Here is a 55,300-nt window from a genome sequence, read left to right on the forward strand (position 1 = left end):
GGCACGGCACCCGCGCCACCATCCTCGCGGGCGGCCTCGTCCAGGCGGCGGCGACCGCGACGCTGATCGCGCTCGGCACCTCGCACGCCTGGATCGCACTGCTCCTCGCGGCGACCTTCGCTGGCGGCGTCGGCAACATGCTGATGATCGTCGCCTTCATGGTGACCGCGACCTCCGGGCTGTCCGACGCCGACCAGGGCCGGGCGACCGGCATCGCGACCATGACCCAGCAGATCGGCATCACGCTCGGCACGCCGATCATGAGCACCGTGGTGATCGCGAGCTCCACCGCCGCGGACGTCCTGCCCGGCATCCGCGTCGCGATCGGCGTCAACGCGGCGCTGGTCGTCGCCGGAGCCGTCCTCGCCGCCGCCTCCCTCCGGCGCTCCCGCTGAGCACCCGCCGAACCCGATCGACCCGGCCGCCGGTCACACGGCCGGGTCGATCGCCTGCGCGCCGGGTCGACTGCCCGCACGCCGGGTCGACCGCCCGCACGCCGGGTCGATCGCCTGCGCGCGGGGTGGATCGCCTGCGCGGCGGGCGGCGCGCCCCTGCCGGTTGTAGGTTCGGAAGCCGCGTCCACCACCGGCCGTCGTACGGGGAGCTGCATGGACCTGGATCTCGCGGCCGTCCGCGCCTTCGTCGCCGTGGTCGAGGAGCGCTCGTTCAGCCACGCGGCCGACCGGCTCGGCGTCAGCCAGCAGGCGGTGTCCAAGCGCGTCGCGAAGCTGGAGGCCGGGCTCGGCACGCCGCTGATCCTCCGCGAGCGCGGCGGTGCCGCGCCGACCTCCGCCGGACGCGCGCTCCTCGACTCCGCCCGCGCGCTGCTCGGCCTCGCCGACCGGATGGTGACGCTCGCCGGGGAGCGCCTGCGGACGCTGCGGGTGGACGTGCACCACACCTGGCTCGCGTCGATCGACCTGGCCACGGGCTTCCACGAGTCCGCACCGGACGTCGGGCTCGACATCGTCTCCTCGGGCGGGCTCGCCGCCGGGCTCCCGGCGCTGCTCGCGGGCGAGACCGACGCGCTGTTCGGACGCGCGACCGGCCTGCCCGCGCAGGTCCGACGCGTCCCCGCCCTGCTCGAACCGCTCGTGCTGGTCGTCCGGCGTGACCATCCGTTCGCCGCGCGCGCCCTCCGCTCGCCCGGCGGCGGCCTGCCGATGTCGGACCTCGCGGGGACGACGGCCTGGATGCCGAGCGTCGAGCGGGACAGCGAGTGGGCGTCGTTCTACCGCCGCCTCGGAGCCGACTTCGGGATCGCCTACGACACGTCCGGGCCCGACTTCGGGCTGGAGGCGCTCATCGGACGCGTCGCCGCCGAGCCGTCCCGCTACACCTTCGCCGGGCACGGGACGCGGCTGCCCGCGCATCCGGACGTCGTCCGCGTCCCGCTCGCCGATCCGGTTCCGGTGTGGCCCTGGTCGCTGATGTGGCACGAGCCGGACTGCCATCCGGCGCTGCCCGCGCTCATCGCCTACGTCTCGGACGCCTACACGCCGCGCGATCCGTCCCGCCACTGGCTGCCGCCGGACGACCGGACCGCCTTTCCCAGCACCAGCACCGCCAGACCGGCGACGAGCCCGCACACGCCGTACCAGCCGAACCGCCCGAAGGCCTGCGCGCCGAGCCACGACCCGGCGCTCCCGCCGAGATACGCGCAGGTCATGTAGGCCGTGTTGAGGCGGCTGCGCTCGGAGTCGCGCAGCGCGTAGATGCGGACCTGGTTCGCGACCATCCCGGACTGCATCGCGACGTCCAGCACGAGGAACCCGGCGACGAGCCCGGCGAGGCCGATCGCGCCGCCGGCCGTCCCGATCGCCAGGACCAGCGCGGACGCCACGACCGCGACCATGCTGAGCCGGTTGACCGGGCCCGGCCCGTGCCGGTCGGCGAGGCGTCCCGCGACCGGCGTGCAGAACATCGTCGCCGCGTTGACCAGCGCGAGCAGGCCGACGGAACGGGTCGTCAGGCCGTATGCGGGACCGGTCAGCAGCAGCGCGACGCCCGTCCAGGCGGCCGAGAAGCCGCCGAAGATCGCGGCCTGGTAGAGGCACGACCGGCGCAGTTCCGGCTCGGTGCGCAGCAACCGGAGCGACGCGGCCAGCAGCGCCGGGTACCGCTCGCGCGAGGACGGCCGCGTCCGGGGCAGCACGCGGGCCAGGACCAGCGCCGACCCGAGCGTGAGCGCCGCCATCGCCAGGTAGGGCGCCCGCCAGCCGAGCCACTCGCCGGCGAACCCGCCGAGCGTGCGGGACAGCAGCATCCCGCCGATGGACCCGCCGAGCAGGATGCCGCTGGTCACGCCGCGCCGATCCGGTTCGACCAGGCCCGCCGCCATCGGCCCGAGGATCGGCGCGACGACCGTCACCGCGCCGACGAACGCGGACGCGGCGGCCAGCGGCGGCACGCCCGGCGCGGCACCGGCGGCGAGCAGCCCCGCCCCGGCCAGCGCGAGCAGCGTCACGACCAGCCGCCGGTGCGGCACGCGGTCGCCGAGCGGGACGAGCAGGAAGATCCCGGCCGCGTACCCGAACTGCGTCGCCGTGACGACGAGCGCGGCGGCGTCCGGCGAGACGCCCAGCCCGGACGCGATCGAGGGGCTGATCGCCTGCGGGAAGTACACGTTCCCCACGGCGACGCCGCACGCCAGCGCGAGCACCAGGACGACGCCGCGCCCGACGACGGGTCGCGTCTCGGTTTTCGGAAGAGTCAACGCCATGGCCCGAGTCCACGGCACCGAGGGGCAGGGGCCAACGAATGTAGCCTCTGGCTTAATGATCGGATACGAGCTCGACGTCGAGGACCTCGCCGACACCAGGTTCGCCCTCTCGCCGCTCCACGAGACGGTCATCAGCCTGCGCGTGCTGCGCGACCCCGGGCTGTCGGCGCTGCACCTGCCGTGGCGGCGGGCCGTCCTGCCGCGGATCGACGAGTCTGACCTGCGACTTCTCTTGTCGCTGGTCAGCACTCGCCGCACGTTGCCCGACTTCCTGACGCCGCGTCCGGACGAGTTCGCGCCCGCCTTCGAAGCCGAACTGGAGATCGTCCGGCGGACTCCGGACGAGACCGTCCGCCACGATCTGAAGGCCGCCCACGCCCCCGACACCCTGCCCGTCCCGCTGCACAATGCGGATGCAGCGGGGCTGCGTGAGGCGATCTGCGATGCCCTGCACCGGTACTGGGAGCTGGCCATCGCGCCGCACTGGACGCAGATGCGGCTCGTCCTCGAAGCGGACATGACCTACCGCGCGCGCCGCCTCGCCGTGGGCGGCGCGCGCCTGCTGTTCGCCGACATGCACCCGAACGTCCGCTGGCAGGACGGCGTCCTGCGCGTCAGCAAGATGATCAGCCGCTATGAGGTCGCCGCGCGGGGCCGGGGCCTGCTGCTCATGCCGTCGATCTTCGCCCACAAGCCGGCCCCGCCGGTGAGCCCGGACGAGCCGCCGATGCTGGCCTATCCGTGCCGGGGCGTCGGGACGCTGTGGGAGTCGCGCCCGCCGTCCGGGCCGTCCGGGCCGTCCGGACCGTCCGGGCCGTCCGCGCTGGACGACCTCGTCGGCGCGACCAAGGCCCGCCTGCTCGCCCTGCTCGCCGAGCCGCTGCCGACGGTCGAGCTGGCCCGCCGCCTGCGGGTCACGCCGAGCGCCGTCTCCCAGCACCTCCGCGTCCTGCACGCCACCGGCCTGGTGAGCCGGGCGCGCGACGGCAGGCAGGTGCTCTACCGCCGCACGCCCCTGGGCGACGGCCTGCTCAATCCGTGACGGCCTGTTCCGTCCGTGAGGGCCAGCCCGGTCCGTGACGGCCTGTTCCATCCGTGACAGCCTGGTCAGTCCGTGACCTCCGCCAGGCGGCGGACGGTCATGGGCTCGGCGAGGATCCCCGCGAACACCTGCTCGGCGTGCCGGAAGTGCGGCGTCGCGAAGTGCTCGGCGAGGGCGTCCGGGCCCGTCCACTCCTCGACGACGACCATCCGGGACGGGTCGTTCGGGTCCCCGTACGGCCGGTAGGCGAGGCATCCCGGCTCGTCCAGGGACGGTTCGATCATCGCCTCCAGGGCGGTGCGGAGCCGGTCCTCCTGGCCCCGCACCGCGCGGAGCTCCGCGACCACGAACAGGGTCGCGCCCGCCGCGCTCACGGGCGCGCCGGCCCGGTGCCCGCGCCGGACGCGGCGATCGCGTCGGCGATCTCGTCCAGGTCGGCCCGCGTCAGCTCGACCTCGGCCGCGCCGATCCAGCCGTCCACCTGGGCGGCCTTCCGCGCCCCGACGATCGCGCCGGTGATGCCCGGCCAGGCGAGCGTCCAGGCGATCGCGACCTCCGGAACCCCGACGCCGTGCCGCGCGGCGACCGGCCGCAGGGCCTCGGCGACGCGGAGGTTGGCGGCGAGCCCGGTGGTGAAGTCGGCGTGCCCGAGCCGCCAGTCGTCGGCGGGCAGGTTCGCGACCCGCTCGGCCGAGAACGTGCCGGTGAGCAGCCCGGACTGGAGCGGCGAGTAGGCGATCACGGCGGTGTCGTGCGCCCGCGCCCACGCGATCTCCGCGGCGGCCGAGCGGTTGATCGCCGAGAACGGCGGCTGGATCGCGTCCACGTGCGCGACCCGCTCGGCGGCCTCGAGCTGCTCGACCGAGTGGTTCGACAGGCCGATCGCGCGGACCTTGCCCTCGGCCTTGAGGTCGGCCATGACCTGCCAGTACTCCTCCAGCGGCGTCGCGTTCGGCGACACCGCGCCGGAGCCGTCGCCCGCGTACTCCAGCGACTCGCCGGTGTCGGGCCAGTGCACCTGGTAGAGGTCGATCCGCTCGACGCCGAGGCGGCGCAGCGAGTCCTCCAGCTCGCGCCGGACGCTGGCGGGCTTCATGATCCGGCGCGGCGCGGCGGCCGGGTCCGCCGGGTCCCAGACGAGCCCGGCCTTGGTGAACAGGTACGGACGGTCGGCCTCGGGCAGCCCGGCGACGGCCTTCCCGACCAGCTCCTCGGAGTGGCCGAGGCCGTAGACGGCGGCGGTGTCGATCCAGTTGACGCCGGACGTGACCGCGTGCCGGATGGCCTCGATCGACTCGGCGTCGTCGGTCGCGCCCCAGCTGAACTTCCAGCCCTGCCCGGACACCGCCCAGGAGCCGAAGCCGAGCCGGGTGACGTCCATGTCGGTGCGGCCGAAGCGAACGGTTTCAGTCATCTTCACAGTGCCTTCTCGCTCGGTGAGATCGGATGACCATCACTTTCGTCCGGTGCGGTCGGTCCACCCAGTGCCCGCGCGTGCCTGGGCACGGCGTGACCAGGCTGCGCCTTCCGCGGCCCGCGATACTGGGGGCATGGCACTGGACAGACGCGCGGAACTCGGCGAGTTCCTCCGGTCACGCCGGGCACGGCTGCGGCCCGAAGAGCTCGGACTGCCCGACTACGGGGGCCGCAGGCGCGTCCCCGGGCTGCGCCGCGAGGAGCTGGCCCGGCTGGCCGGGGTCAGCGTGGACCACTACGTCCGGCTGGAGCAGGGCCGGACGCTCCACTTCTCCGAAGAGGTGCTGGACGCCGTCGCCCGCGCGCTGCGCCTCAATCCGGACGAGCGCGAGCACCTGTTCCGGCTCGCCCGGCCGTGGACGGGGACGGACGCTCCGGCCGCGCCCCAGACCGTCCGGCCTGGGCTGCGGCGGCTGCTGGACGCGGCGTCCGACGTGCCCGCCTACATCGTCGGCCGCGACACCGACGTGCTCGCCTGGAACCGGCTCGCCGCGACGCTGATCACCGACTTCGGCGCGCTGCCGCCCGAGCGGCGCAACCTCGCCCGGCTCGTCTGCCAGGACGAGGGGATGCGCGCGCTCTACGCGGACTGGCCCGGCAAGATCGCCGACATCGCCGCCTACCTGCGGCTCGACGCGTCCCGGCACCCGGACGACCCGCGCACCGCCGCGCTGGTCGAGGAGCTGTCGGCGACCAGCCCCGAGTTCCGCGCCGCGTGGGCCGAGCACCAGGTCAAGGACAAGACGCACGGCCGCTACGTCTACCTGCACCCGGTCGTCGGACGCCTGGACCTCTCCTACGAGACCCTCCGCCTGCCCGACGACCCCGACCAGGCGCTCATCGCGCACACGGTCGAGGAGGGCTCGGCCTCGGAGGCGGCGCTGCGCCTGCTCGCCACGCTGTCCCAGCAGGAGGCGGCTCAGGCCGTCCGGGGCGTCACCAGCCCCGACTCGTAGGCGAGGACGACGAGCTGCGCCCGGTCCCGCGCGCCCAGCTTCATCATCGCCCGGTTGACGTGCGTCTTCGCGGTCACCGGGCTGATCGCCATCCGGACCGCGATCTCGTCGTTCGACAGGCCCTGCGCGACCAGCGCGACCGCCTCGCGCTCGCGGTTGGTCAGCTCCGCCAGGCCCGTCCCGGTGCCGGCGCGCGGCGGCCGGGCGACGTACTGGCCGATCAGCCGCCGGGTGATGGACGGCGCGAGCAGCGCGTCGCCGCGCGCCGCGACCCGCACCGAGTGCAGCAGGTCCTCCGGCTCGATGTCCTTGACCAGGAACCCGGCGGCCCCGGCGCGCAGCGCGTTGAAGACGTACTCGTCGAAGCCGTAGTTGGTGAGGATCACGACGTGCACCCCGCCGAGCGCCGGGTCGGCGGCGATGCGGCGGGTCGTCTCGATGCCGTCCAGGACGGGCATCTGGATGTCCACGAGCGCGACGTCGGGCAGCCGCTCGCGGGCGAGCGCGAGGCCCTCCGCGCCGTCGGCGGCCTCGGCCACGACCTCGATGTCGTCCTCGGCGTCGAGCAGCGCGCGGAACCCGCCGCGCAGCAGCGGCTGGTCGTCCACCAGCAGGACGCGGATCACGACGGTCCTCCCACGGGCAGCTCCGCCTCGACGCTGAACCCGCCCTCGCCGCGCGGTCCGGCGCGCAGCCGGCCGCCGAGCGCGGTGACCCGCTCGCGCATCCCGAGCAGCCCGACGCCGGGGACGGGCGCGGTTCCCGGCCCGGCCTTCCCGTCGTCGTCCACGCGGATCGCGAGCACCCCCGGCCGGTAGCCGATCACGATGGACGCCGTGGTCGCCGCCGCGTGCCGCGCGGTGTTCGTCAGCGACTCCTGGACGATCCGGTAGGCCGTCCGGTCCACCTCGGTCGGCACGTCCCGCCGCTGGCCCTCGATCGTCAGGGTCGTCGCGAGGCCCGTCCCGCGGGCGCGTTCGACCAGCTCGGGCACGTGGTCGAGGCCGTGCGCCGGGGTGGACGCGTCGTCCCGCAGCGTCTCCAGCGTGGCGCGCAGCTCGCGGGTCGCCTCGCGCCCGGCCTCCTGGATCGCGAGCAGCGCCTCGGGCACCCGCTCGCCGCGCTTGCGGGCGAGATGGACCGCGACCCCGGCCTGCACCTTGATGATCGAGATCTGGTGGGTGAGCGAGTCGTGCAGCTCGCGCGCGATGTGGAGGCGCTCCTCGCTCGCCCGCAGGCGCGCGGTCTCCTCGCGGGTGCGCTCCGCCTCGTCCGCGCGCCGCTCGGCCTGCCGCAGCGCCTCGCCGGCGGCCCCGGCGGCGATCAGCCACGCGATCTCCAGCACGCCCCGCGCCTGCGCGGCGGCCTCGCTCAGCGACCAGCCGTGCGGCGAGACCAGCGCCGCGAGCGGCAGCGTGAGCAGCAGCGTCACCGACGCCGCGATCGTGACGGTCCGGTACCCGGCGCGGACGGCCGCGTACACCGCGAACAGGAACGCGACGGCCGGCACCTCGAAACCGACCGCCTGGTAGCCCGCCACGCACGTCCACGTCGCGCCGAGCACGGCCACCGGCGCCCGGCGGACGAACGCCAGCGCCAGCCCGCTGCCCGCGATCAGCACGTACCCGAGGACGTCCAGGCGGGTGGCGGGACGCCCCTCGGCGAACGCGGTGATCAGCAGGGCCGCCGCCAGCAGGAACGCGACGAGCCGGTCCCGGCTCCTGGCCCAGACGGCGGGCAGTCCGGTGGTCATGCCCGCAACCTAGCCGGAACCGGACCCGCGCACCTCCTGCCCGCGGACGAGCGGCGATCTACCGCGAACGCGGTACATCGACCGCGTCCGCAGCAGGAACGGTAATGAATTGCGGCGCACGCCGTAGCGCGAATTGCCTTCGCCGGGCGGACGCGCCGCGCGAATTCGGCGTGGATCATCAATTCCGTCCAGCCGCGACGAAGAACGGCCCAAGGAGTTGACGATGACGACCGAGACTGCCCGCGAGGACGGCCTCCTCGCGGGGCTCGCCCGCTTCTGCCACCGGCGCAGACGCCTGGTCCTGCTGCTCTGGATCGCGGGCGTGCTCGCGGTGGCGTTCGCCGGTTTCGGCTTCGGCGCCGCCTCCGACAACGATTTCTCCGGCAGCGGATCGGAATCCGCGAAGGCGCAGAAACTGATCGAGCGGCATTTCCCGGAACAGCAGGGGGACACCCTCACGCTGGCGGTGAAGGCGGACCGGGGCATCGACGATCCGGCCGTCCGGCGGAAGATCGAGAAGGTCGTCGCCACCCTGGACGCCTCGCCCGTCACCGGCCCGGTCGTCTCGCCCTACCGGAACCCGGCCCTGGTGACCAAGGACCGCCGGATCGCGCGCACGACGATCCCGCTGACCAGCCAGAACGTGAAGGCGAGCGAGGTCCGGCCGCTCGTCACGGCCGTCAAGGACGCGTCGGGCGGCGGCGTCGCCTTCGGCCTCGGCGGGGACATGGCGCAGAAGGCCGAGACGCCCGGGCAGGGGCCGGGCGAGGCCGTCGGCGTGCTCGCGGCGGCGGTGATCCTGTTCATCGCGTTCGGCTCGCTGGTCGCGATGGGCCTGCCGATCGTGACCGCGCTGATGGCGATCGTCGGCGGGATCGCGCTGATGAAGCTCGTCGGGTACGTCTTCCCCGCGCCGGACTTCACCGTCGTCGTCTCCGCGCTCATCGGGCTCGGCGTCGGCATCGACTACGCGCTGTTCATCGTGACCCGCTACAAGGAGGCGCTGCGCGACGGCGACGCGCCCGAGGCCGCGACGGTGAAGGCCGTCACCACGGCCGGGCACGCGGTGCTGTTCGCCGGAACGACCGTCGTGATCGCGCTGCTCGGCCTGGTCGCGATGGGCCAGCGGCTGATGACGGGCGTCGCCATCGCCGCGTCGGTGACCGTGCTGGTCACGATGGTCGCGGCCGTGACGCTGCTGCCGGCCTTCCTCGGCTTCGCCGGACACCGGATCAACTCGCTGCGCCTGCCCCGCCGGACGAGCCGCGCCGACCGCCACGATCCCGCCCGACCGAGCCGGACGCGCCGGACGCGCCGGACGCCCGCCGAGCGCTGGGCCGCACTGGTGCAGCGGCGGCCGTGGGTCGCCGCCGTCCTGGCCGGCACCGGGCTGCTCGTCCTGGCCGCGCCCACGCTGTCGATGCGGCTGAGCCTGCCCGACGCCAGCGTCCAGCCGCACGACCGGAGCAGCTACGCGTCCTACCGGATCCTCTCCGAGGGCTTCGGACCGGGCTACGGCGCGCCGTTCGTGTTCGCCGCGCCCGTCGCCTCGAAGGACGCCGACCTGCGGCCGATCGTGCAGGCGGTCGCCGGGACGGACGGCATCGCCTCCGTCACGCCGCCGCAGATCAGCGCGGACGGCCGGGCCGCCGTCTTCATGGCCTTCCCCAAGACCGGCTACCAGGACGAGGCGACCCCGCGCCTGGTGCACGAACTCCGCGACGACGTCCTGCCGAACGTCCCCGGCGGCGAGGACGTGCACCTCGGCGGGCCGAACGCCGTCACGATCGACTTCTCGGACGCGGTGAGCGCCCGGCTGCCGTACATGATCGCGATCGTGCTGGCGCTGTCCCTGGTGCTGCTGGTGGCGCTCGTCCGGTCGGTGACGATCGCGCTCCAGGCGGCCGTGATGAACCTGCTCTCGATCGGGGCCGCGTACGGGGTGCTGGTCGCGATCGTCCAGTGGGGCTGGCTCGGCACGGCCCTCGGCTTCCCCACCTCGATGCCGGTCACGAGCTGGGTGCCGATGATGATGTTCCCGATCCTGTTCGGGCTGTCCATGGACTACGAGGTCTTCCTGATCTCGCGGGTCCGCGAGGAGTACGTCCGGACCGGCGAGACCCGGACGGCCGTGGCGCGCGGCCTGGCCCGCACCGCCAAGGTCATCACGGCCGCCGCCGGCATCATGATCGCCGTCTTCACCACGTCCCTGCTCGGCCCGGACGTCGCGGTCAAGCAGATCGGGCTCGGGATGTCCGTCGCGGTCCTCGTGGACGCCACGATCGTCCGGCTCGTCCTGGTCCCGGCCGTGATGGAGCTGTGCGGCAAGGCGAACTGGTGGATGCCGGGCCGCCGCACGAACCCGCAGGCCGCCCCCTCCCCAAAGGAACCCGCCGCCGTCTGACCGGCACGGCGTCCCGGAGCGCGGAAGGCATTCGCCTCCCGCGCTCCGTCACATCCGCCCCTGGACAGCCACTGAACAACTGTTTAGTGTGCTGTACGTGCGTTCAGTTTCCGAGGATCGGACGATGCGGGCCCGGCTCCGCGACGAGGCGCTGCGGCTGTTCGCCGAGCACGGCCCCGACGCGGTGTCCGTGCGGCAGATCGCGGCGGCGGCCGGGGCCTCGCCCGCGCTGGTCGTGCACCACTTCGGCTCCAAACAGGGTCTCCGGGACGCCGTGGACGAGCACGTCGTCGCGCTGTTCGAGGCGCTGCTCGCCGAGGTCGCGACCGGCGAGCACGCCGGCGAGCTGCTCGCCCCGCCCGCAGCCGGAGCCACCTCGACACCCACCTCGGCACCCACCTCGGCCCCCGCGCCAGCGCCCGCGTCGGCGCCCGCGTCGGTGGGTGAGTTGTTGGCCGCTCACCTGCCGCCGGACTCGCCCGTCCCGGCGTACCTGCGGCGGCTGCTGCTCACCGACTCCGAGGCGGGCCGCGCGGTGTTCCGCCGCCTCTACGAGCTGTCCCGCGCCACGCTGTCGGCGCTGGTCGCGGCGGGCCTGGCCGATCCCGGCCGGGACCCGGCCGTCCGGGCGGCGTTCCTGCTGGCCAACGACCTGGCCGTGCTGCTGCTGAGGGACCGGATCGCCGACGTGCTGGGCCTCGACCCGCTGTCGGCCGAGGGCATGGACCGCTGGGCGGGCGAGCTGCTCACCGTCTACGGCGGCGGGCTCACGGCCCCGCCCCCCGAAGAACGGCGATGACCTGGAGAACGGCGATGACGACGAAGACGGAGACAGGCACGGAGCGGCCCGTCCTGCGGGCGCGCGACGTGCACAAGTCCTACGGCCGCCGGCGCGTGCTGCGCGGGGCCGACCTGACCGTCCGGCGGGGCGAGCTGGTCGCGGTCGTCGGCGAGAACGGCGCGGGCAAGTCCACGCTGCTCAAGGCCCTCGCCGGGACGCTGCCCACCGACCGGGGCGAGATCACCGTGGCGGGCGGGCTCGGCTACTGCCCGCAGGAGCCGGTGCTGAGCGACAACCTGACCGTCGGGCAGCACCTGCGCTACTTCGCCGCCGCGCGGCGGCTCCCGGACCTGCGGCGCGGCGAGGAACTGCTCGACGTGCTCGGCTTCCGGCGGTACCTCGGCCACAGCGCCGGGACGCTGTCGGGCGGCACGCGGCAGAAGCTCAACCTCACCCTCGCCCTGCTCCACGACCCCGACCTGCTCCTGCTGGACGAGCCGTACCAGGGCTTCGACTGGGACACCTACCTGCGCTTCTGGGATCTCGTCTCCGGCCTGCGCGAGCGCGGCAAGGCCATCGTCGTGATCACCCATCTCGTCTTCGAGCAGGACCGCTTCGACCTGCTCGCCGACCTGGCCGGCGGCCGCCTGTCCCCGCGCTCGTCCCGGCCCGCGGGCGCCGGAGAGGAGCGCCGCCATGACGACCGCTGACCCCGCCGACCTGCGCCCGGACGGACGTCCCGCCGCGTTCCCGCAGTTCCCGACCGCGTTCCGGTTCGCGCTGCGCGACCAGACCCGCAACCGGCTCGCCGCGATCCTGCTGGTCGCGTTCGTCCCCGCCTGGTACCTGCTGATGCTCGCGATGACCGGGCACCGCACCCTCGGCTTCCGCCTGTACGCCACCGGACGGACGCTCGCGGTGGACGGCGGCCACCTCACCCTCATCTCCGCCGGGCTCAACGCGCTGTCGATGATCGTCGGCTTCGCCGTCTTCGACGCCGTCCGCCGGTCGCTCGCGTTCGACCGCCGCCTGGTCTTCGCCGGGTACCGGCAGGCGGCGCTGGTCGCGGCGAAGACCCTGGCCATCGCGCTCGTCGCGGGCTCGGTCGCCTGCTACGCGGCCCTGGTGCTGCTCGGGTTCTGGCGTCCGTCCCCCGAGGGCTGGCTGGCGGTCCTCGCGGGCTTCGCGGCGATCGCCCTCACCTACGGCGCGTTCGGGCTGCTGCTCGGCGTGCTGGTCCGGGGCGACCTGGAGGGCTTCTTCCTGATCATCATGGGCGGGCTGATGGACACCTTCCTCCAGAACCCGCTCGGCAACCCGCTGGCGAACAAGCCGGTCCTGGAGTGGTTCCCGTCCTTCGGGCCGATGCAGTTCGCCGTCGCGGGCGCGTTCTCCCGCACCTGGCTGTGGGGCCACCTGGCGCTCGGCCTGGCCTGGGCGGCGGGTTTCGCCCTGTGCGGCCTGGCGGTGTTCCACCTGCGGACCCGTTCCGGCACGCTGACGTCGCGCGGTCGACCTCCTGGCCTTCACCGCTTCAGGCGGGCGGCCCGAGAGTCCAGGTAGCGCTGCTCGGCGAGGCTCGCCGTGGCCTTCGCGGCGCGGCGGTAGTGCTCGTACGCGCCCTCGGCGTCGCCGGCCTTCTCCAGCAGGTGCGCCCGGACGGACAGCAGCCGGTGGTGTCCGGCCATCCGCTCGTCCTCGTCCAGCGTGGCGAGCAGGCCGAGCCCGGCGTCCGGGCCCTCGACCTCGGCCAGGGCGATCGCGCGGTTGAGGGTGACCATCGGGTTCGGCGCGATCCGCTCCAGGATCAGGTACAGCGCGTGCACCTGCCGCCAGTCGGTCTCCTCGGCCGTCGCGGCGTCGGCGTGCGTCGCGGCGATCGCCGCCTGGAGCCGGTACGGCCCGAGCGCCGGTTCGGCCAGCGCGGCCTTGACCAGCGCCGTGCCCTCGTCGATGAGGGCGCGGTCCCACCTGCCGCGGTCCTGCTCGTCCAGCGGGATCAGGTCGCCGGACGGCGTCGTGCGCGCGTCCCGGCGGGCGTGGGTCAGCAGCATCAGCGCGAGCAGCCCGGCCACCTCGCCGTCGTCCGGGAGCTGCGCGTGCACCATCCGGACGAGCCGGATCGCCTCGCGCGCGAGGTCCGCGCGGTGCAGCTCGGCCCCCGACGACGCCGTGTAGCCCTCGTTGAAGATCAGGTACAGCACGTGCAGGACGACCCGCAGCCGCTCCTCGCGCTCGGCGCCCTCCGGCAGCGCGAACGTGCTGCCCGCCGCCCTGATCCGCTGCTTGGCCCGGCTGATCCGGGCCGCCATCGTGGCCTCCGGCATGAGGAACGCGCGGGCGATCTCGGCCGTGGTCAGGCCGCCGACCGCGCGCAGCGTCAGCGCGGTCTGCGACGCGGGCGTCAGCGTCGGATGGCAGCACAGGAACAGCAGGACGAGCGTGTCGTCGCTGTCCGGAACGTCCCCGGCCCCGGCCTCGGCCTCGGTCGCGACGGCCGACTCCCGCTCGCGGCGCGCGTGCTCGCTGCGCATCTGGTCGATCAGCCGCCGGGACGCGACCGCGGTCAGCCAGCCGCGCGGGTTGTCCGGCACGCCCTCGGCGGGCCACTGCACGGCCGCGGCGAGGACCGCCTCCTGCACCGCGTCCTCGCAGCTCTCGAACTGCCCGTGCCTGCGTACCAGCGTGCCGAGGACCTGCGGCGCGAGCTCGCGCAGCAGGCCCTCGAAGCCCGGTGAGCCCGGGTCCGGGTCGGTCATGCCTCCAATTGTCCGTCGAAGAACATCACCTGGCGCACCTCGACGCCGAGTCCCTCGATCGCGGCGTCCGGGATCCGCGCGGCGAGCTCCAGCGCCCGGTCCCGGTCCTCGCAGTCGATCAGGTAGAAGCCGCCGAGGAACTCCTTGGCCTCCAGGAACGGGCCGTCCGTCACGACCGGCTGGCCGTCGCGCACCGACACCACGGCCGCCTGCGACGGGTCGACCAGCGCCTGGGTGTTGATCAGCTCGCCGGACTCCCTCAGGTCGGCGATGAACCGGGCGTGCCCGTCGCCGATCGCCGCCTTCTCCTCGTCGGTCAGCGCGTCCAGCACGGCCGGGTTGATGTGCATGCTGATCAGGAACTTCATCTCGTGCTCCTCATGTTGGCGGGCTCCTGGCGGCGCCCTTCACCCCGTTGGTCGGAGCCGTCGGCGCGGTCTTGACGTCCCCGGCGAGGAAATCTCGCATCGAATTTTTTCCGGCGATCGCCGCGCGGTGATGTCAAGAAGCGTCCCGCCGCTCCGACCACCCCGCGTACCGACACCCGAGAGAACAGGATGACGGAGATGCGGATCGACCGGGCGTGGCTGGGACTGACCGTCCTCGTGCTGCCGACGCTGATCGTCGCGATGGACATGACGGCGCTGCTCCTGGCGCTGCCGAAGCTGAGCGGAGATCTCGGCGCGAGCAGCGTCGAGCAGCTGTGGATCAGCGACGGGTACGGGCTGATGGTCGCCGGGCTGGTGATCACGATGGGCACGCTCGGCGACCGGATCGGCCGCCGCCGGCTGCTGCTGGCCGGGGCGGCGGCGTTCGCGGCCCTGTCGGTCGCGGCCGCCCTCGCCACCGACCCGCTGACGCTGATCGTCGTGCGGGCGCTGCTGGGGGTCGCGGGCGCGACGCTCACGCCGTCCACGCTGGCGCTGATCACGAACATGTTCCGGGACGAGCGGCGGCGCGGGAAGGCGATCTCGCTCTGGGCGACGTGCCAGTTCGCCGGCGGCGCGCTCGGACCGGTCCTCGCCGGCGTGCTGCTCCAGCACTTCTGGTGGGGCTCGGTGTTCCTGATCGCGGTGCCGCCGATGATCCTGCTGCTGCTCGCCGGGCCGTTCGTCCTGCCCGAGTTCCGCGGCGACCGCGCCGGACGGCTCGACCCCGCGAGCGTCGCGCTGTCGCTCGTCGCGGTGCTGCTGATGGTCTACGGGTTCAAGCAGCTCGCGGTCGGCGGCGAGCCGGCCGTCCCGGCGGCGGCCCTGGTCGCCGGAGCGCTGGTCGGGGCCGTGTTCGTCCGGCGGCAGCTGCGGATGGAGACGCCGCTGCTGGACCTGCGGCTGTTCCGCAACCGCCCGTTCACGGCCGTGATCGTCGGCCTCGTCTGCGCCGGGATCGCGATGGCCGGGACGGGCCTGCTCGTCACGCAGTACCTCCAGGACGTCCTCGGCCACTCGCCCGCGACCGCCGCGCTGCTGTTCGCGCCGATGGGCCTCGGCGTCGCGGCCGGGACCATGACCGCCCCGGCCCTCGCGCGGCGGATGCGGCCGGCGACCGCGATCGCGGGCGGGCTCGCGGCGTCCGCGCTGGGCGGCCTGCTGCTGGCGGTCGCGGACGGCCCGGCCGCGCTGCCGATGGTGCTGGCCGGGATCACCGTCCTCGCCCTCGGCACCGGGCCGCTGTTCGCCCTCGGGACCGGGCTGGTACTCGGGTCCGTCCCGCCGGAGCGCGCCGGGTCGGCCGCGTCGATGTCGGAGACCGGCAACTACCTCGGCGGCTCGCTCGGGCTCGCGGTCATCGGCGTGCTGGCCGCGGTGATCTACCGGAGCCGGGCCGGCGGGACGTCCGACTCGCTGGCGGGCGCGGTCGCGGCGAGCCGCCGCCTGCCCGCCGACCAGGGCGCGGCGCTGCTGCACACCGCGCGGGCGGCGTTCACGACCAGCCTGCACGTCACCGGGTTCGTCGCCGCCGCGATCTTCGCGGGGCTGGCCGTGCTGACGCTGCTCCTGCGTCCGGCGGATGCGCGGACGACCGCGACCGCACCCGCACCGGCGCCCGAGCCCGAGCACGCACCCGAGCCCGAGCACGCGCCCGACCCCGAGCACGCGACCGAGCACGCGCCCGCGTCCGTCGCGGAGTCAGGCCCCGAGCTGAAGACGGCGTGAGGGGCTGTGGCTCAGGTCACATGAGAAAGGCTGTCACATTGCCGTCGTCCATGGCGTCTTGTGTGCGACCGGAAAGCAGCACGGCAGAACGGGGAAGACACCATGACTTCGGCACTGGAAAACCTTCGGCGCGAGTTCGGCGGCGACATCATCGAGCCCGGCACGCCCGACTACGAATCGGCCAGCGGTTCGTTCCTGGTCCCAGGAAATCCCGCCCATGTACTACGACCTGAAAGCGTGGCCGACGTGCGGGCCGCGGTCAGATTCGCCGGCGAGGCGCACCTGCCGCTTTCCGTCCGCGGCGGCGGCCACGCCTTTTCCGGATTCGCCACCAATGACGGCGGCGTCGTGATCGATCTCCGCGGCCTCTCGGCCGTGGAGGTCGTCGACGCCGACCGGCACCTCGTCCGGATCGGGGGCGGTGCGACGTGGGGCCAGGTCGCGGACGCCCTCGCGCCGCACGGCCTGGCGATCTCCTCGGGCGACACGCGCAGCGTCGGTGTCGGCGGGCTGACGCTCAGCGGCGGCATCGGCTGGAAGGTCCGCAAGCACGGCCTCGCCCTGGACGCCCTGGTCGCCGCCGAGGTCGTCACCGCCGCCGGCGACCTGGTGCGCGCGAGCGCGGACGAGAACCCGGACCTCTTCTGGGCGCTGCGCGGTGGCGGCGGCAACTTCGGCGTCGTGACCGCGTTCGAGTTCGCCGCGCACCCGACGACGGACATCCACTACGGCAAGATCACCTTCCCGGCCGCGGAGCTTCCGAGCGTCCTTCACGGATGGGCTGACTATCTCCGGACCGCGCCCGCGGAAATCACGTCCGTCATCAACTTCGCCAACCCTTTCGCGGGCGGCCCGGAAGCCCCGGTCGAAGTATTCGTCGCCTTCGACGGAGACGACGCCGAAAGCGCAGCCGCCGCCATCGACCCGATCCGGAAACTGGGCACGGTGACGTCCGATGACATTGCACTGAAGCCGTATAGGGAAACGCTCGTGGACGGCATGGCCCCGCCGCCCGGAATCCGCCTCGTGACCCGTTCCGCGTTCGTCGAGAACGAATCCGTGCCCGACGTCCTGGAAATTCTGACCGAGATCGGATCGGCGGCGGGTGCGCCGTACTTCTCCGTCCGGAGCGTCGGCGCGGCCGTGTCCCGGGTGCCGGACGACGCGACCGCCTACGCGCACCGCCGCGCCGAGCTGCTGGTCGTGACGACCAACGTCGGCCCGGCTCCGGTCCTCGAGGCGGGCCGTCCGGCGCTGGCGGCGATCTGGGCGCGGCTGACCCCGCACGCCGGCGGCGCGTACGCCAACTTCCTGACCACCGCGACCGACGAGGACGTCGCCGCCGTCTACCCGGCGGACACCCGCAAGCGGCTCGCGGAGGTCAAGCGGCAGTGCGACCCCGCGAACCTCTTTGCCCGCAACCACAACATCCGCCCCGAATAACACCGAAGCCGCCCGAAGCGGGACGCGCTTCGGGCGGCTCCCTCCGCCTTCTCGCAGCTCAGAGCATGTACCGTCAGCGGCTGAGCGTGACCTCGCGCTCGACGCCGGTCAGTTTCTCCGGGTTGCGGACGACGTAGAACCCGCTGATGAGCCCGCCGTCCAGCCGCAGCGCCAGGATCGTGTCGATCTTGCCGTCGCGCCGCAGGAGCATCGCCGGATGCCCGTTGACCTGCACCGGCTCGACCTCGTTCAGGTCCGGGACCCGCACGAACAGCCCGGCCACCAGCTCGGCGCCCACGAACGGCTCCAGCGCGGCCCGGACCTTCCCGCCGCCGTCGGTCAGCAGCACCACGTCCGGCGCGAGGATGTCCAGCAGCTTCCGCGGGTCCCCGGTCTCGACCGCGCGCTGGAACGCCTCCACCGCGTGCCGGGTCTGGGCCGGCGTGACGACCTCCCGAGGCCGCCGCGCGGCGACATGTGCCCGCGCCCGGTGCGCGATCTGCCGGACGGTCGCCGGGCTCTTCTCGACCGCCTCGGCGATCTCCTCATACGGGAAGTCGAACACCTCGCGCAGCACGAACACCGCGCGCTCGGTCGGCCCGAGCGTCTCCAGGACGAGCAGCATCGCCATCGAGACGCTGTCGGCGAGCTCGACGTCCTCCGCAACGTCCGGCGTGGTCAGCAGCGGTTCCGGAAGCCACGGGCCGACGTAGGACTCGCGGCGGCGGCCGAGCGTCCGCAACCGGGTCAGCGCCTGCCGCGTCGTGATCCGGACCAGGTACGCGCGCTGGTCGCGCACGTCCTCCAGGTCCACGCCCGTCCAGCGCAGCCACGTCTCCTGCAGGACGTCCTCGGCGTCGGCCGCCGACCCGAGCATCTCGTAGGCGACCGTGAACAGCAGGTTCCGATGCGCGACGAAGGACTCGGTCGCGGCGTCGGCCGGTTCCGCCGCGCCCGTCGCTTTCTCACTCATGCCTGACCCCCCAGAGGACGAACCTGAACTCTGCCGCACAAACGACGCCGAACGCCCGCCTCGTGTGACAGTGCCGTGCGTCACACCGGCGGCGGCACCCGCCTGACCTCGCGATCGACGGCCCGGGCGTCCGCGACCTCGCCGAGGTGCCCGAGCTTGTCCGGGTTGATGACGACGCGGACGGCCTCGATCCGGCCGTCCCGGACGTCCAGCGCGAGCGTGTGCAGCACCCGCCCGTCGCGGTCGCGGAAGATCGCGCCCGGCTGGCCGTTGATCTCGCGCGGCTCGGCGGCGACGCCGGCCCGGTCCATCCGCGGGAACGCCGACGCGAGCAGGCGCGCGACGGCCGCCGCGCCGACCAGGACGCGCGCGAGCTGCGGCGCCTTGCCGCCCCCGTCGCCGACCAGCGACACCTCGGCGGCCAGCATCTCCCGCAGGCCCGACACGTCGCCTTCGCGGAGGGCGTCGAAGAAGCGCGCGGCCAGCTCGTCCCGCGCCTTCCGGTCCGCCTCGAACCGCGGACGGCCCTCGTCCATATGCCGCCGCGCCCGGACGAGCAGCTGGCGGCAGGCCGCCTCGGACCGTCCGACGGCGTCCGCTATCTCCCGGAAACCGAAATCGAAGACGTCGCGCAGCACGAAGACGGCGCGTTCGAGCGGGCTGAGCCGTTCGAGGAGCAGCAGCGCGGCCACCGACAGCGAGTCGGCCAGCTCCACCGAACGCTCCGGATCCTGGTACGGGTCGGCGAGCAGCGGCTCCGGCAGCCACGGACCGACGTACTCCTCGCGCCGGACGCGCGCCGAGCGCAGCACGTCGATCGAGATCCGCGTCACCGTGGCCGACAGGAACGCCTTCGGCGAATCGGGCACCGTGTGCGACGCCTCGTACCGGAGCCACGCCTCCTGGACGGCGTCCTCGGCCTCCGCCACGCTCCCGAGGATCCGGTACGCGATCGAGAACAGCAGCGGCCTGAGCTCCTGGAACTCCTCGATCCCGCCCACGACCGCCCCCTCGCCGACCCTCGGCCGGCCGCCGATGGGCCGACTTTCTTCGCATGACCGGTCATACCGTGTCACAGGCGTCGCGCCCCTCTCGTCTCAGGGGGCATGACGAACAACGAGCAGACCACGGTGCTGGTCACCGGCGGCAACAAGGGACTCGGCCTGGAGACGGCACGGCGGCTCGGCGAGCTGGGCTGGACGGTCTTCCTCGGCTCCCGCGACCGGGCGCGCGGCGAGACGGCCGCCGCCTCGCTCGCCGCGCGCGGCGTCCGCGTGACCATGGTCCCGCTGGACGTGACGTCGGACGCGTCGGTCGCCGGCGCCGTCCGGACCGTCCGGAAGCACACCGACCGGCTGGACGTCCTGGTCAACAACGCGGGCGCGCCCGGCCACGCCGTCCCGCCCGCCGACGCGACCGCCGGCGAGCTGCACGCCGTCTACGACACGAACGTGTACGGCCCGGTCCGCGTCACGCACGCGTTCCTGCCGCTGCTGCGCGCCTCCGGCAACCCGCGCGTCGTCATGGTGTCGAGCGCCGGCGGCTCCTTCGCGGTCGTCACCGACCCCGGCCAGCCGGTCGCGGCGATGCACGAGCTCGCCTACAGCTCGTCCAAGGCCGCGCTCAACATGATCACCGTGCGGTACGCGCGGGCGCTGCCGGAGATCAGGTTCAACGCCGTCACGCCCGGCGAGGTCGCCAACCACAAGTTCGCCGCCACCGACATGAACCGCCACACCGGGCAGCTCACCGTCACCGAGGGCACCGACGCGATCGTCCGGCTGGCCACCCTCCCCCCGGACGGCCCGACCGGCACCTTCACCGACCGCCTCGGCCCGGTCGCCTGGTAGCCCCAGGCTGGCAGGCTCCCGGCCCCGCGGCGTCCCTTCGGGCCCCGGCGTCCCTTCGGCCCCGCGGCGTCCCTTCGGCCTCGCGGCGTCCCTTTGGCCCCGCGGCGTCTCTTCGACCCCGCGGCGGCCTTTCCGGGCCTCCGGCGGCCTTCCCGGGCCTGGCCACCGTGACCGCGATCCCCGTGGCGGTCACGGTGGCGTACCGGGGTCAGCCCGCGGGCAGCGGGTCCTGCCCGAGCATCCGATGCCCGTTCATGGCCGAAACACGCACCGCGTCGAAGCCGTAATCCGCCATCCGCTCCTCGTAGGCGTCGATCGCCCTGGCCATGGCCTCGCCCCCGCCGTCCGCGAGCGCGCCCGCCACGGCGTCCGCCAGGGCCGCCGCGTCCCGGAGCGCGGTGTTCGCGCCGACGCCGGCCGCCGGGCTCATCGCGTGGACGGCGTCCCCGAGCAGCGTGACGTCCCGCCGCGACGGCCACCGGCCGATCGGGACGCTCGTGCGCAGGACGATCGGGAAGACCGAATCCACGTCCCAGTGCTCGATGATCGCGCGGACGCGCGGGTGCCAGCCGTCCAGCATCCCGAGCGTCATCGCCCGGAGTTCCGCGCCCGGCATCGCGCGCAGCTCCTCGTCATCGACGGGCAGCAGCTCGGCCCGCGCCCCGAACGAGCAGGTCATGTAATCCTCGCCAGGACCCAGGTCCAGCCCCGGAGCGAGGCGGGCGACGGCCTTCCCGACCGGCTCCGGATGCTCCACCGGCGCTACTCCGACGAACCTCTTGCCGGGGCCGGTGATCGGCGTGAAGACGGCGTACATGTCGTCCGAAAACAGCTCGCGCGTCTGCGCGGTGAGCGGAACCCTGCCGTACAACTGCCGCAGACCGGTGTCCACGACGCGCGCGTGCGGCAGGTACTGCCGCCGGACGGCCGAGTTGATCCCGTCGGCCGCGACGAGCAGGTCTCCCGTCACCTCGTCGCCATCGGCGAAGGACGCGGTGATCCGTCCGTCGGGCTCTTCCTTGTAGCCGACGAACCGCTTGCCGAACCGCACGGCGTCCTCGATCCCGGCGAGCAGGATCCGCCGCAGCGTCAGCCGATCCGCCGCCAGGTGAACGCCGTCGTCCTGCGGCTGGATGACCGCGATCCGGTTGAGCAGGTGGTCGTAGACCGGAGTGCTGGGGCGCGGCCTTCCGGCCGTCGCGCGGAAGAGTTCGTGCAGGTGGCCCGGCAGGACGCGGGCCAGCGCCCGGTCGCCGTTCCCGTCGATGTGGATGCGGTAGCCCTGGCGGCGCGCGGTCAGCGAGTCGTCGCTCTCGTACACGGCGACGCTGACACCGTTGCGCCGCAGCCCCTGGGCGAGGCACAACCCGCCCAGCCCGGCGCCGATGACGATGACATGTGGACGCGGCATGGCAGCCGTCCCTTCCTCGTACCGATGGCAGGAAGAGACGCACAGGTCACACCGGAGAAGGTGCGGTGTTCGACGCCGCCGGCGCCGTCCGGACTAACCCATACCGGACCATGTCTTCGCGCGTTCTCACGCGAAAAGTACCACTCGCCATGGCCGACTGGCCGGGACCGCGCGCCGTCGTCAGTCGACGGCGCCCAGCGCGCGGACGAGGCGCACGAGCGACTCGCGCCGCCCGTCCACGCCCTCGTTGAGGCCGGGCATCAGCATCGGCGGGAGCTGCGGCGTCGCGAACCACCATCCGGCCAGCGCGATGACGGCGTACATGAGGTCCTCGGGCGGCACGTCGGGGTTGAGGCGTCCCGCGGCCTGCGCACCGGCCAGCGCGCCGATCTTCCGGGCGTAGTGCGCGGTGCGCGCCTCGGCGGCGGCGACCGGCTCGCCCTCGGCGCTGTGCAGCCCCTCCCAGTGCAGCAGCCGGATGAAGTGCGGATGCGCCCGGTGGTAGTCGAAGACCCGGCCCGCGTAACCGCCGAGGTCGGACGCGGCGTCCTCGTCGAGCGGCACCGCCTCGGCCAGCCGTTCGAGCTCCCTGGTCAGCACGACGGCGAACATCTTCTGCTTGTTGCCGAAGTAGGAGTAGATCCGCTCCTTGTTCACCCCGGCGCGGGTCGCGATCCGGTCCATCCGCGCGGCCTCCGGGCCGTGGGTGGCGAACTCCTCGACCGCCGCCTCCAGGATGAGCCGCCTGGTCCTCTCGGTGTCCCATGCCATGGCCCGAGCATACGCCAATTTCCAACTCATGGGTTGGACTTCTGCCCGCGGTCGTGCCAGACTCCAACCAACGAGTTGGAATTCGCCCCCCAGGGAGCCCTCGATGACCACCACCACGTCCCGCCCGCACCAGATCTCGCCCCGCCCGGCCACCGCTCCGGCCCGTCCGACCGCGCAGCCCGACGCCGTGCAGCCGGCCGCCGCCGCACCGGCCCGTCCGACCGCGCCGCCGTCGCTCCACCTGCGGGCGTTCTTCACCTGGCTGGCCGTCTACTCGATGATCATGGCCGTCCAGCTGGTCCTGGGGCCGGTCCTGCTGCCGCTGCCCCTCCCCGTCCGGACGCTGGCGCTGACCGCCATCGTCGTCCCGACCGTCGTCTACGTCCTGCTCCCGGCCCTCCTGCGGACGCACGCCGCCGTCCGGCGCCGCTCGACCCGCTGATCACCCCGCGTGGACGGGCCCGGCTACAGCTCGAAGTGCTCGGACATCAGGTCGCCGTCGCCCCGCCCGGCCGCCTGATGTCCGCCACGCGGATCCCTCAGGTCGATCACCGGTCGGCATGAGCGCAGAGCTCGACCGGAGAGGTTCCACCTCTCCTCTCTCTACGGCCTTAAGGGGCTCAGGGCGACTGGAGGTGCCGGGTGGCCTCGCGCTGGCGCGCGGCGGCCTCGGTCAGGAAGTCGACGATGGCGGCGAGTTCGCGGTCGTCGTAGCGGGTGACCAGGCCCTTGAGCGAGGCGACATAGTCGTCGAAAAGCGGCGCCAGGGCCGTCAGGCGGTCGGGGACGATCTCGACCAGGACGCTGCGCTTGTCCTCCGGATTCGGGACGCGCCGCGCGAATCCCTTGCGCTCGAGGCGGTCGATGAGCCCGGTGACCGACGCGGGAGCCAGACCGGAGCGCTCGCGTAGCTGACGGCCGGTCAGCGGACCGAAGCGTTCGAGGAGGTCGAGGGCCTTCTCCTCGGTGGCGGTGAGCCCCTGGTGCTCGGCCAGGGCGGTATGGAACATCACCGCCGCGTTGCTCAGCTCGCGCCCGGCCAGGAGCATCCGGCCCACCAGCTCGTCCCGGTCCGTCATGCGGCCCAGGGTATCTATTTCGTTCGACCGAACAAAACACTTGCCGAGCCGATCCCGGCCCGCATATATTTCGTTCGGCCGAACGAAATACCTTGGAGGGATCGTGCGCGTTCTGATCATCGGAGGCGGGGTCGCCGGGACGGTGGCCGCCCTGGCGGCGCGGAAGGCCGGGCTCGAACCCCGGCTGTTCGAGGCCTACGGCGAGAGCGCGGGCCTGACCCACGGCGTCTTCCTCACCGTCGCCGTCAACGGCATGGACGCGCTGCGCGCCGTGGACGCCCACCACGTCGTCCTCGACGCCGGGTTCCCGAGCGGACGCATCCGGTTCCGCAGCGGAACCGGAAAGCACCTCGGCTCGGTCCCGCTCGGCCCGACGCTGGACGACGGCACCGTCACCCACACCATCCGCCGCGCGGACCTCTACGGCGGGCTGTACCGGCTCGTCGCCGAACGCGGCGTCCCGATCGAGCACGGGAAGCGGCTCGTCCGGGCCGAGAACCTGCCGGACGGCGGCGTCCGCGCCCACTTCGCGGACGGCACCAGCGCCGACGGCGACGTCCTGATCGGAGCGGACGGGGTGCACTCGGTCACCCGCACGTCCATCGACCCGGCCAACCCGAGGCCGCGCTACACCGGCCTCGGCAACACCGGCGGGTTCACCAGGACCGCGGACCTCGACGCCGCGCCGGGCGACTACGTGATGACCTGGGGACGCGACTGCTTCTTCGGCTACACGATCGCGCCGGACGGAGAGATCTGGTGGTTCGCCAACCCGCCCGCCAAGGACGAGCCGTCCCGGGCGGACCTGCGCCGCCTGTCGGACGAGGAGATCAAGGCGCGACTCGTGCGGCTGCTGTCCGTCGACCGGAGCCCGGCGGCACGGATCGTCCGCGCCACCGATGGCCCGATCGGCCTCACCAACCAGTACGACCTGCCGTCGGTCCCGACGTGGCACGACGGCGCGATGGTCGTGATCGGGGACGCGGCTCACGCGGTCTCGCCGTCCTCGGGACAGGGCGCGTCCCTGGCCGCCGAGGACGCCGTCGTCCTCGCGAAGTGCCTGCGCGACCTGCCGACCGTCCCGGAAGCCCTGACCCGCTACGAATCACTGCGCCGCGACCGCGTCGAGCGGATCGTCAAGTGGGGCTCCGGCATGAACAACACCAAGAAGCAGGGCCTCGCGGGACGCCTCCTGCGCGACCTGGCCCTCCCCTTCATCCTCCGCAAGGCGGACGACCCGAAGGAGATGGCGAAGATGACCTGGATGTTCCACCATCACATCGACTGGAACGGCCCCATCACCGCCCCCGAGCCCGCGCCCGCGCCCGCGCCCGACCGCCGCTGACCACCGCTGACCACCTCAGACTCCTCACGCCCCGTCCAAGCTCATCAGCGACCTGGCCGGATCGACTCCCTGCGCCCTATCGGGCTAGAAGGTCCTGCAACTCGGCCTCGAAGAGCTTGCCCGGATCGAAGCCCATGCCTGTGAAGTGGCCGGCGAGCTCCAGGGACAGGACGCCGTGGCAGCGTGTCCAGAAGCTGAGGGCTTTGTGCATCACGGCGGTGGGGACGGACTCGTCCGCCCAGTGCCGATGGCTCTCCAGATGCTCGTCGAACGACGTGGCTGGACGGTCCGGAGTCGCCGCCGCACAGGCCCTGAGCAGCACGGACATGATCTCGCCCGAGATGAGGGTGATGTCGTCGGGCGCGTGGTAGCCCGGCACGGGCGTGCCGTAGATGAGGAAGTACCGCTGGGGGTCCTCCAGCGCCCAGCGCCGGAGGGCATGAGCCAGAACGCCCAGGTCGGCCTGCAACGTCGAGGCCGCCCGGACGGTGTCGGCCAGGCTCCGGTAGGCGTCCCGGATGAGCTCGGTGATCAGCTCGTCGCGGTTCGCGAAGTACCGGTACAGCGCCGGCCCGCTCATCCCCATCTGCTTGGCGATCGCGTTCAGCGACAGCGCCGAGGCCCCCGCCGAAGCGATCTGCTCCCAGGCGTGCTGCTTGATCTCCGCCCGCACCTGGGCCCGATACCGCTCCCGCGGAGACGTCGCCCCCTTCTCCACCATGACCCGATCTCCTCCCGCTACACCCCGACGACTTAGTTAGACCCTATCACGCTCCCTATTGACGCTCGCGCTTCCGTCAGCTATACCTTCTAACGCGAGCACTAACTAGTAACTCCCATCAGAACTACCCCCTCTCGCAAGCCGCCCAAGCAGACAACCGAAGACGAACGACGGGTGACGACCAGCCACGGTCGTCACCTGGCAAAGAAGGAGGAGCAGCATGTTCGGAAAGAACGCTTCGACGGGTTCCGCTCTGAGCGGTCAGCGGACGCGGATCGGCGGGACCGCGCTGGCGATCTCGGTTGCCACAGCGGCCGTGCTCGCGAGCGTCGTCCCCGCTGCCCAGGCGTCCGAGCACCATCACGACCGGACACCTCAGTGCCGCGGAGAGAGTGTCGATCCGGCCGCACTCATCCGCTACAAGACGGACGTCTTCATCAAGGCTCCGTTGAGCACCGTCTTCAAGGTGCAGACGGACGTGGAGCGCTGGCCGAGCTGGCAGAAGCCCGTCCTCTCCATGAAGCTCCTCGATCCGGGACACCTTCGACCGGGCTCCCGATTCCGATGGACCACCCCCGCCCCGCCCACCCCCACGACGCCCGCGAGCACGTTGACCATCACGTCCACGGTCGAGCAGATCAAGAAGAACGACTGCATCCTGTGGAGCGGACCCGCGATCGGCGCTGGCGTACGCATCGACCAAGGCGTCCATCTGTGGAAGTTCACCAAGGTCAGAGGCGGTGTCCACGTCCACACCGAGGAGACGTGGACCGGCCGGCAGGTCGAGGCCGACGTCCCCACCGCCCGCCGCCTCCTCGGCGACGGCCTGGAACAGTGGCTCCTCGACCTGAAGGCCACCGCCGAGGCCCGCACCCCCACCCACCCCCGCGTCTGACCCCTCGCCGTCCTGGGCCTAACAAGCCTGAGACACCAGCGCTCGAAGCTGCGTCGGCTCACGCCTAACGCAACTGCTTCCAGCCCCAGCCACGAAAACTGCCGCACGCGGAAGGGGCGCGTCCCCGGGCAGGGCTCTCATTTCGACCAGAGGGAGCGCTACGGGCGGGAAGCCCGAAACGGGCGCGGCCTTCAGAGAGGGGAGAGGAAAGCAGAGAGGGCAAAGGAGGAAAAGCCGGGGAACTGGTCGAACGCGTGTTGGGAGGGTCAGGCGGAGACTGCTCGGGTGCGGCGGAGGAAGTCGAGGACGATGGCGGCGGTCTCGTCGGGGCGTTCGAAGTGCGGTAGGTGGCCTACGCCGTCGAGTAGACGCAGGTCGGCGTGGGGGAAGGTGGAGCGCAGGACATTCTCTGGTGGCATCGGAGTGATGGGATCCTGGCGTCCCCAGACGATCTGGACGGGCGTGCCGCTCGCGTCCAGGAACCGGTACAGGAACTCGGCGCCGTGGATCGGGACGTTGCTCAGCGCGGACAGCAGGCTGCGCTTGAAACCCTGGTAGCGCAGCTCGGGCAGGAGACGTGCCTGGACGCGCGCCACCACGCGCGGGTCGCGGGAGTAGCCGGGAAGGCGTGACTTCAAGGCCCGGTCGCCGGTCAACCGGAAGAACGGGAGGCCGACTCCCGGCAGCAGCGAGAGCCGCAGGCCGCGACTCAGCGGAGTCGCGAACCCGTCGGGCGAGACGAGGCACACGCCGGCGACCCGCTCGGGATGCCGGATCGCGAACTCGGCCGCGATCGGGCCGCCGAACGCGAGCGCGACGAGGGTCACCGGACGGTCGACACCGAGCGCGTCCAGCAGGTCGAGCATCTGCTCCTCGAACAGCGCCTGGTCGTGGACGATCTCGGGCCGGTCGCTGAAGCCGATGCCGTACCGGTCGAAACGGATGGTCCGATATCCGGCGCGGACGAGCCGCTCGAACAGCTCGTCCCACACCCAGAGCGACAGCGTCGCGCCCGGCACGAGCAGGACCGGATCACCGGTTTCGGGCCCGTCCACCATGACGTGCGTCGTGCCGTGCCGGAGCCGGACGAACGACCCGGGCGCGCCCTGCCGGGCTCGGGCGTCCATCGGGACCGTCTCGCCACGCCGGCTCAGCAGGACGGGAAGGGCGATCGCCGCGCCGGCGAGCGCGAGTCCGGAACGGAGGCTCATCGGATGCCACTCCTTCACAGGGGACCGGTACATTAATGACCAGCGGTCAGTCGAATGACCGCTGGTCAGTCTGCGTCACTGACCGCCGGTCAGTCAAGGTGAGCGAAGGGATGTCCATGAGCGAGAACCCGGCGTCCACACGGAAGCGCGTGCTCAAACCGGCCGAGGAGCGCCGCGCCGACCTGCTCGACGCCGCCCTGGAGGTCTTCGCCGAACGAGGCGTCACCGACGCGACCGTCAACGACATCACCAGCCGCGCACAGGTCGCGAAAGGCACCTTCTACCTGTACTTCTCCGCCAAGGAACAGGTCGTGGCCGCCCTATGGGAGAGGTACGTGCTCGGCTACCTGGACCTGGCCGAGGGCGTCCTCAACGACCGGCGGCCCGGACGAGACTGGGTCAACGTCCTCGGCGAGCTCCTGCGACGGCTGATCGACCACGCCATGGAGCACGTCGACCTGCACCGGACCGTCTACGGATCCGCCGACGCCAAAGCGCTGGCCCTCTGCGCGGAAACCAACCAGCGCGTCATCGACCTGCTGGCCGAAGCCATCGGACGCGGCATGGACGCCGGAGTGCTCCGCCGAGGCAACGCCCAGGTCTTCGCCCGCATCCTCTACCACGGCGCCCACGCGACCCTGCACGACATGATCTCCGGCGCCGCGTCCTACAACCCGGCCGACGTCGTGACCGCCGTCGAGACCATCGTCCAACGCACCCTCGCCAACGACTGACGAACCGTGGCACCTGACCGATGACGTCAACGTGCTAGCCCGAGACGGCGAGCACTCCCACCAGCCCGACCAGTTCGCCGACATGGCCAACTGACCTGCCCCAGCCCCACCCCTCGATGACACCAGCATCCGAGGACGTCGCCCAGCGCTCAGGCCGTAAGCACGCGCAGATTGCGCCACCAGCGGCAAGACCGCCCTCGCCGCCGAGCGGCACGAGCAGCAATGGCACGAGTGGGAGCGCCCCAGGCAGAACAAGCTTTCGCAGCGACGCCCCGCACACCGATCCCTGACGGGGCAACGCGCACAACGCGCCCCCCGCACAACGCAACCCGCGCAGGGACAGCGCGCACAACGCAACCCCCGCATAGCGCAGGCGCGCAGCGCAGGCGCGCACAACGCAACCCGCGCGCAGCGCAGGGCGCGCAGCGCAGGGCGCGCAGCGCAGGGCGCGCAGCGCAGGGCGCGCAGCGCAGGGCGCGCAGCGCGCGGCCGCGCGCACGAAGGGCCCCCGCAGGGGCGATGCCCCGAAGGGGCGAGGACTAGCGGTATCCGCCACCCCGGATGAGAGTGGACCCATGGAGAGCAAGCAGACCGCCCGACACCAGCCACAAGGGGGGCGTGGGGGGCGGCAGCCCCCCACATCGGGGGTCCGGGGGTCGCCCCCCGGGAAAAACGACGAAGGAGCAGCAGCCCGCGCCTTCCGCGGGCACACTGCTCCCAGATCCGAAGTGGGCGAGGAGGGATTTGAACCCTCACATCCTTTCGGACACACGGACCTGAACCGTGCGCGTCTGCCGTTCCGCCACCCGCCCCGGGTGATGCCCCCGTTTCCGGGTGCAGGAAGAGATTAGCACGGTTCACGGGGTGGTTCGGCAACCGGATACTTCTAGCGAACCTTGACACCGATACGATCGTCTACCAGTGGGGAAGGGAGGTGCCCGTGGGCGTCATTCAGCGCTTCGAGCGGAGGCTCGAGGGCATGGTCGAAGGTGCCTTCGCCCGGGCGTTCAAGTCCGAGCTCCAGCCGGTCGAGGTGGCCAGTGCCGTGCAGCGCGAGATGGACGACCGGGCCGCGATCGTCGCGGCGGGCCGCACCCTGGTGCCGAACGACTTCGTCGTCGAGATCTCGCAGCAGGACGGCCAGCGGCTCCAGGTGTACGCCGACAGTCTGAGCCAGGAGCTCGCGAACCTCGCCCGCGAGTACGCGAAGGAGCAGGGGTACTCCTTCGTGGGGCCGGTCCGGGTGCGCTTCGAGAACGCCGACGACCTGGCCACGGGCATGTTCCGGATCCGGTCCGGGGTCATCCGCGGCTCGACGGTGGAGGGCGGGGAGATCCGCCGGCCGCCGTCGGACTATCCGCGGGCGCCCGGTGGCGCGTTCGGGGGGAACCCGCGGCTGCTGGTCACGACGGCCGTGGACAACGGCCCGGCGCACCAGAGCACCTACGAGGTCAACACTCCGGTCACGCTCCTCGGGCGCGGCACGGACTGCGACCTTCGTTTGGTGGATCCGGGGGTTTCGCGGCACCATGCCGAGATCCGTGTAGAAGGTCCCGAGATCGTGCTCGTCGATCTAGGGTCGACCAACGGTTCCTTCGTCAACGGTCAGCCGATCCGGCGGGTCACCCTCGTCGACGGCAGCCGTGTGACGATGGGGCGCACCACACTCGTGTTCCGCCGCGATAGGGAGTAACCCCGACTCCGATGTCCGACTTCACCCTCACGCTGATCAAGCTGGCGTTCCTCGCGGTGCTCTGGCTTTTCGTCATCGCGGCCGTCGGAGTGATCCGCGCCGACCTGTTCGGGTCGAAGGCCGCGGCGAAGGCCGCCTCGCGGGCGGCGAACCGGGCCGCGCGGGCCGTCCAGCAGCGGCCGCCCAAGGCCGCCGCACGGCCGCCGCAGGGGGTGCCGCAGGGCGCTCCGCAGGGGCCGCCGCCACGTGGGGGCCAGCGGGGCGGCGGGGCGCCCACCAAGCTCGTGGTCGTCCAGGGCGAGCGGACCGGAACCGTCATCGACCTCACCGGCGTACCGATCACCATCGGCCGGGCGAATGACTCCACGCTGGTGGTGACCGACGACTACGCTTCGAGCCGACATGCCCGGCTTTACGCGCAGGACGGTCAGTGGATCGTGGAAGATCTCGGTTCGACCAATGGGACCTATCTGGGCCGCACGAAGGTGACCCGGCCGATGCCGGTGCCGCCGGGCGTCCCGATCCGTATCGGCAAGACCGTGATCGAGCTGCGCAAATGACTCTGGGAATCCGCTACGCCGCCCGGTCCGACGTGGGCATGCTGCGTGAGGGCAACGAGGACTCGGGCTACGCGGGCGCGCACCTGCTCGCGGTCGCCGACGGCATGGGCGGCCACGTCGGCGGGGAGATCGCCAGCGCCGCGGCGATCTCCGAGATCCGCAAGCTCGACAAGGCGATGCCGGCGTCCGAGCTGCTGGCGGCGCTGGAGCACACGGTCAAGACGGCGAACGAGAACCTGCACCGGATCGTCGAGTCGGACCCGGCGCTCCAGGGCATGGGCACCACGCTGACCGCGATGCTGTGGGCGGGCAACCAGATCGCGCTGGTGCACATCGGCGACTCGCGCGCCTACCTGCTGCGCGACGGCAGCCTGTTCCAGATCACGCACGACCACACGCTGGTGCAGTCGCTGGTCGACGAGGGCCGGATCAGCCCGGACGAGGCGGCCTCGCACCCGCAGCGCTCGCTGCTGCTGCGCGCGATGGACGGACGCGGCGAGATCGACCCGGACCTGTCGCTGCGCGAGGCCAAGCCGGGCGACCGCTACCTGCTGTGCTCCGACGGCCTGTCCACGGTGGTCACCGCCGAGACGATCTTCCAGGTGCTGACCGAGGCGGACGAGCCGGACCAGGCCGTCCGGCAGCTGATCGACCTGGCGAACCGCGGCGGTGGCCCGGACAACATCACCTGCGTCTGCGCGGACGTCGTCGAGTTCGGCAACCAGCCTCCGCCGCCCGCGCCCGGACGGCCCGTCGGCGCGGCGGCGAGCGCGGCCCCGCCGCAGCTTCCGGGCGACCCGAGCGGTTCCGGCGGCCCCGGCGTGCCCGGCGGCCCGGCCGGTGCGGGCGGCGGTCCGGGCGGTCCCGGTGACACTCCGGCCAGCCGCGCGGCGCAGCTCCGCGACACGATGCCGCAGCCGCCGGTCGCGGTGGACGAGATGCCGCCGCCGATGCACCATCCGGGCGGTCCGCAGGGCGGTGCCGGTTCGACCGGCCCGCAGGCCACCGTCCCGGACCCCCGCTACCAGGAGCAGCATCCCTACGCCGCTGCCGAGCAGGAGTTCCAGCCCGCGGGACGCCGCGAGCGCCGCGCCGCCAAGCGCGCCGGACGCGGCCCGCGCCGCTGGCTCTGGCTGGTCGTCGTGGCGGGCGTGTTCGTCGTCGCCGTCGTCGGCGGCGGGGTGTTCTTCGTCCAGACCGCGCGCAGCGGCTACTACGTCGGCGAGCAGGACGGGAACGTCGTGCTGTACCGCGGCACCACGCAGAAGATGCCGCTGATCAGCCTGTCCCGCAAGGCCGACCAGCAGCCGAACCCGCCGATCAAAGTGTCGGACCTGCCGCAGGACCGCGCCCAGGCCGTCCGCGCGACGTACACGGTGAAGGGCCCGGCGGCGCTGGACGACCTGGCCAGGGCGGTGTGCAGGTACAGCCTGCGCGACGAGGGCGGGAAGGTCGCGGTCCGCTTCGGCGTCGACCAGAACGACTGCACGCCGAAGACCGTCCAGCCGGGCGAGATCCCCGTCGCGGAGCTGCCGGCCTCCGACCAGGTCGCCGTCCGGGACGGGAAGTACTCGTTCATCGGCGAGGCCGCGGCGACCAAGAAGATCGCCGACCTGACCGCTCGGGTGGCGCAGTGCCGCGGCGCGCACCCGACGATCAAGGACTGCCCCGCGCCGTCGAGGGGCAGGTCGTAACGCATGCACGCACTCGGGGAGCAGATCAGGGCGCAGATCCCGTACCAGCGCCGCAACGCGGCCTCGCTGGCGCTGCTGGTGTTCGCCATGGTGCTGACGCTGGCCGCGTTCGCCGAGGTCGGCCTCGCCCGGGACGGTTCGATCCCGGGCGGCCTGTTCGCCTACGGCGGCGGCCTGGTCGTCCTCGCGCTGATCGCCTACGCCGCGCAGCTGCGCTTCGCGCCGTTCGCCGACCCGCTGCTGCTGCCGCTGGCGGTGGCGCTGAACGGCATCGGCCTGGCCATGATCTACCGGCTCGACCTCGACACCAGCGCCGACCGCAAGGCCGCCGAGATCGCCGGCAAGAAGGTGATCAAGGACGCGGCGGACGCGCCGGGCCAGCTGATATGGACGTTCGTCGGGATCGCGCTGTTCGTCGTCGCGATCATCATCATGCGCGACACCACCAAGCCCGACGCGAAGCTGTCGTTCACGCCGAAGACCGCGCAGCGCTACACCTACCTGATCGGCCTCGGCGCGATCATCATGCTGCTGCTGCCGATCGTGCCGGGCGTCGGCGCGGAGATCAACGGCGCGCGGGTGTGGATCAGCGTCGGCGGGTTCTCGGTGCAGCCGGGCGAGTTCGCCAAGCTGCTGCTGGTCGCGTTCTTCGCCGGATACCTGGTGAACAAGCGGCAGGCGATGTCGCTGATCGGCAAGAAGATCGGCCCGCTGTCGCTGCCGCGCGCCCGCGACCTCGGCCCGATCGTGGTGATCTGGCTGTTCTGCCTGGGCGTCCTGTTCATGCAGAAGGACCTCGGCACCGCGCTGCTGTACTTCGGACTGTTCGTGTCGATGGTGTACATCGCGACGCAGCGGGTGTCCTGGGTGATGATCGGTGTCGGCCTGCTGGCCGTCGGGGTGTTCGTCGTCACCCTGCTGCCGTTCATGGCGCACGTGAACCAGCGCATCGACATCTGGCAGAACCCCAAGCCGTACTTCGACGGCGGCTGCCTGATGCACAACGGCAAGGTCGTCCCGGTCAACCCGAACACCGACATCTTCAAGCAGGCCAAGGACACCCTGGAGGCCCGGGCCAAGCAGGAGGAGGCGGCGGGGCAGGCGGCCAAGGCCAAGCAGACCCGACTGATCGCCCCCGGTTACTGGGCCTGCGCGAAGATGGGCGGCGACTACTCCGACAGCGCCCAGCTGATGAAGGGCATGTTCGCGCTCGGCCAGGGCGGCGTGCTCGGTACCGGCCTCGGGCAGGGCAAGCCGTGGCTGACGCCGCTGTCGTTCAGCGACTTCATCTTCGACTCGGTGGGCGAGGAGCTCGGCCTCACCGGGTTGATGACGCTGCTGCTGATGTACGCGCTGATCGTCCAGCGCGGGATGAAGACCGCCGTCGCCGCGCGGGACCCGTACCTCAAGCTGTTCGCCGGCGGTGTCTCGTTCGTCCTGGCGCTCCAGGTGTTCGTGATCGTCGGCGGCGTCACCAGGCTGATCCCGCTGACGGGTCTGACCACGCCGTTCCTGTCCCAGGGCGGGTCGTCGCTGATGGCCAACTGGATCCTCATCGCGATCCTGGTCCGGATGAGCCACGACGCCCGCAAGCCCGCTCCGCAGGCCATCCAGGACGAGGGGATGACCCAGATCGTGAGCCTTCGATGACCTCCGGCCCCCGGCGCCGCGTCCTCCCCCGGCGCCTCGACGTCTCCCGGTGCCCCGTCGTCTCCCGGTGCCCCGTCGTCTCCCGGTGCCCCGACGTCCCGCGGCACTCGCACCGTCCCGGGCGTCCTGCGCGTCCGGACCGCCTCGTCCGCCCCCGTTCCCGGAGCTTCCCCCGGCCCCGCCTTTCCCGTAGCCCCCAAGCCCCCCAGCGAGGAGAAGCCGCGTCGTGAACATGGACAAGCCGGTCCGGCGGGTCGCCGTGTTCGCCCTGCTGCTGTTCTTCGGGCTGATGGCCCAGGTGAACTATGTGCAGGGCAGCCAGGCCGACAACCTGCGGAACGACCCGAACAACACGCGCAAGATCTCCGACGTGTTCAACAACCCGCGGGGGCAGATCACCGCCGGCGGCGAGGTGCTCGTCTGGTCCACGCCGACCGGCAAGGACAGCCCCAAGTACGGCCGCAACTACAAGGACGGCAAGGACTTCTCGCCGGTCACCGGGTACTTCAACGGCGGCGCGTCCAAGGTGGAGCTGGCCTACAACAGCCTGCTCGCGGGCACCGACAAGCGGATCACCCACCAGCGCTGGTTCGACCAGTTCATCGGCAAGAAGCCCGAGGGCGGCAACGTCGACCTGAGCATCGACCCGAAGGCGCAGCGGACCGCCTACGAGCAGCTGAAGAACGGGACCTCCCGGCGGTCCGGCGCGGCGGTCGTGGACATCAAGACCGGCGCGGTGAAGGTGCTGGCGTCCAACGCGACCTTCGACCCGAACGAGGTCGCGCCGCAGCTCGGCGAGAAGGGCGGGAAGCGGCTCAACGAGCTGGACAAGGCGCCCGGCACGATCAAGCCGCTGATCGACAACGCGATGAGCCAGACGTTCCCGCCCGGCTCGTCCTTCAAGATCGTCGTCGCCGCGCTCGGCATGGAGGAGCTCGGCCTGAACGAGGACTCGACCGTCCAGTCCGGCCAGCTCCGGCTCCCCGAGTCGGGCCAGCTGCTGCCGAACTCGCACGACGGCGGGAGCTGCGCGGGCACCGCGTCGCTGAAGGGCGCGTTCGCCGAGTCCTGCAACACCACGTTCGGCAAGATGGCGCTCGACCTCACGATCGACAAGCTCAGCCAGGGCGCCTCCAGGTTCGGGTTCGGGCAGAGCGTCCAGCTCGAACCGCAGATGAAGGCCGCCAAGAGCGACGTCCCGATCGCGATCACCGACCTGCAGACCGGCAAGTCCATCCCCACCGGCAAGGACGGCACCGCCCGGTCCGGCATCGGCCAGGAGAACGTCCGCGCGACCCCGCTGCAGATGGCGATGGTCGCCGAGGCGGTCGCCAACGGCGGCAAGATCATGAAGCCGTACGTGGTGCAGCGCGCCACCGCCAAGGACCAGTCCGAGGTCTACAAGGCGAACCCGCAGGTCTTCTCGCAGGCCATGAAGTCGGACACGGCCCACCAGCTGCAGGACATGATGCGCGCCGTGGTGTCGGAGGGCACCGCGAAGAACCTGCAGGGCGACGACATCGCCGGCAAGACCGGCACCGCCGAGCAGGGCGACGGCAACCCGAACGCCCGCTGGTTCGTCGGGTTCGGCCCGGTCGACCACCCGCGCTACGCGTTCGCCGTGGTCAGCGAGGGCGACGGGGACGGCGCGCACGGCGCCGGCCCCATCGCGGCCGCCATCATGCGGGCGGTGATGAAGAAGTGAGCACGGGTACCCTCACGGGGAGCCAGGACGGGGCACGTCCCCGCCCGGCCGGGACGCCACCCGGCCGGAGCGGGTCCGCGCGCCCCGGCCGGAGCGCGGTGCTCCCCCCGGGCGAGGTCCGCCTCGGCCGGGCCCGGACGCGCCACGACTCCGTCAACTCCGAGCCGGGCTCCGCCGCGTCCGCGCGGCGGGCGGCTAGGTTCGGAGGACAGGGTGACGACGTACGAGGGAATGTGCACAGATGAGTCAACCTCGGCTGCTCGGCGGCCGCTACGAGCTGGAGTCCGTGATCGGGCGCGGCGGGATGGCCGAGGTCTACCGCGCCCGTGACCTGCGGCTCGACCGGGTCGTCGCGGTCAAGACCCTGCGGTCGGACCTGGCCCGCGATCCCACCTTCCAGGCCCGCTTCCGGCGCGAGGCGCAGTCCGCGGCCTCCCTGAACCACCCGTCGGTGATCGCCGTGTACGACACCGGCGAGGACACCATCGGCGACACCCAGATCCCGTACATCGTCATGGAGTACGTGGACGGGTTCACCCTGCGCGACCTGCTGCGCGAGAACCGGGCGCTGCTGCCGCAGAAGGCGCTGGAGATCGTCGACGGCATCCTGCTCGCCCTGGACTACAGTCACCGCGGCGGCATCGTCCACCGCGACATCAAACCGGCCAACGTGATGCTGACCCGGCAGCACGAGGTCAAGGTCATGGACTTCGGCATCGCCCGCGCCATGGCCGACTCGGCGTCCACGATGACCCAGACCGCCCAGGTCATCGGCACCGCGCAGTACCTGTCGCCCGAGCAGGCGCGGGGCGAGCGGGTGGACGCCCGCAGCGACATCTACTCGACCGGCTGCGTGCTGTACGAGCTGCTGACCGGACGGCCGCCGTTCACCGGCGACTCCCCGGTCGCGATCGCCTACCAGCACGTCCGGGAGGAGCCGACGCCGCCGTCGCAGATCGATCCGGACATCCCGCAGTGGGCGGACGCGATCGTCCTGAAGGCGATGGCGAAGGACCCGGCGAACCGGTACCAGAACGCGGGGGAGTTCCGGCAGGAGATCCAGCGGGCCCTGCACGGGCAGCCGGTGTCGTCGACCGCCGCGTCCACGATGATGATGGGCGCCGCGCCGACGGCCGTCCAGCAGCCGCAGCACACCCAGGTCATGGGCGCCACGCAGGTGCAGCGGCCGGACAACTACGACCTCCCGCCCGTCCAGTACGGCGACTACCGGCAGGACGGCGACTACGACCGCGACCACGGGCGCGGCGGCGGACGCGGCGGCAAGGCGGCCGCCTGGATCGGCGCCGTGGTGGCCGTGCTCGGCGTCGCGGCGCTGGTCGGCTACCTCCTCGCGCCGGGCGGCGGCAAGGACGAGGTCAAGGTCGCGACCGTCGCCAACATGAGCGTGCAGGACGCCACCAAGGCCCTCCAGGACCAGGGCTTCACCGTCGCCCCGGACGCCAAGAAGGAGTACAGCAACGACGTCGACAAGGGGAAGGTCATCAAGACCGACCCGGTCGAGGGCACGACGCTGAAGAAGGGCGCGACGGTCACCCTCTTCGTGTCCCGGGGGCCGGAGCCGCCGAAGAAGGTCGAGGTCCCGGACGTCAGCAGCCAGCCGGAGGGCGACGCCAAGCAGACGCTGGAAGGCCGCGGCTTCAAGGTGGACATCCAGCGGATCCCGTCCACCGACGTCCAGCAGGGCATGGCCGTGAAGACCGACCCGAAGGCCGGGGAGCAGGTCGCCCCGAACTCGCAGGTCACCCTGTACATCTCCACCGGCCCGCAGGACGTCGCGGTGCCGAACCTCCAGCGCCTGCCGAAGGACGTGGCGTGCAAGCGGCTCCGGGCGCTGCACCTGACCTGCGTCGTCCAGGAGCAGCCGTCGCCGGACGCCACGATCCCGCCGGGCTCGGTGTGGAACGTCAGCCCGGCACCGGGCACGAAGCTGCCGTCCGGATCGTCGGTGACGATCATCGTGACGCCCAAGCAGCAGCAGCCCCCGCCGACCACCGGCCCGCCGGACCCGAACCACCCGACGGGCGACCAGCCCCAGCAGTGACCTCTCGATGACGAAGGCCCGGCCTCTCCCCTTGGAGTAGCCGGGCCTTCGTCGCGTCTCTGGAGTTCAAAGCCTGAAGCCCTGGGGGCCGGGCTTGCCCGAGGCTGGGCTTGGAACGGGGCTGAGCGCGGACCGGGCTGAGCACGGACCGGGCTGAGCTTGGAAGCGCCCGGGCATGGAAGAGGGCCTCCGCCACTCGGGGGCAATGGCGGAAGCCCTCTCGCTATGGTCTTCGTACCCGGAGGTATCGGCGTTACATACGTCACTCAGAATTTTCTCCTCATACCGCCCGCGTGCCGGTCAACCGGCCTCTTCGCAGCTCGCGAGCCAGTTCCGGAGCAGGCGGTGGCCGCATGCGGACAGCACCGATTCGGGGTGGAACTGAACGCCCTCCACCGGGGCCGTCCGGTGCCGTAGGCCCATCACGACGCCGTCCGGAGTCCTGGCGGTCACGTCCAGCTCGTCCGGCGGCACGGTCTCCGGACGGACGGCCAGCGAGTGGTAGCGCGTCGCCGTGAACGGGCTCGGCAGCCCCGCGAACACGCCCGCGCCGTCATGCTCGATCGGGCTGGTCTCCCCGTGGACGACCCGGGGCGCCCGGTCGATCGTCGCGCCGAAGACATGCCCGATCACCTGATGTCCCAGGCAGACGCCGAGCAGCGGGGTGCCGCGCCGCACGGCGTCCCAGACGAGGTCGAGGCTGACGCCGGCGTCCGCCGGATGGCCGGGGCCAGGACTGATGAGGACGCCGTCGACGTCGCGGGCGTCCGCGGGGGAGACGTCCTCGCGTTCGGCGACCCGGCAGTCCGCGCCCAGCTCGCGCAGGTACTGGACGATCGTGAAGACGAAACTGTCGTGGTTGTCCACGACGAGAACACGCACCTCTCCATTCTCGCCGCAATCCCCACAAGACGACGAACGACGGCGCTACCTCGTAAGCGGAGCGTAATCTCTCGGCACCCCTCCGAGATGGAAAGGCTCTCGATGCAGTTTCTCGCGCTCCTCTCAGGCGTACCGCTCGTCCTCTCCGGCGTCGGCGGTGCGTCCGGCGTGTCGGCCGTATCCGGCGTGTCCGGGTACGGCGCGTTCCGGTACGACGACGTCCGCGGGCTCTCCGGCTACGGCTACTGGGGGCCGCCGCACGGCATGGGCCACGAGTACCTGAAGCTCAAGGTGTGCGCGCGGGACATCCGCCCGGACGGACGCGCCGTCCGGATGACCGTCGCGCTGAAGGAGCCCGGCACGCCGACGACCATCTACGTGAACGCCGTGAACCACCACGGCGTCGGCTCGGCGGTCTGCTCGACCCTGGTCAGCCTGGGCGCGGACTGGATGTTCGCGCGCGGCGGCACCATCGACCGCCACGGTGTCTACCGGCCGGGCCCCTGGCACCGCCTCCGCTGACCCCTCACCGCCGTCCGGCCGGGGCGCTTCCGTTGGGCTTCCGCCGCCGTCCGGCCGGGCCTCTGGCGCCGCTTTCGCTGGGCTTCCGCCCGCCTTCCGGCCGGGCCTCTGGCGCCGCTTTCGCTGGGTTTCCGCCCACCTTCCGGCCGGGGCGCGGCTTCTTGCGCGTCCCGGCGCCGGCGTCCTCGCCCGCCGCTCGGACGGGGGCGGGCTCAGCGGCCGGACGGCGTGGCCGCGGGGGTGGTGGCCGGATCGCCGTTCATCACGCCGTGGTCGAACTGGATCTTCGGCTCGACCCACGGGAACACCGCGTACCAGAGGATGGCGGCGACCACGAGGACGAGCCCGGCGGCGATCGCGATCTTCACCGGCCGCTCGCCGGGGAGCAGCCGCCAGATCAGCGCGTACATGCCCTGGTCCTCCTACTTTCCGGTGACACGGGGGTACTGGGCGGCCAGCTCGCCGAAGACGATCAGGCGCTCGGCCGCCGAGTACATCGGGTGGCAGGTGGTGAGCGTGATCATCCGCTTGCTGGGCCGCTGCCCCGGATGGAACGGCACCGGCGCGGTGACCTGGACGTCCGTCGGGTCCACGACGCGCCGGGTGGTGACCTTGTAGACGTACTTGCCGTCCCGGGTGTCGACGTCGATCTCGTCGCCCGGCTTCAGCTCGCCGATGCGGTTGAACGGCGCGGAGTAGGTCGTCCGGTGGCCGGAGACGACGAAGTTGCCGACCTCGCCGGGCAGCTGCGTGCCGGGGTAGTGGCCGGGGCCCTTGCGCAGGTCCGCCAGCGACACGCCCTCGATCACCACGTAGTGGTAGGACTTCCCGAACTTCGGAATCCGGATCATCGCCAGGCCCTTGCCCAGCTTCACCCGCTCGGTCGTTACCTGCCCGGCGGACGGCCCGGACGCCCAGGAGCGCATCATCTCCTTGCCGAGCCTGTCCTGCTGCTCGTGCGTGTAGCGGCCCGTCCCCCACAGCTCGTAGGTCACGAACAGCAGCAGCACCAGACCCGCGGTGATGCACAGCTCCCCCAGGCCGCGGATCAGCACCCGCACCGCCCTGCTCCTTCCCGCTCCGCCGGGCAGCGTCAGCCCGGAGGCCCGCCTCCGGCCGTGTCGTCGCCGGCGTCCGGCGGCACCGTGGCGTGCTTCATCGCCACGTTCCCGGTGTAGGCGGGCAGCGTGACCCGCCGGACCGTCCGCACGGACCAGCCGAGGCCGTACGCGCGCACGTACCGCCGGTACACCGTGATCGCGGGGGAGGCGTCCAGCGCGGCGCGGAGCCGGTCCGGGTCGCCGACGGCCGTGATCCGGAACGGCGGCGAGTACACCACCCCCTGCAGGATCAGCGTATTGCCCACGCACCGGACGGCGCTGGTCCCGATGACGCGTTGGTCCATAATTTGCATGCCCCGCGCGCCGCCCGCCCACAGGGCGTTCACGACGGCCTGCACGTCCGCCTGGTGGACGACCAGGTCGTCCGGGCCCGCCCCGGCGGGGGACGAACCGCGCGGCGCGTCGTCCAGGATGACCCGGACGGCGTCCCCTCCCACGGGCGTCATCCCGGCGAGCGCGGCGAGCCTGTCGGCGTCCGCCTGGGCCTGGTGGACGCGCGCGTCGGCGCGTCCGGCGGCGCGGGACAGCCCGTCCACCTCGCGGCGCAGCCGGTCGTAGCGGGCGCGTTCGCCCAGCGTGCGGCGCTGCTCGGCGGTGATGAGCTCGGTGATCCGGGTCCGTCCGGTGTCGCGCAGGTCGGTGCCGCGGGCCGTGCTCGCGCTCGCCGCGAACAGGGCTCCCGCCAGAACCGTGAGAGCTGGGATGATGCTTCCCCACGCTCGACGCCGTACGCTGCTCACCAGCGACTACGCTAACCGACAATCCACCCATGCGCGGACCGGTGCTCCGGCCGACCGCCCGAGGAGACAGAACCCACCGTGGCCAAGTCCAAAGTGCGCAAGAAGGCCGTCTACACGCCGCCGCAGAAGTCCAAGGCGCCCGAGGTCAGCCCCCGCTGGCTCGCGCCCACGATGGTGGCGCTCTGGCTGGTCGGCCTGGCCTGGATCGCCGTCTACTACGTCACCGCCGCCACCGGCGTCGACGTGCCCCTGATGAGCGATCTGAAGAGCTGGAACCTGCTGATCGGCTTCGTGGCGATCATCCTGGGAGTCGGCCTCTCCACCAAGTGGCGCTGACCCTTACCCGGTTCCGCCGCGCCTGAATCCACGAAAGTTTTCCACAGGCTGGGGACAATCGCTCGTCCCCCATCCCCATCCCCAGCCGCCTGTCGGCCGCGATCCGCCTCAGGAGACGCGGCCCGTACGCATGCCCGAAAACTGTTTATGGCCTCTCTCGCGCGCGACTCAGGATGAGCCGTTCCAGGCCATGGACGGCTCGGGAGCCGCGCGAACGAGTCGCGCGGCGTGCGGGGTGCGGGGTGCGGGGTGCGGGGCGTGGGCTCAGGTGAGGCCGTTGGTGACGTCGGCGGTGAAGGTGGCGGCCTTGATCACGATGAGCGCGACGAAGAGCGCGAGGACGGCGGCGGGGGCCGCGATGTGCAGCCAGCGCCGGCGGACGGCCGGGGCGTAGGCGTACACGAAGGCCACGGCCAGGCCGGTCACGAGACCGCCGACGTGCCCCTCCCAGGAGATGCCGCTCACCGAGAACGTGAAGATCAGGTTGATGGCCAGCAGGAACAGGATGGGGCCGGTGGGCGCGCCGCTGCGGCGCGCGACCACGAAGAACGCCCCGAACAGGCCGAAGATCGCACCGGACGCGCCGACCGCGCCGGTGTAGGGCGCGACGAGCAGCAGCAGGACGTTCCCGCCCAGACCGGCCAGGAGGTACAGCGAGAGGAACCGGGCGCGGCCCAGCGCCATCTCCAGCGGCGGCCCCAGCACGTACAGCGCCCACATGTTCAGCAGGATGTGCGCGAACCCGAAGCTCCCGCCGCTCGGCTCCTGGTGCAGGAACATGGAGGTGACCAGCCGGTACCACTCGCCGTCCAGGACGCCGGCGGTGAGCGTGCCGTCCGGGCGGGTCCAGGCGCCGAGCATCATCAGGTCCGGGACGACCCGCTTCGAGGCGATCTCGCCGATGTAGGCGAGCACGCACACCGCGATCAGCGCGTAGGTGATCACGGGCTGGTCGGACGGCCGCCGGGACAGCACGGCCGCGCGGGGCCTGCGGACCGTCCGGTTCCCGCCCGCGACGCAGTCCGGGCACTGGTGGCCGACCGCCGCGTCCCGCATGCAGTCGGGGCAGATGTGCCGGTCGCACCGGTTGCAGCGGAGATGGGCCTCCCTGCCCGGGTGCCGGTAGCAGGTGGGGACCGGCGGCTCGGGGGCGCGTTGCGGGTCGGTGCTCATCGTGGCGGCTCCGTGGGACCTGGGCTGCGGCGGGCCGGCCCGCGCGCGGACCGGTCGGTCTGGGGACGGTCCCGTTCCGCCCGGACCGGGACCGTCTCCCCTACCTAGTCTTACGACTGGCGCCGCTCGATCGTCACCGACTCGATGACGACATCGTCCTTCGGCCGGTCCATCTGGCCGGTCGGGACCTTGGAGATCTCGTCCACCACGCCGGTGCCCTCGATCACCTTGCCGAAGATCGTGTGCCGCCCGGTCAGGTGCCGGGTGTGCTCCACGTTGGTGGTGATGAAGAACTGCGAGCCGTTGGTGCCCGGTCCGGCGTTCGCCATGGCCAGCAGGTACGGCCGGTCGAACTTGAGGTCGGGGTGGAACTCGTCCTCGAACTCGTAGCCGGGGCCGCCGGTGCCGCGTCCGAGCGGGTCGCCGCCCTGGATCATGAAGCCGTCGATCACCCGGTGGAAGATCGTCCCGGCGTAGAGGGAGGTACCGGTCTTGTCCTCGCCCGTCGCGGGGTGCCGCCACGGCTTGGACCCCTCGGCCAGGCCGACGAAGTTGGCCACCGTCTTCGGCGCCTTGTCCGGGTACAGCTGGATTACGATCTTGCCCTTGTTGGTGTTCAGCGTCGCAAAGGTTTCCTCAGCCACGCGGGCCGCCTCCTCGTCGAGATGCTTGCGTCTGAGCTGGTCACGGCACGTGTCCTGGCCGCGTTCCTGCCTACCCTGGGTCATTGCTTGATCACTCTCCCAGGGTTTACCTCCCGCTGCAGGGGAAGGCTGCCTGACAGGACCTCGCAAACAGGGAGGTTAGCGTGTCCCTAAAGATGAGTATCCGCCGGAAGCCGCGCCAGGAGGTCACCACGCGGCTCGACCGTGCGCAGGTCGCGTTCCGCCAGGGCCTCTCGGCCTGCCGCGACAACGCGTCGGTGGCGGCGGAGCGGATCGGCCCGGCGGCGCGGCAGAGCCGCGACATGGCCGCCGAGCGTGTGCTGGCCGCCCGGGGCTGGAGCGCCCCACGGTTGGCGCAAGCAGCCAGGTATGTGGAGTCTGACCTGGGCCCCAGGGTGAGCGGCATGCTCACCGACACGGCCCACCGCCTCGAGCCGCCCCGTCCGCGTCGGCGAGGACGTGGCGCGATGGTGGCCATGCTCGCGGGAGTGACGGCCGCCGGTCTGGCCGGCGTCGTCCTCACCCGCCGCAACGCCGCCCAGACGGCCCAGTTGATGACGGACGAGTCGAGCTCCGAACCGGCCGACTCCCAGATCGACCAGGTCCCGTCCAAGACCAACTGACCCGGCACACGCCGACCACCAGGAAGAGGACCCGCCCACCGGCGGGTCCTCCTTCTACCCTCGGCCCCAGCCGGCTTGCCCCACCCCCCGACGCGACAAGACGCCCCCTCACCAACGCGCGTCCGCCCGCCGCGTCCGCCCGCCGCGCCTTCGACCGAATCACGTTCGCCTGCTATGCGGGGTTAACGGACCGGGCATAGCTACCAACCGGTACCGTGGCGCCATGTCGCCGACTCCGCGTCCACTTGGGCAGCAGCTCGCCGGGCTCCTCAAGCGCAAAGCCCGCCAGGGCATGCACACGGCCGTGCAACGCGGCTGGGAGTGGATCCAACGGCACGGTGAGATCACGCCCGAGACTCCGGGCCGCCGCCGCTTCGCCTACCTCGGCGAGGGCGTGTGCATCGGCTTCCCGGTCGGCGCGATCTACGGCGAGCCGTGGATCTCCATCGGCGACCACACCCTGGTCGGCACCCACGTGACGATCTCCGCCGGCTTCGTCCCCGGCCTCGACCTGGGCCCGGACGTCATCGTGAAGATCGGCGGCAGTTGCTCCCTGGGCCGCGGCACCCACATCGTCGGCCACCAGTCGATCGAGATCGGCGACGACGTCTTCACCGGCCCGAACGTCTACATCACGGACCAGAACCACACCTACGCCGACCTCGACATGCCCGTCGGCCGCCAATGGCCGGAGAACAACCCGGTCGTCATCGGCTCCGGCTGCTGGATCGGCACCGGGGCGATCATCCTCCCCGGCACCCGCCTCGGCCGGAACGTCGCCGTCGCGGGCGGCGCCGTGGTCCGCGGCGAGTTCCCCGACCACTCCGTGATCGGCGGCGTCCCCGCCAAGATCCTCCGCAGCCACACCCCCGAGAAAGGCTGGCAACCTCCTCTCCGCAACCAGCCCCTCATCTCGCTGGACGAGCTGGCCGCCCTCTCCGTCGACGGCATGGAGGGCCTCCAACTCCTCCAGGACAAACTCCGCAAGTCCGCTCCTGCTCCCGCTCCCGACCCGGCCCACGAAGAGGCCAGCTAGCCCACACGCAAGCCCCCCAGCCGACCCCACCAAAGCCCAACCCCCACAAGGCCCCGCTCTCGACCTCCAAGGACGGCGCCCGCCGCCCCCAATCCCCCCTTGCCAAGCGCTCCCTGCGTGCACGAGCCCTGAGCGGCAAGGCTTGAGGGGCCGCACACCGTTGGAAGAGCGGCCGCGACGGTTGCCACTATTGCAACCGCGATTGGACGGGGCGGCCTGGGGACGCCTTCGCTGGTGCGTGACGTGGGCGATAAATGCTTTGTGGACGGGAGGCGGGGATGAATAGCCTCGGCTCCATGTGTTGCGCGTTCGCGGCCGCTGCCGCGTACATGAGGACTCGCCGCCGGTAGCGGCGGTTCGACCTCTTCGGGTTTTCCGCCGCTTCAGCACCGACTGGACAAGCTGGGCGGCGTCTCATGCTGCCCGGGTCGCCTGCGAAGCCCGGAGCTCCTTTCTTGCGCACTCATGGCGCCGGCCGTCACGAGCACGGCCAGAACTTCCTCACCGATCGTCGTGTCATCGCCTCCTTCGTTGATCTCGTGTCCCGTACGGACGGGCCGATTCTCGAGTTCGGGGCGGGTGATGGGGCGCTCACCCTTCCCCTGGAGCGGCTCGGCCGCCCGTTGACCGCCGTCGAGATCGATCGACGGCACGCCTTCAGACTCAAGCGCCTGGCCGCTTCCGCCACCGAGGTCGTGCGCGGCGACTTCCTGCGGTACCGCCTGCCGGACGGGCCGTGCGTGCTGGTCGGCAACCTGCCGTTCCACCTCACGACCTCCGTGCTGCGCCGGATCCTGCATGCGGACGGCTGGACGAGCGCCGTCCTTCTGGTGCAGTGGGAGGTCGCGCGGCGGCGGGCGGCGGTTGGGGGCGCGACGCTGATGACCGCCCAGTGGTGGCCGTGGTATGAGTTCTCGCTCGTCCAGCGCGTTCCGGCCGCCGCGTTCACGCCTCGTCCGGACGTGGACGGCGGCCTGATGACGATCGACCGGCGGGACCGTCCGCTCGTCCGGATCGAGCAGCGCGCGTCCTACCAGGCGTTCGTGCACCGGGTCTTCACGGGGAAGGGACGAGGACTCCGCCAGATCCTCACCCGGGCCGTGCCCGCCGCGACGAGGTCAGAGATCATCCAGTGGCTGGACGGACGGCCGCACCTCGCGACGGCACTGCCCCGCGATCTCACCGCCGACCAGTGGGCCGAGCTCCATGCCTTGATCACCTCCCGTCCGTTCCGGAGCCGGCGGGTGCCGCTCCACGACGACTGACGGGATCCATCCTCGGCGCCGGCCTCGGCCATCGAAAACCGAACGCCGCTCTGTGGATAACTCGTGCATCGGCCTCACAAAAGCGGACGGGCCGCTGACACCGATCGGTGTCAGCGGCCCGTCCAGGCTGCTCTGGTGAGCGGGTGAGACTCAGTTGAAGCGCGCGCGGCGGCGGTCGGCGCTGCCCTCGCGACGGGGACCACCGTAGGAGCCGCTGTGACGGCCCGTTCCGCGCGGCCCACCGCCCCGGCGGTCGCCGGAGAAGCCGTGCTCGCCGCGCGAGCCCCGGCCGCCCTCACGGCGGTCGCCCGAGAAGCTACCGCCTCGGCGATCACCCTCGAAGTTCCGGTCGCGGTGGTCGCCGCCGTGCGGACGGTCACCCCGGTAGCCGCCTTCACGGCGGTCGTCCCGGAAACCACGGTCCTCGCGGGGGCCATTGTCGCGTCGGCCCTCGCCGAACCCGCGCTCGCCACGGTCGTCGTTGCGGCGGAATCCGTCGCCACGAGACTCGTTGCTACGGCGGTTACCGTCGAAGCCACGGTCCTTACGGCGATCGCCGTTGAACTCGCGGTCACCGCGATTTCCGTTGTCCTGGCCTCCGCCACGGCGCTCGCCACCGAAATCACCGTCGCGGCGGTAGGAGCCCTCGGAACGACCCTCGCGCTCGTAGCCACGACGTCCGCCGTCCTCGCGGAAGCGGCGCTGGCCGCCGTTGTAGCGGCCCCGTCGGCCCCGGCCGCCCGCCTCACGACGCGGACGCTCGGGGATGACCGGCCCCTCGATCGGCACACCGGACGGCTCGCGCGCGCCCGTGAGACGGACCAGCTGGTCGTCGCCGGACGTGACGCGGTGCTTGGGCGCTTCGATGCCCGCGCGACGGGTCATCGCCGAAGTCGAGCGCACCTGGTGCGGCAGGACGAGCGTGACGACGGTGCCCTTCTCGCCCGCGCGCGCGGTGCGTCCGGCACGGTGCATGTAGTCCTTGTGGTCGGCCGGCGGGTCCACGTGCATGACGAGGGTGATGCCGTCGACGTGGATGCCGCGCGCGGCGACGTCCGTGGCCACGAGGACGTCGAACGTGCCCTCGTGGAACTCGGCGATCGTGCGCGTGCGGAGGCCCTGGGACTTGCCGCCGTGCAGGCCCGCCGCGCGCACACCGGCCTGGGTGAGCTGCTTGGCGAGCCGGTCCACGCCGTGCTTGGTGCGGGCGAACAGGATCGTCCGTCCCTCACGGTTGGCGATCTCGGCGGTGATGGCCGCCTTCTCCTTGGGCGCGACCAGGAGGAGGTGGTGGTCCATCGTGTCGACGGACTCGTCCACCGGCCCGATCGCGTGGGTCACCGGGTCGTTCAGGTAGCGCCGGACGAGGACGTCCACGTCGTTGTCCAGGGTGGCGGAGAACAGCAGGCGCTGCCCGCCCGGACGGGCCTCGTCCAGGATGTCGGTGACGTCCGGCAGGAAGCCCATGTCGGCCATGTGGTCCGCCTCGTCCAGCACGACCATCTCGAGGTCGGACAGGTCGGCGGCGCCCTGGCGCATCAGGTCCTTGAGGCGGCCCGGGGTGGCGACGATGATCTCCACGCCGCGGCGCAGCGCGTCGATCTGCTTGAACATCGACGTCTGGCCGATGACGGTCTTGAAGTGCAGGCCGAGGGAGCGCCCGAGGGGCTCCAGGTTGGTCACGACCTGCTGGGCGAGTTCGCGCGTGGGCACGAGGATGAGCCCGAGCGGACGGCGCGCCTCGGCGCGGCGGCCCTCCAGGCGCGCGAGCATCGGCAGGCCGAAGGCCAGGGTCTTGCCCGAGCCCGTCTTGCCGCGGCCGAGGACGTCGCGTCCGGCCATGACGTCCGGGATCGCGGCGGCCTGGATGGGGAACGGCGACTCGATGCCCTGGCGGGCGAGCGCCGCGACGAGCGGCTCCGGCAGGCCGAGCTCGGCGAAGCCGGGTTGTGCCTCGACCCTCGCGGTGTCCGCGATGTCCTCCGCAGGGGTGGACGGGGCATGGGCAGCAGAAACGTCGGTCACGCAATACCTTCCGAGAGGGGGCGCGTCTCGGGAGGCACCACAGAGGCCGGGGAGGCGGCCGTGATTCGTGCGCTGCAAGGACGAGCCAGTCGTGACGCCGCCACTGTTCGGGCGGGCGTCATAAGAGTGATTTGTTCATCCTAACGTCGAGGGGCCCCCTGCTTATGCCCATCCTGAACGGACACTCTCGCCACACGCGCCACTTCGTCCGGGTCTGTGCGGATGTGCGCAGGAAGATCGCGATGCCGTCCTCGTCCTCGCGGGGCGGTGGTGCCGAGGGTCGGCCTCGACCGAATTAGGAAGCCTTGGAGGGGCCGGACGGCCGCCGGACCGTTGGGACAGTCCGCTGCTGTAGCCGTGCCGACACTCATACAAGAAGCACACGATACATCACGCGAAGTTATCCACAGAACGGCCGTCGGCTGGCGGTGCGTCGGGGCGGCGGCGACGATGGACGGGTGGCCCGGCGCCGAGCCTGTCGTTCCGGCAGGTGAGCGTGCCGGCGGCCACGTCGATCGCCGCGCCTGTGCCCCGCGTCCGCTCTAGGGGGTAGACGGACACGGGGCGCAGGTCGCGGCCCTCGGAGCGCCGATTCCGCCGGATTCATCCGACGCTCCGACCGGCCCGCGGCTTCCATGCACCACTTCAGGCGAAGAGGCGACCTTTTCGCTCCGTCCTCGAAAGGAGGCGATACGGAGGATCAGACCGAAGCTCAGGCGCAGGCTCGGCCGCAAGCCCGGGTTCAAGGCCGGGGCCAAGCTCGCGTGCAGCTCCGCCCTGGCTCACGGGCAGACCCAAGCTGAGCGCGGCGCCACGCCCAGGGCGGCGCCAGGCTCAGCGCGGGACCAGGCTCAGGGCAAGGCCAGGATCCCCGCGGACTAGGGGTCAGCGCGTAACACGGTCAGGACGGATCGGGGCGATTGCGGGCCAGGGTCAGCGCGAAGCACGGTCAGCGCGGGGCCAGGGTCAGCAGGCACAGGTGATGCCGACGACCGGAGCGGTCAACGGGTCAGGAGAACGACGGCTGACACCGGCGGCGGTCTCGACCGGGTACCCCTCGCGGGCCCAGTACTCGAACCCGCCGATCATCTCCTTGACCCGGTACCCGAGCCGGGCGAGCTCCAGCGCGGACTTCGCACCGCCGTTGCAGCCGGGTCCCCAGCAGTAAACGACCACGAGCGCGTCCCGATCGAGCACCTCTTCGTGACGGGCGGCGATCTCCGGACGGGGAAGGTGCACGGCCCCCGCGACGTGCCCCATGTCCCATGCCTCACGAGCCCGCGAGTCCACCACGACGATCTGCTCCGTCCCGTCCTGCATCTGGGCGAACAGGTCCGAAGGGTCGGTCTCGAAGGCCAGCCGTGCAGCGAAGAACTGCGCAGCAGCGTTCTCGGTCTGAATCTCGGTGGTGCTCAAGGTCATCTCCTTCGTGGGTTTTACAAAGGTCGAAATGCGCCGACTACACCGCTGAGTGAGCTGGCTCGGGCCTGGGCTGGCGCGGGCCCGGGCTGGCGTGGGCCCGGGCTGGCTCGGGCTTGGGCTGCCGCGGCAGCTCGGGCTGGCGTGGGCCTGGGCTGGCGTGAGTCAAGGCTTGATCAGTAGGTGGGCCCCACGGAGAGGGTGGGGCCAGGGCGGCGGTGGGGCGGCGCTTGGCTGGGGACGGGCGGACGTGGTGAGAGTGGTGGGGACCGTGGCGAGGGCTTCGAGGGTTGGAGACGAGAGTGCGAGAGGGGGCTCGTGAGCTGCTGACATGTAGATGTTCTGCGATCGGCGACTGAGGCGACAGTGGCACGAATGCCGTTGTTCGTTAAGATCTGGCCATGATCGAGCTTGTGTCGGGGCGTAGGCATCGGGTTGCGGTGTTGGCCTTCGATGGGATGTCGCCGTTCGAACTCGGCGCGGTCGTCGAGGTGCTCGGGCTGCCTCGGCCCGAGTTGGACGTGCCTTGGTATGACCTGCGCGTATGCGGGCTCGAGCCGGGGCCGTTGCGGATGGTCGGCGGGTTCGCCATGACGGCCGATCACGGTCTGGAGGAGTTCGCCGCCGCCGACACTGTGATCGTCGTCGCGGTGCCCGATGTCCGGGGCGAGGTGCCGGGGCCTCTCGTGGACGCGTTGCGGGCGGCGCATGAGCGCGGCGCTCGCGTGGTGTCGAACTGCTCCGGTGCGTTCGCCTTGGCCGCCGCGGGGTTGCTCGACGGCCGGTCCGCCACGACGCACTGGCAGTATGCCGACCTGCTACGGCGCCGGTATCCGAAGATCGACGTTACGCCGGACGTGCTCTATGTGGACGGCGACGACGTGATCACGGGCGCGGGGAGCGCTGCCGTCCTCGATCTGTGCCTGCATCTCGTCCGCAAGGACCACGGCGCGCGGATCGCGAACGCCGTCGCGCGGCGGCTCGTCGTTCCACCTCATCGGGAGGGAGGGCAGGCCCAGTTCGTCGCGGCCGCCGTTCCGGAGCCGGCGGCGGACGACGCCGTGGCCCGCGCGATGGACTACGCCCTGGCGAACCTTGCCAGCCCGCTGACGATCGCCGACCTGGCGCGGATCGCCTGCCTCGCGCCTAGAACCTTCATCCGCCACTTCAATCGGCAGACCGGGACGAGCCCGCTCCGCTGGGTCCTGCACCAGCGGATCATGGCCAGCCTGCCGCTCCTGGAGGACGGCTCCACCCCGGTGGAGAAGATCGCCGCCGCGGTGGGGTTCGACAGCCCGGCGACCTTCCGCCACCACTTCTCCCGGATCATGTGCACGTCTCCCTCCGCCTACCGGAACACCTTCCGCACCGGAGCCGCGTAGGAGCAGCCCGCGCCGGGCGGTGGCTCTGAGCCCGCGCCGACGGTGGCTCTGGTGGGCCGGTTTCACCGCTGGTTGGAGCAGGAACGGCGAGGGTAGATCGCGGCTATGGGGGCCGGGGGAGTCGGAGCCGTCTCGCGGGCGGGTGCCGTCCGTAAGCGGTCTTGGCTGCGGGTTCTGGGTTCCTGGTTGGCGTTGTGGATCGCCAGCGTCCTGGTCACGGCGATTACGGCGAACTCCAATCTGTTGCCGACGATCGTGCTGCTGGGCAGCTTCGCCGTACCGGTGGCCTTCGTCGTATGGACGTACGAGCACGGGACGTCAGGCGAGGTCACCGTCCCATGCCTGTTCCGAGCGTTCGTCGTGGGTGGCGTGCTCGGGCTGCTCGGGGCCTCCCTGCTGGAGAACTACCTGCTGCATCCGTCGGCGTGGATGTACGTCGGCGTTGGCTTGATCGAGGAAGCGGTCAAGCTCGCCGCGCTCATATACGTGGCGCACCGGTTGCGGGCGCGGACACCTCGGGCCGGTCTGGTCCTCGGCGCCACCGTCGGGTTCGGTTTCGCGGCATTCGAGAGCGCTGGATATGCCCTCAACGCGCTGTTCACTGTTCACGGGCTCAGTCTTCGGGCGATGGTGGAGACGGAGATCCTGCGAGGCGTGCTGACACCGGTCGGGCACGGCTTGTGGACGGCCCTCGTAGGCGGCGTCCTTTTCTCGGCCTCACATGGGCGGCGCCGACTCCGTATCACCCGGTCCGTCGTCCTGACCTGGCTTGGAGTTTCACTACTCCATGCCCTCTGGGATTCGATGCATGGAATCGCCATCGCGGTAGCGCTCCGCCTCACCAGAGTTGCCTGGCAAGCCAGCATGATCGACCGCGGTTACCTCCCCAGAGCCACCCCTGAGCAGGGGCATCTGATCGCACTCCTCAACTGGGCCGGGCTTATCGTGATCTCCGCCATCGGCTTGGCGTGGCTCCACGTCCTAACCGTCCGCACCCGTGCAAACGGTCAAGAGGACGGGCGCTGACGGCCAGCGGACCTCCTGAATCTCTTCCATACGCTCCGCTGAGCTGAGCCACATATGCTCGTCCGCCCATGCCGACAGAACAGCACCTTAGGTCTACAGTTCAAGCGAATTTGAGCCTTCGCAACACATTGCCAGAGAGCCGTTGGACCTGTATTCAGGTCTGAGGCTGCGTGATGATTTCACTGTCCGCGTCAGAGGGCGATTCGCACCGATCTCCTCAGGGACGGTGTTAAGCCTCTGCGTCCGCGAGGGTGGGACTTGTGCGGATCTAGGTCGGTGCCGGCGGCGCCTTCAGGCGGGTACGCGGCCGTCTCAATCCTGAGTCCGCCGGACGTCAGCGTGAGGGAGTGACGGACGCGGGAAGCGCACGGACAGACTTTCGACACCAGGGACCCGGCGAGGGAAGGTCGCGGCGGGGGGCGTTCTGGTCACTTGATCTGCCGGGGCGTCCGGGCTGTGCGTGCACGCGAGGGGTGACGGCGTGCTGGAACGGTGGCGGGTGCTGGAGGTGCTCGGGGGGCGGAGAATTCGTCGTACGAGCCGGAGGAACGATCACTGAATACGTAACCCGGTCGTCCAGAAAGGGACGGTACGGCTGAGGCGTAATGCGCCTAGTGACCTTTGGTGATGTCAGACGATCAAATGTTCATCCATCCAGCTCCCAGGGCACCCCACAGCTCTGGGCGTTCGACGGTGCAGGTCGATGCGGGAGTTCGGGACGTCCGAGGAGTGTGAGCAGTGGCTCCGGTGACCTGTTCTGGTCATTCGCCGTCCGTACCGCAGAAATTTGTCTGAATGTGAGCCACTATTCGTCCGGAACGATGGTGTAGCGGGGGCAAGGGGGCGTGTTCTGGTGACTTCAGTCTTCTCCGATACCGCGATGGACGACGACACGCGGCGGGGGCTGCTCTTCCAGGGCGAGCTGTTCGTCTACTCGGCCACGCCGGCTTCCCTGGCGCTGGTCGAGTTCGCTCGGAAGCTGATCGCCGAGGCGTTCGGGGACCGCGACCCGGAGTTGGCGCAGCACGAGATGGAGGTCGGCGAGTTCGCCGCGCTGCTGGCCGAACTCAAACCGCGGTTCATCCACCATCCGCGCTGCCAGGTGCTGCTGCCCGCGCTGCTGGAGGAGATGGGCTGCGACCCGGCCCTGACCTACTTCGACGTCCCGCGGCTGCGCACCTCGACGTCCAACGACTACCTCACGACGGGGATCTCCTACGCCTTCCATCCGCACCGGGACTGCTGGTACTCCGCACCGTTCAACCAGGTCAACTGGTGGATTCCGGTGTTCGAGGTTGTGCCGGAGAACGCGATGGCCTTCCATCCCCGGTACTTCGACCGGCCGGTCAAGAACGGCAGCGCGCGGTACGACTACGCCGAATGGAACCGGACGAGCCGCCGGACGGCCGCGCAGCACATCGGCACCGATACCCGCGAGCAGCCCAAGCCCGAGGAACCGGTCGAGCTGGATCCGCAGATCCGGGTCGTCCCGGAACCGGGCGGCACGCTGATCTTCTCGGGCGCGCAGTTCCATTCCACCGTGCCGAACACTTCCGGGCGGACGCGTTTCAGCATCGACTTCCGGACCGTCCACATGGACGACGTGCGCCATCACCGATCGGCGCCGAACGTGGACGCCGCCTGCACCGGAACGACGCTACGCGACTTCGTGCGCTGCACCGACTTCGCGGCGATGCCCGAAGATCTCGCCGTGGACTACGAGAAGCGCGCTCTCGACAATCCCCTCCGTACCGCCACGCCCCTCTAACCTCCGCTGCCACAACCGGTCTGACTCCCGCCAGACCCGCCCGCGGACAGCTGACGCCGACTGACGGGCATGGCGGTTAGCGGCGTCGGCCATTCCGTGATCGGTCGACGCCGTGCCGAGGCCCTCATCCCCAGATCACAGACGGTAACGAAGAGGTACGACAGTTCCGGATGTGACTTGACGTCTCATGGGGTTTCGGAAGACTGACGGGGTGATGGTCAAGACGCTGCGGCCGCGCGACTACAACGAGGCGTTGTACGTCGGTCACTTCTTCCGGAACAAGCGGGTGCCGGTCGTGATGGATCTGACGGCCCTCTCGGACGACGTGGCCAGGCAGTTCGTGGACTTCGCAGCGGGGCTCGTCTTCGGCCGCGGCGGTGACATGGAACGTCTGGACTCCAAGGTGTTCCTGCTGGTCCCCGGCGGGATCAACCGGCCCGCAGTGGTACCGCCGCCCACTCCGGAACCGGTACCGCCGTCCGAGGTGAAATAGCGTCCGGCCAGGGTGCACGCGCATACCAGCCAAAGCGCCCCGCGAAGGCGGCGATGGCCAGCACGATCCGGCGCGGCGGCCGACGCGAGGTCCGCGAGCGTCGGCCGCCGCGCCGTCACCGCCGGTCAGCCTGAGGGCATGCCGATCTGGTCGCGTTCGAGCGCCGCGCGGAGGCCCGCGAACGCTCGCGCCATGTCGGTCAGCGACGGCAAGTCCGCGATCAGCTCCCCCAGCCGGTCGGTGAAGGTCGCCTCGGCCGCGTCGACGAGTCGCCGCCCGTCCTCGGTCAGGACCAGCAACGACGAGCGACGGTCCGAAGGATTCGCTTGCCGCGCGACCCAGCCCTGCTTCTCCAGCCGGTCCGCGGCCTTGCTCGTGGCGCCGATGCCGATGGCGAACTCGACGGCGAGGTCGGCGACCCGTGATCCGGGGTGTTCGCGCAGGTAGCGGAGGAACTCGAACTGCGACGTCACGATCCCGTGCCGCTCGCGCAGCCGGTCGTTGAGCGCGTTGTAGAGCCGCGTCTCGCACCGGACGAGATCACCGAAGAACCCCGGGAGGTCGATCGCCGAGTTATATTCCACGGAAGATACTGTACTGGCATGTACCCACGGAGGGGACGACCATGAGCAGAGAACAACGGGCGGCGCTCGACGCGAGGTTGCGGCAGCCGCAGCCCGAAGCTCCGGGCTCGCTCGAGGCGATGCGCGCCGGGTTCCGGGCGATGATGGCCGAAATGATCGTCCCGTCCGGGATTCGCACCCGGACGGTCGACGAGCTGGGCAGCCGGCCCGCGCTGCTCGTCGAACCGGCGTCGTCCGACCGGCGCACCGGGACGATTCTCTACTTCCACGGCGGCTCGTTCGTGGTCGGCTCACCCGAAACGGCCCTGTCCCTCACGGGGAACCTGGTGGTCAGAACAGGTTTTCGGGCCTACTCGCTCGACTATCGGCTGGCTCCCGAACACCCCTTCCCTGC

The 55,300-nt window shown here is 71.6% G+C and carries 53 protein-coding genes, 1 tRNA gene and 1 pseudogene (2 of these 55 running past the window's edge); 31 read left to right on the top strand and 24 right to left on the bottom strand.

What is annotated here, in order from left to right:
• Together ACFPCY_RS15165 and ACFPCY_RS15170 are read left to right on the top strand one after the other, a co-directional pair.
• On the top strand, positions 1-395 hold the 3' end of the coding sequence (locus ACFPCY_RS15165) for an MFS transporter (RefSeq protein WP_378255527.1). It extends 1,018 nt beyond the left edge of the window; only the last 395 of its 1,413 coding nucleotides appear in the window; its start codon lies beyond the left edge, outside the window; the stop codon is at positions 393-395.
• 213 nt (positions 396-608) lie between these two features.
• A pseudogene (locus tag ACFPCY_RS15170) lies at positions 609-1,478 on the top strand (LysR family transcriptional regulator); the annotation flags it as partial.
• A 14-nt stretch (positions 1,479-1,492) separates the two neighbouring features.
• Here ACFPCY_RS15170 and ACFPCY_RS15175 read toward each other — a convergent pair.
• Positions 1,493-2,722, bottom strand: coding sequence for an MFS transporter (locus ACFPCY_RS15175; protein ID WP_378255529.1), 1,230 nt, complete (start codon positions 2,720-2,722; stop codon positions 1,493-1,495).
• 55 nt (positions 2,723-2,777) lie between these two features.
• Between ACFPCY_RS15175 and ACFPCY_RS15180 the strand changes: the two genes are divergently transcribed.
• Complete coding sequence (locus ACFPCY_RS15180) at positions 2,778-3,764, top strand: ArsR/SmtB family transcription factor (RefSeq protein ID WP_378255531.1); 987 nt, start codon at positions 2,778-2,780, stop codon at positions 3,762-3,764.
• Between the two features lie 65 nt (positions 3,765-3,829).
• Here ACFPCY_RS15180 and ACFPCY_RS15185 read toward each other — a convergent pair whose 3' ends face one another.
• Positions 3,830-4,138, bottom strand: coding sequence for a putative quinol monooxygenase (locus tag ACFPCY_RS15185; protein ID WP_378255533.1), 309 nt, complete (start codon positions 4,136-4,138; stop codon positions 3,830-3,832).
• A complete protein-coding gene (locus ACFPCY_RS15190) occupies positions 4,135-5,178 on the bottom strand; it encodes an aldo/keto reductase (protein ID WP_378255535.1) in 1,044 nt (347 codons plus the stop codon). Before ACFPCY_RS15190 ends, ACFPCY_RS15185 begins: the two co-directional genes overlap by 4 nt.
• Positions 5,179-5,314: 136 nt before the next feature.
• Between ACFPCY_RS15190 and ACFPCY_RS15195 the strand changes: the two genes are divergently transcribed.
• Positions 5,315-6,196, top strand: a complete 882-nt coding sequence (locus tag ACFPCY_RS15195; RefSeq protein ID WP_378255536.1) for a helix-turn-helix transcriptional regulator — start codon at positions 5,315-5,317, stop codon at positions 6,194-6,196.
• Here ACFPCY_RS15195 and ACFPCY_RS15200 read toward each other — a convergent pair.
• Together ACFPCY_RS15200 and ACFPCY_RS15205 are read right to left on the bottom strand one after the other, a co-directional pair.
• A complete protein-coding gene (locus tag ACFPCY_RS15200; RefSeq protein ID WP_378255538.1) occupies positions 6,160-6,822 on the bottom strand; it encodes a response regulator in 663 nt (220 codons plus the stop codon). The two genes, ACFPCY_RS15195 and ACFPCY_RS15200, sit on opposite strands and share 37 nt — an antisense overlap.
• Complete coding sequence (locus tag ACFPCY_RS15205) at positions 6,819-7,949, bottom strand: sensor histidine kinase (RefSeq protein WP_378255540.1); 1,131 nt, start codon at positions 7,947-7,949, stop codon at positions 6,819-6,821. Before ACFPCY_RS15205 ends, ACFPCY_RS15200 begins: the two co-directional genes overlap by 4 nt.
• Before the next feature lie 223 nt (positions 7,950-8,172).
• On the opposite strand from ACFPCY_RS15205, the gene ACFPCY_RS15210 reads away from it, so the two are divergent.
• The 4 genes from ACFPCY_RS15210 to ACFPCY_RS15225 all read left to right on the top strand — a co-directional run bounded on the left by ACFPCY_RS15210 (position 8,173) and on the right by ACFPCY_RS15225 (position 12,697).
• The gene (locus ACFPCY_RS15210; RefSeq protein ID WP_378255541.1) at positions 8,173-10,353 is read left to right on the top strand and encodes an MMPL family transporter; all 2,181 of its coding nucleotides are present in this window, start codon (positions 8,173-8,175) and stop codon (positions 10,351-10,353) included.
• A 124-nt stretch (positions 10,354-10,477) separates the two neighbouring features.
• On the top strand, positions 10,478-11,152 hold the full coding sequence (locus tag ACFPCY_RS15215) for a TetR/AcrR family transcriptional regulator (RefSeq protein WP_378255542.1): 675 nt from the start codon (positions 10,478-10,480) through the stop codon (positions 11,150-11,152).
• A 14-nt stretch (positions 11,153-11,166) separates the two neighbouring features.
• Positions 11,167-11,844: an ATP-binding cassette domain-containing protein gene (locus tag ACFPCY_RS15220; RefSeq protein WP_378255544.1), complete on the top strand. Its 678-nt coding sequence runs from the start codon at positions 11,167-11,169 to the stop codon at positions 11,842-11,844.
• Entirely contained in the window at positions 11,831-12,697 is an 867-nt protein-coding gene (locus ACFPCY_RS15225; protein ID WP_378255546.1) for an ABC transporter permease, read from the top strand. The genes ACFPCY_RS15220 and ACFPCY_RS15225 overlap by 14 nt, the downstream gene beginning before the upstream one ends.
• On the opposite strand, the gene ACFPCY_RS15230 is transcribed toward ACFPCY_RS15225, so the two are convergent.
• Complete coding sequence (locus ACFPCY_RS15230) at positions 12,661-13,893, bottom strand: RNA polymerase sigma factor (RefSeq protein ID WP_378255548.1); 1,233 nt, start codon at positions 13,891-13,893, stop codon at positions 12,661-12,663. The two genes, ACFPCY_RS15225 and ACFPCY_RS15230, sit on opposite strands and share 37 nt — an antisense overlap.
• Positions 13,890-14,261, bottom strand: a complete 372-nt coding sequence (locus tag ACFPCY_RS15235; protein ID WP_378255550.1) for a YciI family protein — start codon at positions 14,259-14,261, stop codon at positions 13,890-13,892. Before ACFPCY_RS15235 ends, ACFPCY_RS15230 begins: the two co-directional genes overlap by 4 nt.
• Before the next feature lie 189 nt (positions 14,262-14,450).
• Here ACFPCY_RS15235 and ACFPCY_RS15240 point away from each other — a divergent pair, with 189 nt between their 5' ends.
• The gene (locus ACFPCY_RS15240) at positions 14,451-16,049 is read left to right on the top strand and encodes an MFS transporter (protein ID WP_378255552.1); all 1,599 of its coding nucleotides are present in this window, start codon (positions 14,451-14,453) and stop codon (positions 16,047-16,049) included.
• A 102-nt stretch (positions 16,050-16,151) separates the two neighbouring features.
• Positions 16,152-17,492, top strand: coding sequence for an FAD-binding oxidoreductase (locus ACFPCY_RS15245; RefSeq protein ID WP_378255554.1), 1,341 nt, complete (start codon positions 16,152-16,154; stop codon positions 17,490-17,492).
• Between the two features lie 73 nt (positions 17,493-17,565).
• Here ACFPCY_RS15245 and ACFPCY_RS15250 read toward each other — a convergent pair whose 3' ends face one another.
• Both ACFPCY_RS15250 and ACFPCY_RS15255 read right to left on the bottom strand, forming a co-directional pair.
• Complete coding sequence (locus tag ACFPCY_RS15250; RefSeq protein WP_378255556.1) at positions 17,566-18,465, bottom strand: RNA polymerase sigma-70 factor; 900 nt, start codon at positions 18,463-18,465, stop codon at positions 17,566-17,568.
• An 80-nt stretch (positions 18,466-18,545) separates the two neighbouring features.
• The gene (locus ACFPCY_RS15255; protein ID WP_378255558.1) at positions 18,546-19,466 is read right to left on the bottom strand and encodes an RNA polymerase sigma-70 factor; all 921 of its coding nucleotides are present in this window, start codon (positions 19,464-19,466) and stop codon (positions 18,546-18,548) included.
• Between the two features lie 105 nt (positions 19,467-19,571).
• Between ACFPCY_RS15255 and ACFPCY_RS15260 the strand changes: the two genes are divergently transcribed.
• The gene (locus tag ACFPCY_RS15260) at positions 19,572-20,315 is read left to right on the top strand and encodes an SDR family oxidoreductase (protein WP_378255560.1); all 744 of its coding nucleotides are present in this window, start codon (positions 19,572-19,574) and stop codon (positions 20,313-20,315) included.
• Positions 20,316-20,523: 208 nt separating this feature from the next.
• Here the strand turns inward: ACFPCY_RS15260 and ACFPCY_RS15265 are convergent, their stop codons facing one another.
• Positions 20,524-21,726 (bottom strand): FAD-dependent oxidoreductase, encoded by a 1,203-nt coding sequence (locus ACFPCY_RS15265; protein ID WP_378255562.1) that lies wholly within the window; start codon positions 21,724-21,726, stop codon positions 20,524-20,526.
• A gap of 180 nt (positions 21,727-21,906) precedes the next feature.
• Complete coding sequence (locus tag ACFPCY_RS15270; protein WP_378255564.1) at positions 21,907-22,497, bottom strand: TetR family transcriptional regulator; 591 nt, start codon at positions 22,495-22,497, stop codon at positions 21,907-21,909.
• 103 nt (positions 22,498-22,600) lie between these two features.
• On the opposite strand from ACFPCY_RS15270, the gene ACFPCY_RS15275 reads away from it, so the two are divergent.
• Positions 22,601-22,939: a putative antibiotic biosynthesis monooxygenase gene (locus tag ACFPCY_RS15275; RefSeq protein ID WP_378255566.1), complete on the top strand. Its 339-nt coding sequence runs from the start codon at positions 22,601-22,603 to the stop codon at positions 22,937-22,939.
• 178 nt (positions 22,940-23,117) lie between these two features.
• On the opposite strand, the gene ACFPCY_RS15280 is transcribed toward ACFPCY_RS15275, so the two are convergent.
• Positions 23,118-23,576, bottom strand: a complete 459-nt coding sequence (locus ACFPCY_RS15280; RefSeq protein ID WP_378255568.1) for a MarR family winged helix-turn-helix transcriptional regulator — start codon at positions 23,574-23,576, stop codon at positions 23,118-23,120.
• 103 nt (positions 23,577-23,679) lie between these two features.
• Here ACFPCY_RS15280 and ACFPCY_RS15285 point away from each other — a divergent pair, with 103 nt between their 5' ends.
• Positions 23,680-24,921, top strand: a complete 1,242-nt coding sequence (locus tag ACFPCY_RS15285; protein ID WP_378255570.1) for an FAD-dependent monooxygenase — start codon at positions 23,680-23,682, stop codon at positions 24,919-24,921.
• Positions 24,922-24,997: 76 nt separating this feature from the next.
• Here the strand turns inward: ACFPCY_RS15285 and ACFPCY_RS15290 are convergent, their stop codons facing one another.
• Entirely contained in the window at positions 24,998-25,642 is a 645-nt protein-coding gene (locus tag ACFPCY_RS15290; RefSeq protein WP_378255572.1) for a TetR/AcrR family transcriptional regulator, read from the bottom strand.
• Positions 25,643-25,862: 220 nt separating this feature from the next.
• Here ACFPCY_RS15290 and ACFPCY_RS15295 point away from each other — a divergent pair, with 220 nt between their 5' ends.
• Positions 25,863-26,537 carry an SRPBCC family protein gene (locus ACFPCY_RS15295; RefSeq protein WP_378255574.1) on the top strand — a complete coding sequence of 225 codons (675 nt, stop codon included), beginning with the start codon at positions 25,863-25,865 and terminating at the stop codon, positions 26,535-26,537.
• A gap of 266 nt (positions 26,538-26,803) precedes the next feature.
• On the opposite strand, the gene ACFPCY_RS15300 is transcribed toward ACFPCY_RS15295, so the two are convergent.
• Positions 26,804-27,748, bottom strand: coding sequence for an alpha/beta fold hydrolase (locus tag ACFPCY_RS15300; protein WP_378255576.1), 945 nt, complete (start codon positions 27,746-27,748; stop codon positions 26,804-26,806).
• A gap of 116 nt (positions 27,749-27,864) precedes the next feature.
• Here ACFPCY_RS15300 and ACFPCY_RS15305 point away from each other — a divergent pair, with 116 nt between their 5' ends.
• Positions 27,865-28,482, top strand: a complete 618-nt coding sequence (locus tag ACFPCY_RS15305; protein ID WP_378255578.1) for a TetR/AcrR family transcriptional regulator — start codon at positions 27,865-27,867, stop codon at positions 28,480-28,482.
• 729 nt (positions 28,483-29,211) lie between these two features.
• Here the strand turns inward: ACFPCY_RS15305 and ACFPCY_RS15310 are convergent.
• A tRNA-Leu gene (locus ACFPCY_RS15310) sits at positions 29,212-29,294 on the bottom strand.
• A gap of 128 nt (positions 29,295-29,422) precedes the next feature.
• On the opposite strand from ACFPCY_RS15310, the gene ACFPCY_RS15315 reads away from it, so the two are divergent.
• The 6 genes from ACFPCY_RS15315 to pknB all read left to right on the top strand — a co-directional run bounded on the left by ACFPCY_RS15315 (position 29,423) and on the right by pknB (position 37,846).
• Positions 29,423-30,175: an FhaA domain-containing protein gene (locus ACFPCY_RS15315; protein ID WP_378255580.1), complete on the top strand. Its 753-nt coding sequence runs from the start codon at positions 29,423-29,425 to the stop codon at positions 30,173-30,175.
• 11 nt (positions 30,176-30,186) lie between these two features.
• The gene (locus ACFPCY_RS15320; RefSeq protein WP_378255582.1) at positions 30,187-30,735 is read left to right on the top strand and encodes an FHA domain-containing protein FhaB/FipA; all 549 of its coding nucleotides are present in this window, start codon (positions 30,187-30,189) and stop codon (positions 30,733-30,735) included.
• Complete coding sequence (locus tag ACFPCY_RS15325) at positions 30,732-32,429, top strand: Stp1/IreP family PP2C-type Ser/Thr phosphatase (protein WP_378255584.1); 1,698 nt, start codon at positions 30,732-30,734, stop codon at positions 32,427-32,429. Before ACFPCY_RS15320 ends, ACFPCY_RS15325 begins: the two co-directional genes overlap by 4 nt.
• A 3-nt stretch (positions 32,430-32,432) precedes the next feature.
• Positions 32,433-34,079, top strand: a complete 1,647-nt coding sequence (locus ACFPCY_RS15330) for an FtsW/RodA/SpoVE family cell cycle protein (RefSeq protein WP_378255586.1) — start codon at positions 32,433-32,435, stop codon at positions 34,077-34,079.
• Between the two features lie 232 nt (positions 34,080-34,311).
• Entirely contained in the window at positions 34,312-35,784 is a 1,473-nt protein-coding gene (locus ACFPCY_RS15335) for a peptidoglycan D,D-transpeptidase FtsI family protein (RefSeq protein ID WP_378256432.1), read from the top strand.
• A gap of 241 nt (positions 35,785-36,025) precedes the next feature.
• Positions 36,026-37,846, top strand: a complete 1,821-nt coding sequence (pknB, locus tag ACFPCY_RS15340; protein WP_378255588.1) for a Stk1 family PASTA domain-containing Ser/Thr kinase — start codon at positions 36,026-36,028, stop codon at positions 37,844-37,846.
• 300 nt (positions 37,847-38,146) lie between these two features.
• Here the strand turns inward: pknB and ACFPCY_RS15345 are convergent, their stop codons facing one another.
• Positions 38,147-38,728, bottom strand: a complete 582-nt coding sequence (locus ACFPCY_RS15345; RefSeq protein WP_378255590.1) for an anthranilate synthase component II — start codon at positions 38,726-38,728, stop codon at positions 38,147-38,149.
• Between the two features lie 102 nt (positions 38,729-38,830).
• On the opposite strand from ACFPCY_RS15345, the gene ACFPCY_RS15350 reads away from it, so the two are divergent.
• Positions 38,831-39,250: a hypothetical protein gene (locus ACFPCY_RS15350; protein ID WP_378255592.1), complete on the top strand. Its 420-nt coding sequence runs from the start codon at positions 38,831-38,833 to the stop codon at positions 39,248-39,250.
• Between the two features lie 212 nt (positions 39,251-39,462).
• On the opposite strand, the gene ACFPCY_RS15355 is transcribed toward ACFPCY_RS15350, so the two are convergent.
• From ACFPCY_RS15355 to ACFPCY_RS15365, 3 genes are read right to left on the bottom strand one after another with little or no spacing between them, the layout of a single operon-like run.
• The gene (locus tag ACFPCY_RS15355) at positions 39,463-39,660 is read right to left on the bottom strand and encodes a hypothetical protein (protein ID WP_378255594.1); all 198 of its coding nucleotides are present in this window, start codon (positions 39,658-39,660) and stop codon (positions 39,463-39,465) included.
• A gap of 12 nt (positions 39,661-39,672) precedes the next feature.
• Positions 39,673-40,311: a class E sortase gene (locus tag ACFPCY_RS15360; protein ID WP_378255596.1), complete on the bottom strand. Its 639-nt coding sequence runs from the start codon at positions 40,309-40,311 to the stop codon at positions 39,673-39,675.
• A gap of 32 nt (positions 40,312-40,343) precedes the next feature.
• The gene (locus ACFPCY_RS15365) at positions 40,344-41,111 is read right to left on the bottom strand and encodes a DUF881 domain-containing protein (protein WP_378255598.1); all 768 of its coding nucleotides are present in this window, start codon (positions 41,109-41,111) and stop codon (positions 40,344-40,346) included.
• A gap of 78 nt (positions 41,112-41,189) precedes the next feature.
• On the opposite strand from ACFPCY_RS15365, the gene ACFPCY_RS15370 reads away from it, so the two are divergent.
• Positions 41,190-41,447 carry a cell division protein CrgA gene (locus ACFPCY_RS15370; RefSeq protein ID WP_378255599.1) on the top strand — a complete coding sequence of 86 codons (258 nt, stop codon included), beginning with the start codon at positions 41,190-41,192 and terminating at the stop codon, positions 41,445-41,447.
• A 264-nt stretch (positions 41,448-41,711) separates the two neighbouring features.
• Here the strand turns inward: ACFPCY_RS15370 and ACFPCY_RS15375 are convergent, their stop codons facing one another.
• Together ACFPCY_RS15375 and ACFPCY_RS15380 are read right to left on the bottom strand one after the other, a co-directional pair.
• The gene (locus tag ACFPCY_RS15375; protein WP_378255601.1) at positions 41,712-42,620 is read right to left on the bottom strand and encodes a rhomboid family intramembrane serine protease; all 909 of its coding nucleotides are present in this window, start codon (positions 42,618-42,620) and stop codon (positions 41,712-41,714) included.
• A gap of 110 nt (positions 42,621-42,730) precedes the next feature.
• Positions 42,731-43,264 (bottom strand): peptidylprolyl isomerase, encoded by a 534-nt coding sequence (locus ACFPCY_RS15380; protein ID WP_378255603.1) that lies wholly within the window; start codon positions 43,262-43,264, stop codon positions 42,731-42,733.
• 176 nt (positions 43,265-43,440) lie between these two features.
• On the opposite strand from ACFPCY_RS15380, the gene ACFPCY_RS15385 reads away from it, so the two are divergent.
• The 3 genes from ACFPCY_RS15385 to erm all read left to right on the top strand — a co-directional run bounded on the left by ACFPCY_RS15385 (position 43,441) and on the right by erm (position 46,209).
• Positions 43,441-43,908, top strand: a complete 468-nt coding sequence (locus ACFPCY_RS15385) for a hypothetical protein (protein ID WP_378255605.1) — start codon at positions 43,441-43,443, stop codon at positions 43,906-43,908.
• A 223-nt stretch (positions 43,909-44,131) separates the two neighbouring features.
• Entirely contained in the window at positions 44,132-44,944 is an 813-nt protein-coding gene (locus tag ACFPCY_RS15390; RefSeq protein ID WP_378255607.1) for an acyltransferase, read from the top strand.
• 416 nt (positions 44,945-45,360) lie between these two features.
• Positions 45,361-46,209, top strand: coding sequence for a 23S ribosomal RNA methyltransferase Erm (gene erm / locus ACFPCY_RS15395; protein ID WP_378255609.1), 849 nt, complete (start codon positions 45,361-45,363; stop codon positions 46,207-46,209).
• Positions 46,210-46,359: 150 nt separating this feature from the next.
• Here erm and ACFPCY_RS15400 read toward each other — a convergent pair whose 3' ends face one another.
• Complete coding sequence (locus ACFPCY_RS15400; RefSeq protein WP_378255611.1) at positions 46,360-48,234, bottom strand: DEAD/DEAH box helicase; 1,875 nt, start codon at positions 48,232-48,234, stop codon at positions 46,360-46,362.
• A gap of 966 nt (positions 48,235-49,200) precedes the next feature.
• The gene (locus ACFPCY_RS15405; RefSeq protein WP_378255613.1) at positions 49,201-49,656 is read right to left on the bottom strand and encodes a rhodanese-like domain-containing protein; all 456 of its coding nucleotides are present in this window, start codon (positions 49,654-49,656) and stop codon (positions 49,201-49,203) included.
• Between the two features lie 398 nt (positions 49,657-50,054).
• Between ACFPCY_RS15405 and ACFPCY_RS15410 the strand changes: the two genes are divergently transcribed.
• From ACFPCY_RS15410 to ACFPCY_RS15425, 4 genes are all read left to right on the top strand, one after another.
• Positions 50,055-51,035, top strand: coding sequence for a helix-turn-helix domain-containing protein (locus ACFPCY_RS15410; protein ID WP_378255615.1), 981 nt, complete (start codon positions 50,055-50,057; stop codon positions 51,033-51,035).
• Positions 51,036-51,221: 186 nt separating this feature from the next.
• Positions 51,222-52,061: a PrsW family intramembrane metalloprotease gene (locus ACFPCY_RS15415; RefSeq protein ID WP_378255617.1), complete on the top strand. Its 840-nt coding sequence runs from the start codon at positions 51,222-51,224 to the stop codon at positions 52,059-52,061.
• Between the two features lie 880 nt (positions 52,062-52,941).
• Positions 52,942-53,829, top strand: a complete 888-nt coding sequence (locus tag ACFPCY_RS15420; RefSeq protein WP_378255619.1) for a phytanoyl-CoA dioxygenase family protein — start codon at positions 52,942-52,944, stop codon at positions 53,827-53,829.
• A 214-nt stretch (positions 53,830-54,043) separates the two neighbouring features.
• On the top strand, positions 54,044-54,322 hold the full coding sequence (locus ACFPCY_RS15425; protein WP_378256434.1) for a cell division protein SepF: 279 nt from the start codon (positions 54,044-54,046) through the stop codon (positions 54,320-54,322).
• A 125-nt stretch (positions 54,323-54,447) separates the two neighbouring features.
• Here the strand turns inward: ACFPCY_RS15425 and ACFPCY_RS15430 are convergent, their stop codons facing one another.
• Positions 54,448-54,906: a MarR family winged helix-turn-helix transcriptional regulator gene (locus ACFPCY_RS15430; RefSeq protein WP_378255621.1), complete on the bottom strand. Its 459-nt coding sequence runs from the start codon at positions 54,904-54,906 to the stop codon at positions 54,448-54,450.
• A 41-nt stretch (positions 54,907-54,947) separates the two neighbouring features.
• Between ACFPCY_RS15430 and ACFPCY_RS15435 the strand changes: the two genes are divergently transcribed.
• Positions 54,948-55,300, top strand: the start of a protein-coding gene (locus tag ACFPCY_RS15435; protein WP_378255622.1) for an alpha/beta hydrolase. Its footprint extends 559 nt past the window's final position; the window shows 353 of its 912 coding nt (coding positions 1-353); its start codon is at positions 54,948-54,950; its stop codon lies off the right edge, out of view.

The sequence above is a fragment of the Actinomadura gamaensis genome (genome assembly GCF_042652125.1).
Classification (GTDB): domain Bacteria; phylum Actinomycetota; class Actinomycetes; order Streptosporangiales; family Streptosporangiaceae; genus Spirillospora; species Spirillospora gamaensis.

Coding starts and splice junctions, on each gene's coding strand:
- ACFPCY_RS15205 (WP_378255540.1), bottom strand. CDS start 7,949: ATGACCACCGGACTGCCCGCCGTCTGGGCCAGGAGCCGGGACCGGCTC.
- ACFPCY_RS15410 (WP_378255615.1), top strand. CDS start 50,055: ATGATCGAGCTTGTGTCGGGGCGTAGGCATCGGGTTGCGGTGTTGGCC.
- ACFPCY_RS15195 (WP_378255536.1), top strand. CDS start 5,315: ATGGCACTGGACAGACGCGCGGAACTCGGCGAGTTCCTCCGGTCACGC.
- ACFPCY_RS15275 (WP_378255566.1), top strand. CDS start 22,601: ATGACCACCACCACGTCCCGCCCGCACCAGATCTCGCCCCGCCCGGCC.
- ACFPCY_RS15230 (WP_378255548.1), bottom strand. CDS start 13,893: ATGACCGACCCGGACCCGGGCTCACCGGGCTTCGAGGGCCTGCTGCGC.
- erm (WP_378255609.1), top strand. CDS start 45,361: ATGCTGCCCGGGTCGCCTGCGAAGCCCGGAGCTCCTTTCTTGCGCACT.
- ACFPCY_RS15320 (WP_378255582.1), top strand. CDS start 30,187: ATGTCCGACTTCACCCTCACGCTGATCAAGCTGGCGTTCCTCGCGGTG.
- ACFPCY_RS15425 (WP_378256434.1), top strand. CDS start 54,044: ATGGTCAAGACGCTGCGGCCGCGCGACTACAACGAGGCGTTGTACGTC.
- ACFPCY_RS15295 (WP_378255574.1), top strand. CDS start 25,863: ATGTTCGGAAAGAACGCTTCGACGGGTTCCGCTCTGAGCGGTCAGCGG.
- ACFPCY_RS15240 (WP_378255552.1), top strand. CDS start 14,451: ATGACGGAGATGCGGATCGACCGGGCGTGGCTGGGACTGACCGTCCTC.
- ACFPCY_RS15270 (WP_378255564.1), bottom strand. CDS start 22,497: ATGGCATGGGACACCGAGAGGACCAGGCGGCTCATCCTGGAGGCGGCG.
- ACFPCY_RS15180 (WP_378255531.1), top strand. CDS start 2,778: ATGATCGGATACGAGCTCGACGTCGAGGACCTCGCCGACACCAGGTTC.
- ACFPCY_RS15325 (WP_378255584.1), top strand. CDS start 30,732: ATGACTCTGGGAATCCGCTACGCCGCCCGGTCCGACGTGGGCATGCTG.
- ACFPCY_RS15330 (WP_378255586.1), top strand. CDS start 32,433: ATGCACGCACTCGGGGAGCAGATCAGGGCGCAGATCCCGTACCAGCGC.
- ACFPCY_RS15385 (WP_378255605.1), top strand. CDS start 43,441: ATGAGTATCCGCCGGAAGCCGCGCCAGGAGGTCACCACGCGGCTCGAC.
- ACFPCY_RS15175 (WP_378255529.1), bottom strand. CDS start 2,722: ATGGCGTTGACTCTTCCGAAAACCGAGACGCGACCCGTCGTCGGGCGC.
- ACFPCY_RS15390 (WP_378255607.1), top strand. CDS start 44,132: ATGTCGCCGACTCCGCGTCCACTTGGGCAGCAGCTCGCCGGGCTCCTC.
- ACFPCY_RS15250 (WP_378255556.1), bottom strand. CDS start 18,465: ATGAGTGAGAAAGCGACGGGCGCGGCGGAACCGGCCGACGCCGCGACC.
- ACFPCY_RS15335 (WP_378256432.1), top strand. CDS start 34,312: ATGGACAAGCCGGTCCGGCGGGTCGCCGTGTTCGCCCTGCTGCTGTTC.
- ACFPCY_RS15220 (WP_378255544.1), top strand. CDS start 11,167: ATGACGACGAAGACGGAGACAGGCACGGAGCGGCCCGTCCTGCGGGCG.
- ACFPCY_RS15300 (WP_378255576.1), bottom strand. CDS start 27,748: ATGAGCCTCCGTTCCGGACTCGCGCTCGCCGGCGCGGCGATCGCCCTT.
- pknB (WP_378255588.1), top strand. CDS start 36,026: ATGAGTCAACCTCGGCTGCTCGGCGGCCGCTACGAGCTGGAGTCCGTG.
- ACFPCY_RS15350 (WP_378255592.1), top strand. CDS start 38,831: ATGCAGTTTCTCGCGCTCCTCTCAGGCGTACCGCTCGTCCTCTCCGGC.
- ACFPCY_RS15245 (WP_378255554.1), top strand. CDS start 16,152: ATGACTTCGGCACTGGAAAACCTTCGGCGCGAGTTCGGCGGCGACATC.
- ACFPCY_RS15235 (WP_378255550.1), bottom strand. CDS start 14,261: ATGAAGTTCCTGATCAGCATGCACATCAACCCGGCCGTGCTGGACGCG.
- ACFPCY_RS15190 (WP_378255535.1), bottom strand. CDS start 5,178: ATGACTGAAACCGTTCGCTTCGGCCGCACCGACATGGACGTCACCCGG.
- ACFPCY_RS15210 (WP_378255541.1), top strand. CDS start 8,173: ATGACGACCGAGACTGCCCGCGAGGACGGCCTCCTCGCGGGGCTCGCC.
- ACFPCY_RS15405 (WP_378255613.1), bottom strand. CDS start 49,656: ATGACCTTGAGCACCACCGAGATTCAGACCGAGAACGCTGCTGCGCAG.
- ACFPCY_RS15305 (WP_378255578.1), top strand. CDS start 27,865: ATGAGCGAGAACCCGGCGTCCACACGGAAGCGCGTGCTCAAACCGGCC.
- ACFPCY_RS15375 (WP_378255601.1), bottom strand. CDS start 42,620: ATGAGCACCGACCCGCAACGCGCCCCCGAGCCGCCGGTCCCCACCTGC.
- ACFPCY_RS15265 (WP_378255562.1), bottom strand. CDS start 21,726: ATGCCGCGTCCACATGTCATCGTCATCGGCGCCGGGCTGGGCGGGTTG.
- ACFPCY_RS15420 (WP_378255619.1), top strand. CDS start 52,942: ATGGACGACGACACGCGGCGGGGGCTGCTCTTCCAGGGCGAGCTGTTC.
- ACFPCY_RS15225 (WP_378255546.1), top strand. CDS start 11,831: ATGACGACCGCTGACCCCGCCGACCTGCGCCCGGACGGACGTCCCGCC.
- ACFPCY_RS15260 (WP_378255560.1), top strand. CDS start 19,572: ATGACGAACAACGAGCAGACCACGGTGCTGGTCACCGGCGGCAACAAG.
- ACFPCY_RS15280 (WP_378255568.1), bottom strand. CDS start 23,576: ATGACGGACCGGGACGAGCTGGTGGGCCGGATGCTCCTGGCCGGGCGC.
- ACFPCY_RS15355 (WP_378255594.1), bottom strand. CDS start 39,660: ATGTACGCGCTGATCTGGCGGCTGCTCCCCGGCGAGCGGCCGGTGAAG.
- ACFPCY_RS15290 (WP_378255572.1), bottom strand. CDS start 25,642: ATGGTGGAGAAGGGGGCGACGTCTCCGCGGGAGCGGTATCGGGCCCAG.
- ACFPCY_RS15215 (WP_378255542.1), top strand. CDS start 10,478: ATGCGGGCCCGGCTCCGCGACGAGGCGCTGCGGCTGTTCGCCGAGCAC.